Source organism: Lactobacillus kefiranofaciens (assembly GCF_900103655.1).
Taxonomy (GTDB): Bacteria; Bacillota; Bacilli; order Lactobacillales; family Lactobacillaceae; genus Lactobacillus; species Lactobacillus kefiranofaciens.
This window is the reverse complement of the sequence record NZ_FMXC01000005.1, coordinates 1-57671: the sequence shown is the minus strand read 5'-3', so window position 1 is coordinate 57671 and position 57671 is coordinate 1. Positions and strand designations below refer to the sequence as shown.

Annotated in this window: 53 protein-coding genes, 4 pseudogenes and 1 riboswitch (1 of these 58 running past the window's edge); of the genes and pseudogenes, 44 read left to right on the top strand and 13 right to left on the bottom strand. The window is 36.6% G+C overall.

Annotation, left to right across the window (positions count from 1 at the left end; genetic code table 11):
- The 8 genes from BLP58_RS03560 to BLP58_RS12285 all read left to right on the top strand — a co-directional run.
- Positions 1-980: the 3' portion of a cysteine desulfurase family protein gene (locus tag BLP58_RS03560; protein WP_013854312.1), read on the top strand. The gene continues 178 nt to the left of window position 1, outside the view; 980 of the gene's 1158 nt are visible here — the last part of the coding sequence; its start codon lies beyond the left edge, outside the window; the stop codon is at positions 978-980.
- 47 nt (positions 981-1027) lie between these two features.
- Positions 1028-1369 (top strand): DUF1831 domain-containing protein, encoded by a 342-nt coding sequence (locus tag BLP58_RS03555; protein WP_025084130.1) that lies wholly within the window; start codon positions 1028-1030, stop codon positions 1367-1369.
- A gap of 7 nt (positions 1370-1376) precedes the next feature.
- A complete protein-coding gene (mnmA, locus tag BLP58_RS03550; protein WP_013854310.1) occupies positions 1377-2504 on the top strand; it encodes a tRNA 2-thiouridine(34) synthase MnmA in 1128 nt (375 codons plus the stop codon).
- Positions 2505-2598: 94 nt separating this feature from the next.
- Positions 2599-3258 (top strand): histidine phosphatase family protein, encoded by a 660-nt coding sequence (locus tag BLP58_RS03545; RefSeq protein ID WP_013854309.1) that lies wholly within the window; start codon positions 2599-2601, stop codon positions 3256-3258.
- A complete protein-coding gene (locus tag BLP58_RS03540; RefSeq protein ID WP_013854308.1) occupies positions 3258-3902 on the top strand; it encodes a tetratricopeptide repeat protein in 645 nt (214 codons plus the stop codon). The genes BLP58_RS03545 and BLP58_RS03540 overlap by 1 nt, the downstream gene beginning before the upstream one ends.
- Positions 3902-6277: an SF1B family DNA helicase RecD2 gene (recD2, locus tag BLP58_RS03535; protein WP_013854307.1), complete on the top strand. Its 2376-nt coding sequence runs from the start codon at positions 3902-3904 to the stop codon at positions 6275-6277. The genes BLP58_RS03540 and recD2 overlap by 1 nt, the downstream gene beginning before the upstream one ends.
- 184 nt (positions 6278-6461) lie before the next feature.
- The gene (locus tag BLP58_RS12290; RefSeq protein ID WP_226908563.1) at positions 6462-7151 is read left to right on the top strand and encodes a hypothetical protein; all 690 of its coding nucleotides are present in this window, start codon (positions 6462-6464) and stop codon (positions 7149-7151) included.
- Between the two features lie 9 nt (positions 7152-7160).
- Positions 7161-8021 (top strand): nuclease-related domain-containing protein, encoded by an 861-nt coding sequence (locus BLP58_RS12285; protein WP_226908562.1) that lies wholly within the window; start codon positions 7161-7163, stop codon positions 8019-8021.
- Positions 8022-8140: 119 nt separating this feature from the next.
- Here the strand turns inward: BLP58_RS12285 and rnjA are convergent, their stop codons facing one another.
- The 3 genes from rnjA to def form a co-directional block, all read right to left on the bottom strand.
- Positions 8141-9820: a ribonuclease J1 gene (gene rnjA, locus BLP58_RS03525; protein ID WP_013854306.1), complete on the bottom strand. Its 1680-nt coding sequence runs from the start codon at positions 9818-9820 to the stop codon at positions 8141-8143.
- 6 nt (positions 9821-9826) lie between these two features.
- On the bottom strand, positions 9827-10048 hold the full coding sequence (locus BLP58_RS03520) for a DNA-dependent RNA polymerase subunit epsilon (protein ID WP_003627933.1): 222 nt from the start codon (positions 10046-10048) through the stop codon (positions 9827-9829).
- A gap of 365 nt (positions 10049-10413) precedes the next feature.
- The gene (gene def, locus BLP58_RS03515; RefSeq protein ID WP_013854305.1) at positions 10414-10968 is read right to left on the bottom strand and encodes a peptide deformylase; all 555 of its coding nucleotides are present in this window, start codon (positions 10966-10968) and stop codon (positions 10414-10416) included.
- A 257-nt stretch (positions 10969-11225) separates the two neighbouring features.
- Between def and typA the strand changes: the two genes are divergently transcribed.
- From typA to holA, 9 genes and pseudogenes are all read left to right on the top strand, one after another.
- The gene (typA, locus tag BLP58_RS03510; protein ID WP_013854304.1) at positions 11226-13070 is read left to right on the top strand and encodes a translational GTPase TypA; all 1845 of its coding nucleotides are present in this window, start codon (positions 11226-11228) and stop codon (positions 13068-13070) included.
- A gap of 96 nt (positions 13071-13166) precedes the next feature.
- Positions 13167-14351, top strand: a complete 1185-nt coding sequence (locus BLP58_RS03505; RefSeq protein ID WP_013854303.1) for an FtsW/RodA/SpoVE family cell cycle protein — start codon at positions 13167-13169, stop codon at positions 14349-14351.
- Positions 14348-14689, top strand: a complete 342-nt coding sequence (locus tag BLP58_RS03500; RefSeq protein ID WP_013854302.1) for a YlbG family protein — start codon at positions 14348-14350, stop codon at positions 14687-14689. The genes BLP58_RS03505 and BLP58_RS03500 overlap by 4 nt, the downstream gene beginning before the upstream one ends.
- Positions 14689-15240 carry a 16S rRNA (guanine(966)-N(2))-methyltransferase RsmD gene (rsmD, locus tag BLP58_RS03495; RefSeq protein WP_013854301.1) on the top strand — a complete coding sequence of 184 codons (552 nt, stop codon included), beginning with the start codon at positions 14689-14691 and terminating at the stop codon, positions 15238-15240. Before BLP58_RS03500 ends, rsmD begins: the two co-directional genes overlap by 1 nt.
- Positions 15241-15246: 6 nt before the next feature.
- The gene (coaD, locus tag BLP58_RS03490) at positions 15247-15735 is read left to right on the top strand and encodes a pantetheine-phosphate adenylyltransferase (protein WP_013854300.1); all 489 of its coding nucleotides are present in this window, start codon (positions 15247-15249) and stop codon (positions 15733-15735) included.
- The gene (locus BLP58_RS03485; protein ID WP_013854299.1) at positions 15725-16768 is read left to right on the top strand and encodes a SepM family pheromone-processing serine protease; all 1044 of its coding nucleotides are present in this window, start codon (positions 15725-15727) and stop codon (positions 16766-16768) included. Before coaD ends, BLP58_RS03485 begins: the two co-directional genes overlap by 11 nt.
- A 68-nt stretch (positions 16769-16836) precedes the next feature.
- The gene (locus tag BLP58_RS03480; RefSeq protein WP_013854298.1) at positions 16837-17517 is read left to right on the top strand and encodes a helix-hairpin-helix domain-containing protein; all 681 of its coding nucleotides are present in this window, start codon (positions 16837-16839) and stop codon (positions 17515-17517) included.
- Positions 17486-19774, top strand: a pseudogene (locus tag BLP58_RS03475) (DNA internalization-related competence protein ComEC/Rec2). Before BLP58_RS03480 ends, BLP58_RS03475 begins: the two are co-directional and overlap by 32 nt.
- A complete protein-coding gene (gene holA, locus BLP58_RS03470) occupies positions 19771-20757 on the top strand; it encodes a DNA polymerase III subunit delta (RefSeq protein ID WP_013854297.1) in 987 nt (328 codons plus the stop codon). Before BLP58_RS03475 ends, holA begins: the two are co-directional and overlap by 4 nt.
- A gap of 66 nt (positions 20758-20823) precedes the next feature.
- Here holA and rpsT read toward each other — a convergent pair whose 3' ends face one another.
- Positions 20824-21081, bottom strand: a complete 258-nt coding sequence (rpsT, locus tag BLP58_RS03465; protein ID WP_013854296.1) for a 30S ribosomal protein S20 — start codon at positions 21079-21081, stop codon at positions 20824-20826.
- Positions 21082-21282: 201 nt separating this feature from the next.
- Here rpsT and rpsO point away from each other — a divergent pair, with 201 nt between their 5' ends.
- The 9 genes from rpsO (at position 21283) to yjeM (ending at position 31153) form a co-directional block, all read left to right on the top strand.
- Entirely contained in the window at positions 21283-21552 is a 270-nt protein-coding gene (gene rpsO, locus BLP58_RS03460) for a 30S ribosomal protein S15 (RefSeq protein ID WP_013854295.1), read from the top strand.
- Between the two features lie 153 nt (positions 21553-21705).
- A complete protein-coding gene (locus BLP58_RS03455) occupies positions 21706-23466 on the top strand; it encodes a ribonuclease J (RefSeq protein ID WP_013854294.1) in 1761 nt (586 codons plus the stop codon).
- Positions 23467-23472: 6 nt separating this feature from the next.
- Positions 23473-24306: a hypothetical protein gene (locus tag BLP58_RS03450; RefSeq protein ID WP_013854293.1), complete on the top strand. Its 834-nt coding sequence runs from the start codon at positions 23473-23475 to the stop codon at positions 24304-24306.
- Positions 24307-24496: 190 nt separating this feature from the next.
- Complete coding sequence (tuf, locus tag BLP58_RS03445) at positions 24497-25687, top strand: elongation factor Tu (protein WP_013854292.1); 1191 nt, start codon at positions 24497-24499, stop codon at positions 25685-25687.
- A 143-nt stretch (positions 25688-25830) separates the two neighbouring features.
- Entirely contained in the window at positions 25831-27162 is a 1332-nt protein-coding gene (gene tig / locus BLP58_RS03440; protein WP_013854291.1) for a trigger factor, read from the top strand.
- A 125-nt stretch (positions 27163-27287) separates the two neighbouring features.
- Entirely contained in the window at positions 27288-28556 is a 1269-nt protein-coding gene (gene clpX, locus BLP58_RS03435) for an ATP-dependent Clp protease ATP-binding subunit ClpX (protein WP_013854290.1), read from the top strand.
- Positions 28546-29136: a ribosome biogenesis GTP-binding protein YihA/YsxC gene (gene yihA / locus BLP58_RS03430; RefSeq protein ID WP_013854289.1), complete on the top strand. Its 591-nt coding sequence runs from the start codon at positions 28546-28548 to the stop codon at positions 29134-29136. Before clpX ends, yihA begins: the two co-directional genes overlap by 11 nt.
- A gap of 114 nt (positions 29137-29250) precedes the next feature.
- Positions 29251-29523: a hypothetical protein gene (locus BLP58_RS03425; protein WP_013854288.1), complete on the top strand. Its 273-nt coding sequence runs from the start codon at positions 29251-29253 to the stop codon at positions 29521-29523.
- A gap of 118 nt (positions 29524-29641) precedes the next feature.
- Positions 29642-31153 (top strand): glutamate/gamma-aminobutyrate family transporter YjeM, encoded by a 1512-nt coding sequence (gene yjeM / locus BLP58_RS03420; RefSeq protein WP_013854287.1) that lies wholly within the window; start codon positions 29642-29644, stop codon positions 31151-31153.
- Between the two features lie 43 nt (positions 31154-31196).
- Here yjeM and dapF read toward each other — a convergent pair whose 3' ends face one another.
- Both dapF and BLP58_RS03410 read right to left on the bottom strand, forming a co-directional pair.
- Complete coding sequence (dapF, locus tag BLP58_RS03415; RefSeq protein ID WP_013854286.1) at positions 31197-32201, bottom strand: diaminopimelate epimerase; 1005 nt, start codon at positions 32199-32201, stop codon at positions 31197-31199.
- Between the two features lie 15 nt (positions 32202-32216).
- Entirely contained in the window at positions 32217-33572 is a 1356-nt protein-coding gene (locus tag BLP58_RS03410) for an aspartate kinase (RefSeq protein ID WP_013854285.1), read from the bottom strand.
- Positions 33573-33775: 203 nt separating this feature from the next.
- A riboswitch (Lysine riboswitch) is annotated at positions 33776-33948 on the top strand.
- An 87-nt stretch (positions 33949-34035) separates the two neighbouring features.
- On the opposite strand from BLP58_RS03410, the gene lysA reads away from it, so the two are divergent.
- The 9 genes from lysA (at position 34036) to BLP58_RS03365 (ending at position 43028) form a co-directional block, all read left to right on the top strand.
- On the top strand, positions 34036-35349 hold the full coding sequence (gene lysA, locus BLP58_RS03405; protein WP_013854284.1) for a diaminopimelate decarboxylase: 1314 nt from the start codon (positions 34036-34038) through the stop codon (positions 35347-35349).
- A gap of 16 nt (positions 35350-35365) precedes the next feature.
- Positions 35366-36076, top strand: a complete 711-nt coding sequence (dapD, locus tag BLP58_RS03400; protein WP_013854283.1) for a 2,3,4,5-tetrahydropyridine-2,6-dicarboxylate N-acetyltransferase — start codon at positions 35366-35368, stop codon at positions 36074-36076.
- Between the two features lies 1 nt (position 36077).
- Positions 36078-37232, top strand: a complete 1155-nt coding sequence (locus BLP58_RS03395) for an N-acetyldiaminopimelate deacetylase (protein WP_013854282.1) — start codon at positions 36078-36080, stop codon at positions 37230-37232.
- Position 37233: 1 nt separating this feature from the next.
- Complete coding sequence (gene dapA, locus BLP58_RS03390) at positions 37234-38169, top strand: 4-hydroxy-tetrahydrodipicolinate synthase (RefSeq protein WP_013854281.1); 936 nt, start codon at positions 37234-37236, stop codon at positions 38167-38169.
- The gene (dapB, locus tag BLP58_RS03385; RefSeq protein WP_025084253.1) at positions 38162-38941 is read left to right on the top strand and encodes a 4-hydroxy-tetrahydrodipicolinate reductase; all 780 of its coding nucleotides are present in this window, start codon (positions 38162-38164) and stop codon (positions 38939-38941) included. Before dapA ends, dapB begins: the two co-directional genes overlap by 8 nt.
- 19 nt (positions 38942-38960) lie before the next feature.
- On the top strand, positions 38961-40136 hold the full coding sequence (locus tag BLP58_RS03380) for an aminotransferase class I/II-fold pyridoxal phosphate-dependent enzyme (protein WP_013854279.1): 1176 nt from the start codon (positions 38961-38963) through the stop codon (positions 40134-40136).
- Complete coding sequence (locus BLP58_RS03375; protein WP_013854278.1) at positions 40136-41194, top strand: aspartate-semialdehyde dehydrogenase; 1059 nt, start codon at positions 40136-40138, stop codon at positions 41192-41194. Before BLP58_RS03380 ends, BLP58_RS03375 begins: the two co-directional genes overlap by 1 nt.
- A 202-nt stretch (positions 41195-41396) precedes the next feature.
- Positions 41397-42395: a serine hydrolase domain-containing protein gene (locus BLP58_RS03370; protein ID WP_013854276.1), complete on the top strand. Its 999-nt coding sequence runs from the start codon at positions 41397-41399 to the stop codon at positions 42393-42395.
- A 9-nt stretch (positions 42396-42404) separates the two neighbouring features.
- Complete coding sequence (locus tag BLP58_RS03365) at positions 42405-43028, top strand: NUDIX hydrolase N-terminal domain-containing protein (protein ID WP_013854275.1); 624 nt, start codon at positions 42405-42407, stop codon at positions 43026-43028.
- 420 nt (positions 43029-43448) lie between these two features.
- Here the strand turns inward: BLP58_RS03365 and BLP58_RS03360 are convergent, their stop codons facing one another.
- Positions 43449-45059, bottom strand: a complete 1611-nt coding sequence (locus BLP58_RS03360; protein WP_025084254.1) for an Mbeg1-like protein — start codon at positions 45057-45059, stop codon at positions 43449-43451.
- A 338-nt stretch (positions 45060-45397) separates the two neighbouring features.
- Between BLP58_RS03360 and BLP58_RS03355 the strand changes: the two genes are divergently transcribed.
- Both BLP58_RS03355 and BLP58_RS03350 read left to right on the top strand, forming a co-directional pair.
- On the top strand, positions 45398-45667 hold the full coding sequence (locus tag BLP58_RS03355; protein WP_013854272.1) for an FMN-binding protein: 270 nt from the start codon (positions 45398-45400) through the stop codon (positions 45665-45667).
- Positions 45668-45683: 16 nt separating this feature from the next.
- Entirely contained in the window at positions 45684-46199 is a 516-nt protein-coding gene (locus tag BLP58_RS03350; RefSeq protein WP_013854271.1) for an SA1002 family membrane protein, read from the top strand.
- A gap of 35 nt (positions 46200-46234) precedes the next feature.
- Here the strand turns inward: BLP58_RS03350 and BLP58_RS03345 are convergent, their stop codons facing one another.
- Entirely contained in the window at positions 46235-47164 is a 930-nt protein-coding gene (locus tag BLP58_RS03345) for a nucleoside hydrolase (RefSeq protein ID WP_013854270.1), read from the bottom strand.
- Between the two features lie 46 nt (positions 47165-47210).
- A complete protein-coding gene (locus tag BLP58_RS03340) occupies positions 47211-48131 on the bottom strand; it encodes an AraC family transcriptional regulator (protein WP_013854269.1) in 921 nt (306 codons plus the stop codon).
- A 219-nt stretch (positions 48132-48350) separates the two neighbouring features.
- Here BLP58_RS03340 and BLP58_RS03335 point away from each other — a divergent pair, with 219 nt between their 5' ends.
- The gene (locus BLP58_RS03335) at positions 48351-49472 is read left to right on the top strand and encodes an NAD(P)-dependent alcohol dehydrogenase (protein WP_013854268.1); all 1122 of its coding nucleotides are present in this window, start codon (positions 48351-48353) and stop codon (positions 49470-49472) included.
- A gap of 80 nt (positions 49473-49552) precedes the next feature.
- On the opposite strand, the pseudogene BLP58_RS11870 reads toward BLP58_RS03335, so the two are convergent.
- Positions 49553-50970, bottom strand: a pseudogene (locus tag BLP58_RS11870) (6-phospho-beta-glucosidase); the annotation flags it as partial.
- On the opposite strand from BLP58_RS11870, the pseudogene BLP58_RS03325 reads away from it, so the two are divergent.
- The 3 genes and pseudogenes from BLP58_RS03325 to BLP58_RS03315 all read left to right on the top strand — a co-directional run.
- Positions 50958-51236 (top strand): annotated as a pseudogene (locus BLP58_RS03325) (PAS domain-containing protein); the annotation flags it as partial. The pseudogenes BLP58_RS11870 and BLP58_RS03325 overlap by 13 nt on opposite strands.
- A gap of 32 nt (positions 51237-51268) precedes the next feature.
- A complete protein-coding gene (locus tag BLP58_RS03320; protein ID WP_013854267.1) occupies positions 51269-52042 on the top strand; it encodes a formate/nitrite transporter family protein in 774 nt (257 codons plus the stop codon).
- 82 nt (positions 52043-52124) lie between these two features.
- Positions 52125-53527 (top strand): annotated as a pseudogene (locus tag BLP58_RS03315) (FAD-binding oxidoreductase).
- A 71-nt stretch (positions 53528-53598) separates the two neighbouring features.
- Here the strand turns inward: BLP58_RS03315 and BLP58_RS03310 are convergent.
- Together BLP58_RS03310 and BLP58_RS03305 are read right to left on the bottom strand one after the other, a co-directional pair.
- Entirely contained in the window at positions 53599-54153 is a 555-nt protein-coding gene (locus BLP58_RS03310; protein ID WP_012211741.1) for a cysteine hydrolase family protein, read from the bottom strand.
- 8 nt (positions 54154-54161) lie between these two features.
- Positions 54162-55589, bottom strand: coding sequence for a nicotinate phosphoribosyltransferase (locus tag BLP58_RS03305; protein WP_013854266.1), 1428 nt, complete (start codon positions 55587-55589; stop codon positions 54162-54164).
- Positions 55590-55929: 340 nt separating this feature from the next.
- Between BLP58_RS03305 and BLP58_RS03300 the strand changes: the two genes are divergently transcribed.
- The 3 genes from BLP58_RS03300 to BLP58_RS03295 all read left to right on the top strand — a co-directional run bounded on the left by BLP58_RS03300 (position 55930) and on the right by BLP58_RS03295 (position 57301).
- Positions 55930-56634 (top strand): NUDIX hydrolase, encoded by a 705-nt coding sequence (locus tag BLP58_RS03300; protein ID WP_013854265.1) that lies wholly within the window; start codon positions 55930-55932, stop codon positions 56632-56634.
- Positions 56635-56658: 24 nt separating this feature from the next.
- A complete protein-coding gene (locus BLP58_RS12050; protein WP_013854264.1) occupies positions 56659-56829 on the top strand; it encodes a hypothetical protein in 171 nt (56 codons plus the stop codon).
- 76 nt (positions 56830-56905) lie between these two features.
- Complete coding sequence (locus BLP58_RS03295) at positions 56906-57301, top strand: iron-sulfur cluster biosynthesis family protein (protein ID WP_013854263.1); 396 nt, start codon at positions 56906-56908, stop codon at positions 57299-57301.
- A gap of 77 nt (positions 57302-57378) precedes the next feature.
- Here the strand turns inward: BLP58_RS03295 and BLP58_RS03290 are convergent.
- The coding region (locus BLP58_RS03290) for an IS3 family transposase (protein ID WP_143000309.1) at positions 57379-57671 on the bottom strand (293 nt) is incomplete at its 5' end.

Genomic DNA, 57671 nt, shown 5'->3' with positions numbered 1-57671 from the left:
CTCAAGACGGTGAGATTATTTTTACCTCTGGTGGCTCAGAGAGCAATAACACGGCTATTTTTGGAACTGCGTATAGTCGTAAAAATATCGGCAAAAAGATTATCACGACTAAAATTGAACACCCATCAGTCTTAAATCCAATGAAGCGATTGGAAAAAGAGGGTTATCAAGTCGTTTATTTAAACGTTGATCAAAGTAGTCATATTTCTTTGGAGCAGTTAAAACAGGAACTGACACCAGACACGATTTTAGTATCTACTATGGCGGTTAATAATGAAGTGGGCTCCATTATGCCATTAAAAGAAATTGGTGAAATGGTTAAAGATACGAATGCCTACTTCCACGTTGATAATGTGCAAGGCATGGGTACCATTGATATTGATGTTCGAGCTATGCATATTGACTTATTGTCTGTTTCTGCTCATAAGATTAATGGACCAAAATTTTTGGGTTTTTTGTATGAAAAATCAGATATCGATCTACCTAACTTGGTATTAGGCGGCGAACAAGAGGTTAAACGACGTGCAGGTACCGAAAATGTTCCTGGTATTGCTGGCTTTGGAGAAGCTGTTAAGGAACTCTCTGAAATTGGTCATGCTAGCTTGCAGGAAAGATACCAACATTTTCAAGAAATAATTTTACATGAATTGGATGCACATCATATTGATTATCAAGTTAACGGTGGTTACGGTCCGGGCTATTCGCACCATGTTTTGAATTTGGCATTTCCGGGGGTTTCGACTACCACTCTGCAAACTAATTTGGATTTAAACGGCTTTGCCGTATCTGGTGGTTCCGCCTGTACCGCTGGCTCTTTAGAGCCGTCGCATGTTTTGATTGCATGTTTTGGTCCGGATTCGCCGCGTATCCATGATTCAATTAGAATTTCGTTTGGGCGTTATAATACAGACGATGAAGTTCAGGCTTTTGCTGAGAATTTAATCAAAGTTGTACAGAGAATTCAATCTAAGAATAAATAGTTGCTTTTAAAAAGAAAGTAACTTATTATAAATAAGCGAGGGAAATTATGGCAAATACAGTTGTGATTAATGGTGATAAACGCAAATTTACTTTGAATCCTGATTTAAAGCTCTATGCTTTAATTGACGCAGGCTTTGTCAAGACCACCAAAGGCAATTTTAATTATGAGCATCCGCTTTATAATGATTCACCTTATAATGCACCTACTAAGCTAAAGATGACGATTAACAAGAATTTGTCACATTTAACGATGGTAGTAACTGATCGCAATGGTTTGCAGAAGGTTAATATTTTTAAAAATAAGCAATTAGCGCCAACTGTAGACCTTTTAGATTATATTTTAAAGGACTTAGAAGAGCGCAACATATTGCAAGAAGTAAAGGATTGATTGACTAATGGTTGACAATAGTAAGACTAGAGTTGTTGTTGGTATGAGTGGCGGAGTAGATTCTTCTGTTTCTGCGCTTTTGCTTAAACAACAAGGCTATGATGTTGTCGGCGTCTTTATGAAGAATTGGGATGATACCGATGATGCGGGCGTCTGCACTGCTACTGAAGATTATGAAGATGTAAAAAAAGTTGCTGATAAGATCGGTATTCCATATTATTCAATTAATTTTGAAAAGGAATACTGGCATCGTGTCTTTGAGTATTTCTTGAATGAATACAAAAAAGGCAGAACTCCTAATCCTGACATAATGTGCAACAGCCAAATCAAATTTAAATCATTTTTGGATTTTGCTATGGATTTGGATGCAGATTATATTGCTATGGGACACTATGCAAAAACTATGAAGGATGCTAATGGTGTAACTCATATGATGCGTCCTAAAGATGGCAATAAGGATCAGACTTATTTCTTAAGTCAATTAAATCAAGAGCAAATTAGCAAGGTTATCTTCCCTTTGGCTAATTTAACTAAGCCACAAGTTAGAGAAATTGCTTTAGAAAATGGGTTAGCAACCGCTAAGAAGAAAGATTCTACTGGGATTTGTTTTATCGGTGAAAGAAACTTTCGTAAATTCTTAAGCGAGTTTTTACCAGCTAAATCCGGCAAAATGGTTACTCCAGATGGAAAAGTTGTTGGCGAACATGCTGGCTTAATGTATTATACTATTGGTCAACGTCAAGGCCTCGGCTTAGGTTCAACCAAGGAATCAACTGATCCCTGGTTTGTTGTAGGCAAAGATTTAAAGAAGAATGAATTAATCGTTGAGCAAGGTTACGATAGCCCACTTCTTTATGCAAGTCGTTTAAAGGCTAGCGATATGTCTTTCTTTACTGGTCAACCAGATCATGACTTTGAAATTCACTGCAGTGCTAAGTTTCGTTATCGTCAATGTGATATTGGTGTTACTGTGAAGTATCATGCAGCGGATAATACTGCTGATGTTTACTTTGATGAGCCAGCTCGTGCTGTAACTCCTGGACAAGCTCTTGTCTTATACAATGGCGAGGAATGTTTGGGTGGTGGCAATATTGATGCAGCTTACCAAGAAGACAAACAATTACAATTAGTCTAAAATAAATGCTCAAAAAGACGTTCGTGTTTTCGAACGTCTTTTTCTTTGTGTTAAACTATTAATAATTATAAATATAATTAGGGAGATATTTGAGATGCAAATTTATTTTGTTCGTCATGGAAAAACTGAATGGAATCTGGCAAGTCGTTTTCAAGGCGGTCATGGTGATTCGCCACTTTTGCCGCAGAGTTTGGAGGATATTAAGAAACTAGGCAAGCATTTAAGAGGGACAAGATTTAGAGGTATCTTTGCCAGTCCTTTGGACCGGGCCTTTAATACAGCTCAAGGTATTGATGATGCAATGAATGCCAATTTACCAGTAGTAATCGATGAACGCTTAAGAGAATTTAACTTGGGTGATATGGAAGGAATGAAATTCGCTGAGGCGGAGAAGAAATTTTCTAAACAGATGAATAATTTTTGGCATCACCCAGATCAATATGATCCAACGGAGCTTCATGGTGAAGATTACAAGCATGTTATTGCACGAGGCAAATCTTTCGCTCAAGAAATGGCCAAACGTTTTCCAAATGATGATGATAAGGTCTTGGCAGTTAGTCATGGTGCCGCTTTGTCAGCAATTATGGGCGGATTACTGGGTTATCCACTTAAGGATATTCGTAAAAATGGTGGGCTGAGTAATACCAGCTTAACAGTTTTAGAAACTCTAGACGGTGGAAAGACTTTTAAGCCAGTCGTTTGGAATGAGACTAGCTATCTAGGTAGAAAATTATCAAAGACGGATTCATTATAATGGATAAGAAAATAGCACGACTTTATGATGATGGTCAAGTTGAACAAGCAATTCATCTGTTAGTTCAAAGAATTGATCAAAAACCACAAAATGTAGAAAATTATTTGCAACTCTCTACTTATTTAATCGAGCAAGGCAGTGTAGATCAGGTGCAAAAATTGCTGGAGCAGGCACAGCACTTGGTAAAAAAGCCACTAGAATTAAATTATAATCTGGCAGTTGCTCATTATTTGCAAGGCGATTTTGATCAGGCATTAGCCTTGCTTGATCAAATTCCTAATGATGATTTAACGCTATATCAAAAGGCATTGACGTACTTGAAACTAGGACAAAGTCAGAAAGCACTCGCCTATGCATTAACGATTAAAAAAGTGGATGAACGGGTACAGGAACTGTTAGGCGATATCTGGCTCAGTATGGGTGAAAGTAGGCAAGCCAAGCAAATATATTTGGCAATTCCAGAAAATAAACGATCTGCGAAAATTTATTTCTTGCTTGGAGTAGCTACTTTAGAAGAAAAGCGTGAGCTAGCTAAGCAATATTTTGATCGTGCCAAAAAGATGGATATTAAGTATTATCAGCATGCTATGAAGCAGTATGCTTCCATCATGAAAATGCTAAACGATAAGGAAAAGAAAAAATAATGGTTGAATTCACCGGTAAAGTTAATGGTATAGTTTTTGAAAACGATCAGGATTTATATAAAATTTTAGATGTTGAAATTATTGGCTCACTTGAAAATTATTCACGTGATGAAATCAAAGTAACTGGTAGTTTTGGCGATATTCAAATCCTTTCTAGCTACCACTTTGAAGGTAGATTAGTCATGCATGAAAAGTTTGGCTTGCAGTTCAGAGCAACTAGCTACAAGCAAATTTTACCGCATGAGGAGGGGTCTTTAACTAAGTACTTAAGTTCAAGCAACTTTCCAGGCATTGGTAAAAAAGCCGCAACAACAATTATTGATGAACTTGGCTTAGATGCATTAGACATTTTAAAAGAAAATCCTGCAAAGATTGATACCTTATCAATTAGCAAAAAACAAAAAGACAGCTTGCTATCAGGTTTAAATGCGATGGACTCTTATTCTGAGGTTGTTCTAAAATTAGCTCAATATGGGGTAAATAAGCGAGTAGCAGAGCATGTTTATCAACTTTATCATGGTGAAAGTATTGCTAAATTAGAAAAAGATCCTTATGCCGCAGTCAATGAAATTGCGGGTTTTGCGTTTAAGACTGCTGATACGATTGGTAAACAGCTAGAAATTAAGCAGGATGATCCTCGTCGAATTAAAGGTGCAATTTATCAAGTATTGCTTGATGCTTTAACTGGCGCAGGAGATACTTATGTTGGTTTAGCTGAACTTTTGACTGATGCCAGCAAGTTGTTAGATATCACGCAGTTTGATCCAATTGCTAATTGTATTAATGACTTACAAGAGGCTGGCAAGGTAGTAGTTGATGGCAATCATGCCGCATTGCAAAATATTTTTCAAACAGAGCTGGATATTGCGCGTGCTATGAAGAATTTAGTTGCAAGTCGTAAGTTGCAGGAAGATGAACAATACAATGATTCTCAAGTCGAGCAAGCAATTCAAGATGCTGAAAAAGAGCTAAAGATTAACTATGATGATACCCAAAAATTGGCTATTAAGAACGCACTAACGCATCCTATTTCCATCTTGACAGGTGGACCTGGTACGGGGAAAACCACCATTATTAATGGAATTCTGCTTGTGTTAAGGAAATTGGCTAATATCCCTGCTTCTGCGTTATATAGCGAAGATCCTCCATTTTTGCTAGCTGCTCCAACTGGTAGGGCGGCTAAGAGAATGGGTGAGATAACTGGTATTAGTGCCAAGACCATTCATCGCTTGTTGGGTTTAGGTATTGGTGAAACTAGAGCAGAAGATCTGAATGAGTTAAACGGTGAGATTTTAATTATCGATGAGATGTCGATGGTTGATATGTTTTTGTTTAAGCAACTTTTATTTAGTATCAACCAAACAAGACACATTGTTTTTGTCGGAGATAAAGATCAATTGCCTTCCGTTGGCGCTGGGAATGTCTTTAGTGACTTGATTAAGTCACATGCATTTCCTACCACGATTTTAAAGCAAATTCATCGACAAGGGGATGATTCAACTATCATCACATTGGCCCATGATGTCAATGAAGGCAAAAATGAGCAGGCTCTTTTTAAGAAAACGAAAAATTATTCATTTATTAGTTGCCGACCAGATTTAGTTGGGGATGCGGTTGGTCAAATAGTTAAATTAGCACTAAAACGTGGTTTTAATGAAGACGATATTCAAGTATTAGGCGCAATGTACCATGGTAATGGTGGCGTTAATAATTTAAATGATATTATTCAGGAAATTTTGAATCCGCCTAAAGCTAAAAGCAAGCAATTAGAAATGCATAGTGAAATTTTCCGCATTGGAGACAGGATTCTGCAGCTCCAGAATAATCCAGAGAAAGATATTTATAATGGTCAGATCGGTAAAATTCTTAGTATTGACGAAGATAGATCTAAAGAATGCATGGTAGCAGATTTTGATGTACGCGAAGTTACTTTTGATCGCAAAGATTTGGGGGATCTGACGCGAGCTTATGCAATTACTATTCATAAGTCTCAAGGATCAGAGTTTCCTCTAGTAATTTTAAATCTAACAATGCAGAATTTCGTTATGCTCAAACGTAATTTGTTATATACTGCGATAACTCGTGCTGAAAAAAATCTGGTACTTGTGGGTGATCCGCGAGCATTTGTAGCCGCCTTTAAGACGCCCGGTAATGATCGTAAGACAGGCTTAGCGCAAAAGATCTGTCAGCAATTAGACATGAAATTAGAGCGAGATAACAGTCCTAAGCCAGTAGAAACAACTGAAAAAGAAGAAAAGACTGTCGTTGAACAAGAACCAATGGAAAAACAGACAGAGGATTATATACTAACTCCAGATAAAATTTATTCAGGAGCAATTGATCCGATGATCGGTATGGAAAATATTAAATTATAGTAAGAAGTCTCATGGTGTGTGAATCATGGGGCTTTTCGATTATACAAATGCATGGTATAATGAGTATTGTTTAAACATACGTTCAAACAAGCGATAGATAATTAAGATGGATATTACAATCATTACATTTACAATAGGTATTTTAACCTATTGTTTTTTTCGAGTAGTTAATGCCAAAAATAAAATGAAACCAATTACGCTAAGTGAAATAGATAAAGAAGAACTGAATAAGATAGAAAAGTTAGCAGGGCAACGCTTGCCTTATAGATTTCCTAATCAACGGGGATTAAAATTTCAAATTATTGAGTTAATGCGACCAGGTTATATTAAACGCAGAATTTTTGATCAGCGAGGGCACTGTCACTATTTAATTAAATACCATTTAGATCGCAGTATTTTTGAAATAATAGAATTTGGGTTAACTGACGGGCATTATTTTCGTAAGACTTATTGGAATGAGTCAAAAGAAAAAGCAGAATTCTATTACTATGGACATCGGCAAGTTTCATCGTTGGCTGATGTTAAGACTAAGTTGCAGTATTATGGTTCAATGGTTCGAGAAGGCAAAGAGATTCTAGTACCATTAGAAGATGATCTTAAACAATATGCCAATGAAGTTGAGAATCATGCTACTTGTCAAAGAGAATGGGTTAAACGTGGCGGCATTACTGATACTGACGCCGTCCATTCAATTATGCAGGCTGAGAAGATTAGTTTTTCGAAAAAACAGGATTTAAGACGAGCATTAAATGTGCGAAATGTATTACGAATTAGTGCAATTAATTCAGGTTTTAATACGTATAATAAAACAGTAGCTGATTTTCAAAAGAGAATGACTGACTTACATTTGGGTAAAATTAAATCACTGCATTAGATGGATATTTTGTCTAAACGAGATTTGCGGCAAGCAAGCAATCTCTTAGCTGGTAGTGCAGCAGAGGAATTAGTTAATCGAAAAGTACGTCAAGTACAGTCTGGTAAAGTATTATTGCATAATTTGATTTTGCCATATCCTTATGAGAAACAAGACAGTTTAGATAGTAATCAAATTGACCATTTAGTGATTGCCTCAAGTGGTATTTTTTGTATTGAGACCAAGGCAAGGTCGACCTCAGCTGGTAAATATAATGCTCTCACAGATTATGATGAGCTGGCAGATCAGGTAGCTAAACATAAGGAAAGCATCAAGTACGTACTTAATAAAAGCAATAACCCAATTATTATTGCTCTGTTAAAACGAGTGAATATCGATCAACTAATTCGGAATATAGTCGTTTTTGTCAGCCGGACTGAAAAAGATTTTATTTTAGAAAAAACGGAACGTTACCAAAAAGTCGGCATTGAGGTTGCTCAGCTTGCAGATCTACAATCTTTATTTGTACAAGCTAAAGCTAATTTTGGCCTGTATGATGAAGAAATTTCAGCAATAGAAAATGAACTAACTGATTATAATGTTCTCAGTAATGAAAAAGTATATTCCACAAATGTATTATTATTTGATGATTCCCACCTTAGTCAACAAGCAATTAATGAACAGCTATATCACGCTAATCAGGTAATCAAGCATATTAATCATATTAATAAATTACTTGATAAGTATTTAACTGAAGCACGTAAATGGCAAAAACAGTACAAGCATTACCGTTATTGGCGTAAATTCTATCAGCAGGTTAGACATTTTACGAATACAGATCGGTATTATGAAAAGCATTGCATTAAAAAAGATATTTTTGACGAAATTTAAAAGACAAGGAGTTGCTCCTCGTCTTATTTTGTAATATTTCATTGAATAAATTTTATTTTTTGGTTTGCACAAGTAATCTTTATCAATAAGAAAAGACTCCCGAAGGAGTCTCAATATTTTTATTTCTTTTCAATGATCATTGGTAAAATCATCGGTCGTCTTTCAGTCTTTGAATAAAGGAAGTCTAAAAGATTTTCAGTAATTGCTTTATTTATCTCAGCTTCCTTAGGATGATCTGATTTGGACATTTCATTGCGAAGTACATGATAAACATGTTTTTGAGCCTGGCTGATTAATTCAGTCGACTCGCGCATGTAAACAAAGCCACGACTCAAAATATCAGGGCCAGCTAAGACGCGTTTATGCTTGTAGTCTACTGTAGCTACAGCAACTACCAAGCCTTCCTCGGAAAGGATTTGACGGTCATGAACAACCACATTACCAACATCAGCTGTACCAGAAGTGTCGACATAAACATCTCCGGCAGGGATGCGGCCGGCAATTCTCGAACCATTAGGTCCAAAGCAAACAACTTCGCCGTTTGCTAAAACAAAAGTATTTTCAGCAGGTACACCAGCTTGTTGAGCTAACTGAGTATGAATAACCTGCATCCGATATTCTCCGTGAACAGGAATCATATATTTTGGCTTAGTTAAACGAACCATCATCTTTAGTTCTTCCTGACCACCATGACCAGAAGTGTGAACGTTATTGACGCGTCCGTGGATAACATTAGCGCCACCTTCCATTAATTTATTAATTAAATGGTTAACGCTGAGTGTATTACCTGGAATTGGGTTAGATGAGAAGATGACCGTGTCACCTGGCTGTAAAGTGATCTGTCTGTGCGTGCCATTGGCAATTCTCGATAAAGCTGCTAATGGTTCACCTTGAGAACCAGTACATAAGATCATTACTTTCTCAGGTGGTAATTTATTAATTTCTTCGGCATCGACGATTAGATCCTTAGGTACATTTAAATATCCTAGGTCAATCCCGTTGTCTACGCCGTTTTCCATACTACGACCGAAAATAGCTACCTTTCTACCGGTATCAATTGCTGCTTGAATAGCTGTTGATACACGGTAAAGATTAGAAGCAAATGTAGCAAAAATAATTCTGCCCTTAATACCAGTAATGATATTATGAAGCGATTTTGCTACAAATCTTTCAGACTTGGTAAATTGGCTAACTTCAGCGTTAGTTGAGTCTGATAGAAGAGCAAGGACACCCTCATTGCCTAATTTAGCCATCCTTTGAAAATCTGGTGCTGGCTGATTCATTACTGGAGTTAAGTCAAACTTAAAGTCCCCAGTAAAGACTACAGCACCTAAAGGCGTATGAACGGCAATACCTAAAGTATCAGGAATAGAGTGAGTAGTTCTAAAGAAAGAAACAGAAAGTTTCTTAAACTTTAAAACAGTATCTTCGTGTTCCTCATGTAGTTCAGTCGTCTTTAAAATTCCGTGTTCTTCCAATTTACCTTTAATTAATGATAGGGCAAATGGAGTTGCATAAACTGGAATTTCAGGAATTTCTTCTAATAAAAATGGAATCCCTCCAATATGGTCTTCATGTCCGTGACTGACTACTAAAGCTTTGATTTTCTTACGGTTCTTGATGAGGTATGAATAGTCTGAAATAACGTAGTTGATACCTAAAAGATCATCTTCGGGGAATTTAATACCACAGTCCATGATGATAATTTCATCCTGATACTGTACACAATACATATTTCTGCCAATTTCATGCAAACCCCCGATTGCATAAACGGCTACTTCATTATTTTTAATTCGCACTCTTTGTTACTTCTTATCGAACTTAGTCAACTTAAAGTCGGCATGTTCTTTTTCGTAAGCTAAAGAGTTGCCAGTTAATTCTTGGATGAGTTCAATGTTGTAGGGGGTATTGTCCTCAACCGTACTTCTTGCTTCGACCATGTTGTCAGCTTCCATGTAAAGGGTTTGAGTAGTTTCTCTACGAGGATTGACAATCTTGTCTTTTTGATACAAAACTTTGTAAATCATAAATGATTCTCCTTAATTAATGTATAAACGATCAATTTTGAGTAAAAATACTCAATAACTAATGAAAATTCTATCATATTTACAAAATTAAGTATATAAAGAAGTTTGAAGGATTTTATATTCGTTTTTTATTTGTTAATTTTGTAATAAGCATTGACGTAGAATAACAAAGGTTGTATTATAAATATGTAGTGAATGATTTATAAAAAATATGTAGTGAATGATTTATAAACTCATTTGCTCGCTATAAGAAGTCTCTTCAATCTTCTTAATTCCCAATGTATGAGCCACTGGCCCAGTCATCCAGTGGTTTTTTTGTATAAAAAAAGCCCACTTACTGTGGACTTTTCTTTTTTAAATAACAATTAAGGAATCACAACTGTATCTTCTTTAAGTGAGAATGGATCTTGCTTGTTGATTCTATCGTAGAATAAGTGACCATTTAAGTGATCAATTTCGTGGGAAGAAACAATTGCTGGGTAATCCTTTAAACGAATTGTTTTTTCCTCGCTATCCACAGTGTAATAATGAATGGTCAATTTATCTGGACGAGGAACGTAACCGTTAATTACCTTATCTACACTTAAACAACCTTCGCCTTCACTTAGGCAAGCTTGGCGAACAGATTCTGAAATAATTTCAGGGTTAACATAGACTTCCTTAAAAATAATCTTGCCTTGATCATCTGGCACTAACAAAGCAGCCATTTGAACACCTTCGCCAACTTGTGGTGCGGCTAAACCAACGCCAGCTCTTAATTGATGTTTTTCGGCGATTTTAGGATCTTGGGAATTAACTAAGTATTCCATCATGTCATTTGCTAATTGCTTGTAATGATCACTAAGCGGAAAAGTTAATGGCTTAGCAATTTGGCGTAATACGGGATTACCATCTCGTACAATATCTTTCATTAAAATCAAAGTAATTACTCCTTTTAATTAATTATCTAACTGATCTAATATATATTTTTACCATACTTTAAGGGATTTTGCTTGCTTTTGAGAAATTAAAGTCAAACTTAAATGATTGTTAAGCGTTGACCCATGTGCTGTTAAGTGGTAAAATTCACTAACGTAACTATACAGATCAAAAAGAAGCACTTCGATAAGGCGCTATTGCGTTACCGAAACTGTGACGAGGTCACAGTTTTTTTATTGAAGAGTGGGGAGGAATACTTTTGTCAGAAAAAAGAAGAGACGATCTTAGAAATATCGCTATTATTGCCCACGTTGACCATGGTAAAACTACTTTGGTTAACCAATTATTGAAGCAATCAGATACTTTGCCAGAACACATGAATCTGGAAGATCGTGCTATGGACTCAAATGCCATTGAACGTGAACGTGGTATTACTATTTTATCTAAGAACACTGCTGTTCGTTATAAAGATACTACTATTAATATCTTGGATACGCCAGGACACGCCGACTTTGGTGGTGAAGTAGAACGTGTTATGCACATGGTAGATGGAGCATTATTATTAGTTGATGCTTATGAAGGTCCAATGCCACAAACTCGTTTTGTTTTGAAAAAGGCTTTGGAAGCTGGCGTTAAGCCAATCGTTGTTTTGAACAAGATTGACCGTCCAGGTGCTCGTCCTAAGAAAGTTTTGGATGATGTGCTTGAACTCTTCATTGAGTTAGGTGCTAATGATGAACAGCTTGACTTCCCAGTCGTTTATGCGTCAGCTTTAAATGGCACTTCATCATATGATCCAGATCCAAGTACACAAAAGGAAACGATGGATCCAATCTTTGATACTATTATTAAGAATATTCCTGCTCCAATCGACAACTCAGATGAGCCACTGCAATTCCAAATCACTATGTTGGATTGGGATGACTATGTTGGTCGTATCGGTGTTGGTAGAATTTACCGTGGTCACGTTAAGGTTGGCGACAATATCACCGTTATGAAGCGTGATGGCTCAACTCAAAACTTCCGCGTTACTAAGTTATTTGGTTACTTTGGTTTAAAGCGTAATGAAATTAAAGAAGCCAAGGCCGGTGATATCATTGCAATTAGTGGTATTAATGATATTTATGTTGGTGAAACTATTGCATCAGCTGATCATCCAGAAGCTTTGCCACTGCTTAAGATTGATCCACCAACTTTGCAAATGGACTTTGTTGCTAATGACTCACCATTTGCAGGTCGTGAAGGTGATCAAGTAACTCCTAAGAAGCTGGAAGATCGTTTAATTCGCCAAACTCGTACTGACGTATCATTAAAGGTCGAACCAACTGATCAATTGAATGCTTGGACTGTATCAGGTCGTGGTGAACTTCACCTTTCGATTTTGGTTGAAGAGCTTCGTCGTGAAGGTTTTGAATTACAGCTTTCACGTCCTAAGGTTATTTACCGTGAAATTGATGGTACTATGTGTGAACCATTTGAATCTGTTCAAATTGATACGCCAGATGAATATGTTGGTTCAGTTATTGACTCACTTTCACAACGTAAGGGTGAAATGAAGAACATGGAATCAACTGGTAACGGTCAAACTCGTTTGGAATTCTTAGTTCCATCACGTGGTTTGATTGGTTACAACAACGAATTTATGTCTCAAACTGGTGGTTATGGTATCATGAACCACACCTTTGAAGCTTATAAGCCAGTTGTTAAGAATTGGAACCCAGGTCGTCGTAACGGTGCTTTGGTATCAATTAATCAAGGCCAATCAACTACTTACTCATTACAATCAGTTGAGCAACGTGGTGAATTATTTATCGGTGCTGGTGTTGAAGTCTACGAAGGCATGATTGTGGGTCAATCATCACGTGAACGTGATATTGCCGTTAACGTAACTAAGGGTAAGAACTTAACTAACACCCGTGCTGCTGGTAAGGACCACGCAGCTGCGATCAAGACGCCTAAGAACTTGACTCTTGAAGAAGCTATTGAATTCTTGAATGATGATGAATACTGTGAAGTAACTCCAAAATCTATTCGTTTGCGTAAGAAGATTTTGAACACTTCAGAACGTCAAAAGGCTGACAAGAGACGTAATCGTGCTAATTAATTTTAGATAAATTTTAAAAAGTCATCACTGAATAGAAGTGGTGGCTTTTTTGTTTTATAATTAGGAAAGTATTATTTTATAAAAGGGGCAACGCTCGTGCGTCGAAAATTACGTTATCTTGACTATAAAATCTTTATCCCTTACTTAATTTTAGTTATCTTAGGGGTAATTTTGGTTTATTCGGCTAGTTCGGATATTTTATTAGTTAATGGCTTTAAACCAGATGTATACGGCATTAGACAAGCAATTTATGCGGTAGCAGCATTTGCACTGTTTGGTGTACCGTTCTATGCATTAAAAATAAAAGTGTTCAAGAGTCCTAAATTTGTGGCTAGTTTTTTACTTATTTGTATTTTAATGCTAATGTGGCTAGTCTTTCTTAGATTTGCTCATGGTAGTTCTGCCGCTGTTAACGGGGCTGTGGGTTGGATTAATTTGGGATTTATTAATTTGCAGCCACTTGAGGTAACTAAATTAGCTTTGGTGATCTATCTCGCCTATGTGTTAGACCGGCGGGATGGTAAGTTGGTGGCAGGCAGGATAAAATCGAACTTGTCACACCCAGCGATTTTAGCAGCATTTTTGATGTGCTTGGTAATTGTAGAACCTGATTTTGGTGGAACAGCTATTTTATTTATGATTACCTTAGTCATGTTTTCAGTCTCAGGTGTTCCTACTAAAATAGCATTAGCTTGGCTGATTGGAATTGTCATTCTGGTAGGTGCAGTTTTTTGCATTGTAGTAGCATGGAATCCTAAGTTTTTGCAAGAAAGTTATCAGTTTCAACGGTTAATGTCATTCCTGCATCCTTTTGAATTGGAAAGAAAAGGTGGCGCTCAACTAGTTAATTCTTATTACGCCATTCATAATGGTGGCTTATTAGGCGTTGGACTAGGCAACAGTATGCAAAAGCGGGGCTATTTGCCAGAGCCTTATACTGATTTTATTTTGTCGATTACGGCAGAAGAAATGGGTGTAATTTTTACTATAGTGTTGATTGGTCTGCTATTTTATTTAATGTGGAAAATTATGAACGTGGGGGTACATGCAGTTTCTCAATTTGACGCATTAATTTGCTTTGGCGTGACGACCATTATCTTTACTGAGGCTTTCTTTAATATTGGCGCTGTATTGGGCTTGCTTCCGATTACTGGGGTAACATTGCCGTTTATTTCATATGGGGGTTCCTCAATGATTGTTTTGACGGCCGCGATTGGCTTAGTCTTAAATGTAGCTGCTAACGAAAAAATGTTAAAAGAAAAGGATGAAACAATTGCATGAGTATTAATCAAGAAATTGAAAATACGCATTTAATTAAACGAGTTGCGTTAATTGTTTATTTAAAATCGGTTAGTGATCAATATAAATTACGTCATTATGGAGATATTGTATATTTCTCTAAAAAAATGAAGTATTGTGTATTATATGTAAATCGTAAAGAAGCAGAAGAGGTAAAGAAAGAAATTTCTCAGTTGGATTTTATTAAACATGTCGAAATTTCGGCTGAGGAAAATGTAAATCTTGATAGTAAATACATTGAGAGCCAAATTACTACTATGGCTAAAGAAGCTGAGGAAAAACTGCAACTTGAACAAGAAAAGAATGAGGATCAAATATAATGAGAATCATTTCAGGGAAATATGCTAAAAGAAATCTATATACGTTAAAAAGCAATCGGACGCGTCCAACTAGTGATAAGGTCAAAGAATCTTTATTTAATTCATTAGGGCAATTCTTTAATGGTGGCAATGTTCTTGACCTTTATGCGGGTAGTGGCGCATTAGGAATTGAAGCAGTATCGCGTGGCTATGATCGTGCTAGTCTAGTGGATATTAATCATGCCGCCTGTGCCATTATTAAGAAAAATGTTGTTTTAACCAAGGAGGAACAACGTTTTGCCATCTACAATATGCGCAGTTCAGCAGCCTTAAAATTATTTAGTGAAAAACAAGAAAAATTTGATTTGATTTTTTTGGATCCACCTTATGCTAAAGAAAAAATTGCTAAAGATATGATTCGAATGAATAAATTGGGCTTATTAAATGAACAAGCAATTATAGTAGCTGAAACTGATGATCATACTGAGTTAGGCAAAATTATGGGCTTTTCAATGATTAAGGATCATCATTTAGGAAAAAAAACTATCGTAAGAATTTATCGAAAGGATTAAATAATCATGACTGTTGCACTTTTTCCGGGAAGTTTGGATCCGATTACCAATGGACATGTAGAAACGGCTAAACGAGCTGCAGAAATTTTTGATCGAGTTTTTGTGGTGGCAATGACTAATACCTCTAAGCATTATTTATTTAGTGCACGGCAACGAGCTGATTTCGCTAGGGATGCATTGAAAGATATCCCTAATATTGAGGTATTAGAACGACCGGATCAATTAACTGTCAAATTGGCGCACGAGTTAAAAGCAAAAGTAATTGTGCGTGGCGTCAGAAATAGTGCTGATTTTCGTTATGAACGAGAAATAGCTGGGATTAATAAGCGTTTAGCACCAGACATTAACACTGTTTTATTATTTAGCAGTCCAGAAAATTCTTTCGTTGCTTCTAGTATGATTAAGGAACTGGCACGCTTTGATGAAGACGTTGATCAATTTCTGCCGCAGATGGCTGCCCAGGCTTTAAGAGAGAAGTTACGTTATGAAAAATAAGCAAAAAAAATCTTTACGCAACTGGCTGATTGCTTTAGTCGCAATTGTCGCTGTTGCGTTTTTAGCATTTTGGCCGACTGATTATTATATTGAATCACCGGGTGAGGCAGTAGCGGTCAATCAATTTATTAAATCTAAGAATAAGAAACCAGCTAATTTTTATTTAGTTACAGTCAGCGTAACGAGCCGTCCTGCTTCAATTTTAGAATATTTATGGAGCTATACCAGGCCTTATTCTGAACGCGTGCCTAGTAAAGAACTATTAGGAGGCCAAACTAGCGCGCAATATAATGAATTACAGAATTGGTATATGGAAACTAGTCAGCAGAATGCAATTTATTATGCAGCTAAAAAAGCAGGCAAAAAGCATAGCTTAAAGTATTTAGGCGTTTATGTCATGGAAGTGCAAAAGAAATCCAGTTTTAAGCACAAATTGCAGATAGGCGATACAGTACTAGGAGCTAACGGGCGAAGATTTCATTCGACTGAGGAAATGATGACTTATCTACGCAAACAAAAAATTGGTAGTAAAGTTACTATTTCTGTATTGAGAGGCAAACAAAAGAAGCATTTTACCGGTCGGATTGTTAAAGTTAAAGGTACTAATAAACCTGGAATTGGGATTCAATTGGTGGAACATGTGACAGTAAAGACCACTCCTAAATTAACAATTAATGCAGGCGAAATCGGTGGCCCTTCTGCTGGATTAATGTTTACTTTGGAAAGCTATGAAGTTTTTACTAAACAGAATTTAAGCAAGGATCATAAAATTGCCGGTACTGGAACAATTTCGCCTACGGGTAAGGTTGGAATTATTGGTGGCGTTGATAAAAAAGTTGTGGCTGCAAGTCGTGCTGGTGCTGAGGTCTTTTTTGCACCAACAGATAATACAAGCGTTAAGGCCAGCCAAACTAACTATGCAGTGGCGAAACGAACTGCTAAGAAAATTCATACTAAGATGAAAATTGTCCCTGTGGACACATTTGACGATGCTTTACATTATCTAAAAAAGCATTACCAAAAAGAAAAATAAAAAAAATTTAAAGTCCAGAGAAAAATCTGGGCTTTTTTTGCGTAATAAATAATAGAGGGGGGATTTTAATGAATTTCAATAAAATAAAAGAAGTTGTCGTAGAAAAGAAAATTTATATTATTGCGACAATAGTTTTAGTAGCCGTTCTTGGGCTGAAAAAAAGCAATAATCAAGAAAGCGTAGCGGAAGTGAATAATGAAAAAGTGATGCAGTCCAGTAATACGGCTTCATCTAACAATAGTAATGCCTCTAGTATGGCTAGTAGTGCATCATCGTCTAGTTCGAAGACGGTTACCTGTGATATTTCAGGTGCAGTTAAACATCAGGGAGTTTATACTTTAAAAAATGGGGCTCGCTTGCAAGAGTTAATTGAAGCGGCTGGTGGTACAACTGCGAAAGCGCAATTAAAGGCTATTAATCGGGCAGTTTTATTGAAAGACCAAGATAAGATTCATATTCCATATAAAGGCGAAAAAGTTGAAAGTGTGTCTACAGTAACAGCTGGAAGCGATAATTCAAGAGAAGCTAAAGATAGCGCTCAAAGTGGCAGCAATGGCGAAAAAGTCAATTTGAATACTGCTAGTGCGGCGGATCTACAAAAGTTGACTGGCGTAGGAGAAAAGAAAGCAGAGCAGATTATTGCATATCGCGAGCAGAATGGTTCCTTTAAAAAGATTGAAGATTTAATGCAAGTCTCAGGTATAGGAGAAAAGACTTTTGAAAGTCTCAAAGATCAGCTGGCTGTTTAGGCAAGACCTCGGTTTTTACTTGTTGACTGCACTTCTTTTAGTCGCTATTTCATTTTTAGCATTTTCTTGTTCAGTTCTTAGTCAGCAATTAGTAGCTATCGTATTTTTGCTTTATTTTAGTTTTTTATTGTTTAAGAAATATCGTACTAGCTTTAAGTTAGTTTTGTTAACTGCAGTTACATTTGCTAGTTTAATTTATGTTAGTAAGAAAGAAATACCATTTAATTTAACTGCGCAAAGTCAGGTTAAACTGTATCCTGATCAAATTCGTATTAAAGACGATTATTTAACAGGAGTAGGGCATTATCAACAAGGAAATATTTTAATTAGTGTCCGAGTTACTAAAGAGCAAGAGAAATTGCTCAAAGAGGGTCGGCCTGTATTACTTACTCAAATAACTGGTGAATGTGATCCGATTGAGCCGGCAACTAATCAGGGGGAATTTGATTATCAAAATTATTATCTAGCTAAGCGAATTAGTCAAAGGATTAAATACACCAGCTGTAATTTAGTTCTACTTAAGAGTCAAAATTTATTTGATTATTTGCATGAGTGGCGGTTTTATTTGCAAAATTATTTTAATAGAATGCCGCAGCTGCTCGGCTTTTTTGGGAGTGAACTGGTATTAGGTGAAAATAATGCTCAAGAAAATCAAGAAATTTTAAATAATTACCGCAATTTAGGCGTAATTCACTTACTCAGCATCTCAGGCTTGCATGTAGGAATTTACGTTTTGCTTATTAGTATTGTGTGTTTTTACTTAAAATTAACTGATGAGGAAACATTCGCTTGCTGCAGTTTGGTTTTATTATTAGGAATTTTTTTAAGTAGTGGCCAAGCAGGATTTGTTCGAGCAAGTTTAACATATTTTTTAGGGAAAATTTGTAAATTTAAACATTATCGAGTTAGCCAGCCAGATCTTTTGGGCTTAACTTGCATTTTGCATATCTTACTAGTGCCGCGTTTATTTATGGCAGCTGGAGCAATTTTGAGTTATATTCTGGCTGCTGGCTTACAGTTGACCAATCGGTTTAACAAATTGACTCAGTCAATTTTACTAAATGTCTTATTAACACCGCTATTATTATTTTTCTTTTATCAAGTAAATTTATTGACAGTTTTATTTAATATGCTGGTTGTGCCATATTTTAATTATGTGGTGATGCCAGTCACATTTATTAATATCTTGACTTTTTGGTTGACTGATCAATTAGCATTGATGGGGGAGCAGATTTTAAATCTGGGTGAAAAAGCCATTGCTAAATTGTCGTTGACCAAATGGGGGTTAATCACGTTTGGGCAAATTAATTGGTGGCAATGTTTGACGTTGCTTTTGCTAACGGCATTATTGATTATAGCTTGGCGGGAGAAGACAGCGTGGTATTTTGATAAAAAACAGTTAGAAATAAATTTGTTTATGGTCTATGCCATATTTTTTAGCATGATTCATTTTCCACTGCGAGGACAGGTGACTTTTATTGATGTAGGTCAGGGGGATAGTATTTTGATTACAACCCCCTTCCCGCGAAAAGTGTATTTGATTGATACTGGAGGTAAGCTGAACTTTACCGGTAAAAAGCAAACTCCACAAGTTAACCGAATTACCTTGCCTTTCTTAAAGAGCCAGGGAATTAGTGTGATTGATGGAATTTTCGTTTCACACCAGGATGCGGATCATGTCGGTGATCTAGGACCGTTGCTAGAGCAAATTCGGGTGAAAAAATTATTTATGGCTAAGGGTTTGATTAATAATCCGTCTTTTCAAAAAAGAATTAATGGGCGTGTTCGAAATACTAAACTGGTTGAATTATTAGCAGGGATGTAGGTAAGAGAGCCTAAAATCACATTTAATGTAGTTTATCCGTACCAACCGGGAGAAGGAAAAAATGAAGACTCGTTAAGTGTATTTTTTAAAGTAGCTAATAGAAGTTGGCTATTTACAGGTGATTTAGGTCAAGATGGTGAAAAAGAAATCATGCAAAAAACGCCGTTTACAGTAGATTATTTCAAATTAGGACATCACGGCAGCAAGACTTCATCCAATCCCGGTTTTTTACAGGCGATCAAACCAAAAAAAGTTTTTATTTCGGCTGGACGTAAAAATCGTTTTGGTCACCCGCATCAAGAGACGCTAACTACTTTAAGGCAACAACAGATACCATGGGTTTCAACTCAAGACTGTGGTATGATTAGCTGGTATTATGGTGGGCTTGAAAGCCCAAAATTTGATTGTTTTTTAAAGCGGCGCAGAAAATGACCTTACTTTCTTTATTTAAAAATACTAATAACAGTAATCCCCATACCTTGATTTGGGGCGCAGATGATTTCTTAAATGATTATTTGGCTTCTTCATATGTTAAAGAAAAGAAATTTATCGATTTAGAACATATTAGTGTGGATTGTGAAGCGGATGGTTTAGATGAATTAATTGCAAGCTTGACAGAATCCAGTTTGTTTAGTGAACGGAAATTAATTTTAATTAAAAATCCTTTCTTTTTAACTGCTAAAGTGCCTAAAAAATTTCAGAAGCAAATTGATGCTTTACAAAAAATTTTTGCTAATTTGCAAGAGATAGAAGATGTGGTGATAATCGTCGCTTCTTATGAAAAATTAGATCGACGGAAAAAACTGACGAAAACAATTTTGAAACAATTCAATGTGGTTGAGCCGCAGATTCGTTCGTATGAAGTTGGTGCAATTACTAAAGCATTAATCAAGGCAGAAGGCTACACGATTACGCAATCAGCATTACAGCTTTTAATTGAACGCAGCGATCAGGTTATGGATACTGTTTTAAGCAATTATCAAAAACTAAAAATGGCAGCGATCGATAGTAAAATTACTGAAAAATTAGTTTTGCAAAATGTTGATTTATCATTGGCGCAAAATATTTTTGCCATTTTGGAATCTGCTTTAAATAAAAATTATCAAGAAGCTGTCGATCGTTTAGATAATCAATTGCGTGAAGGGACGTCCCCGATCCAACTACTGGCTGTCTTTGAAAATCAACTAGAATTAATCTTGATAGTTAAGATTTTGGCTAAGAGGGGACGTAGCGAGTCACAGATAGTGAAAGAATTGGGTGTACATCCATATCGAGTTAAGCTAGCTTTGAAAAATAGGTTGACAATTACCAAGTTAGAGAACTTATTGCGTCAAGCGATTAATTTAGAATTTAATTATAAGAACGGAACTTATCATGAGAATAATTTCCTAAAGCTATTTGTTTTAAATGTTTAGAAATGCAAAAAAGAGAGAAGATAAATTCTTCTCTCTTTTTGAGTTTTTTATTAGTAATAAGTAAAATTACTTCTTTGCTAACTTAGCTAAGCGGCTCTTGTCACGAGCAACCTTGTTCTTGTGGATTAAGCCCTTTGATTCGGCCTTGTCCAAAGCACAAACAGCTTCTAAATGCAACTTGGAGACGTCTTCTTTACTATCACTTTCAACAGCGTTCTTGAATCTCTTAACAGCAGTTCTTAACTTGCTTAATTCAGAAGCGTTGCGTTCTTTAGTAGCGTTTTGCGTCTTAACACGTTTGATAGCTGACTTGATTTGTGGCATAAAATTCACCTCCAATGATCTAGAAATTTACTTCATACATTATACTTAAGAACTAGGCGGGATGCAAGGCAATTTGCCCTTGCTTTTTTAAAAAAATCTGTGTATCATTATTTATGTTGTGAACCATTAACGCTGTTTATCTGCTCACACCTGACGGTAGACGTTGTTAATGGCAATTATTTATGAAAGGTGAAATTAACTATGGCAATTTCAAAGACTGAAAAAGAAAATATTATGAAAGAATACGCAACTCACGAAGGTGATACTGGTTCTGTTGAAGTTCAAGTTGCTCTTTTAACTGCAGACATCAACAACTTGACTGATCACATGAAGAGCCACAAGCACGACCACCACTCATACGTTGGTTTGCTTAAGAAGATTGGTCACCGTCGTAACTTGCTTCGTTACCTAGAAAACAATGACATTACTCGTTACCGTGAACTAATCAAGAAGTTAGGTCTTCGTCGTTAATTTTCGATATTGCAAGAGTCAGCTGCTTAAGCTGGCTCTTTTTTCTACCCTGTTAACTTTTCCTTATTTATGCTAAAATTGAAACAGATTATTTTTACGTTGTGATCATTCTGATCCATAAAAAATTGAAAATTAGATAGAAAAGGAAAAATTATGGCTAATCAACTTAAGATTATGATCTTGAGCGGTGTGCGTGAACAAGGTAAAGACATGTTCGCCGTTCAAGTTAACGATGAAATTTTTGTTCTTGATGCCGGATTAAAGTACCCAGATAGTTCTTTATTTGGCATTGATGTAGTAATTCCTGACCTCGATTTCTTTGAACAATATGGTGATCGAGTAGCTGGAATCTTTTTAACCCATGGACATGCCGACTCAATTGGAGCTTTACCATATATTTTAAGAAAATATGATATTCCTGTATTTGGTTCACAATTGAGTATTGAACTGGCAAAAATTGAAGTTCAACGTGAAAACAAGCACCGCAAGAACAATTTGTTCCACGTTATTGATGCAGATACAGAGATTGACTTTAAGAATGCTAGCATTTCATTCTTCCATACTACGCATTCAATACCTGATTCATTAGGTATTGATGTTCATACTCCGGAAGGTGAGGTTGTTTATACTGGTGACTTTAAGTTCGACCCTACGGCTGAACCTAATTATCGTACTGATATGGATCGCTTAGCCGAAATTGAACAAAAAGACGTTTTAGCTTTGCTTAGTGATTCTTCGAATGCCGAGGCATCTTTCCCTAATGCATCAGAGCAAGATATTGGTAATTTCGTAACTAATGCCTTTAGAAATGCTACTGGCAGAATTATTGTCGCTGCTAAAGCTTCTAATTTAAATCGTGTACAAGAAGTTTTAAACGCCGCTAAAGCTACTGGGAAGAGAGTGCTTTTAACTGGACGCGATTTGGCTAAGATCGTCAGAACTTCAATGAAGTTAGGCTATTTGGATGTTCCAGAGGGTTTGCTTATGCGAGTTAAGGATCTGAAGACTGTTCCCAAAGAACAAACAGTTATTTTAGAAACAGGTAGAATGGGTGAACCGCTTAATTCTCTTCAAAAAATGGCCAAAAAGCGTCACAGTATGATTACTATTCATAAAGGGGATCTAATTTTCCTTGCTACTACTCCTTCTCATGCAGTTGAGACGATGGTGGCAGAAACTAGCGATCTGGTATATAAAGCTGGTGGTACAGTTATTCAATTAGGACGTAATATGCATACTAGCGGTCATGCAACTGGTCGTGATTTACAACTGCTAATTGATACCTTGAAGCCTAAGTTTTTAATTCCAGTGATTGGCGAATATCGCTTGCTTGAAATTGTGCGTAGTTTAGCGATTAAGGCTGGCATGAACTCTAAGGATATTTATATTACTAAAAATGGCGACTGCTTAGACTATGATTTTAAGAAAAAGCGCTTTTACTTATCAGATCCAGTGCCAGGCGAAGATACAATGATCGATGGCTCTGGCGTTGGTGATGTTGGTAGTATTGTTTTACGAGATCGGGAAGTCTTATCTGATGATGGAATCTTTATTGCAGTAGTTACAATCGATCATAAGAAAAAGAAAATTATTGCAGAACCTAAGGTAACTAGTCGTGGCTTTGTTTATATCAAGGCAAACCATCAATTGATGAAGGATTCAATTGATGTAATTAAAAAAGCAATTAATAATAATTTCGAACATAAAAAGTTTGACTGGACTGAATTAAAGCAGGATATTTGGAGCGATTTAGAAAAATTTTTGTATAAAAAGACTAACCAGCGTCCAGTGATTTTGCCAGTAGTAATGGAAGTTAATCAAAATCGTCATCGTGCAATGCAAAAACGCAATGAAAAGTCTCAGTCTGATAAAACGCGTAAAAATAATAGAAACGAAAAGAAAAAGAAAGAATAAAAAAATATGACATCAGTAAGTCAAAAGAATTTATTGAAACTTGCTGCTGAAAATCAGCATAATGGGAATTTGCATGCTGCCATTGAAAATTTAGAAGAGTCATTGCGAGGAGAACATTCATTGGATGTTGTCTTGCAATTATGTGAATTATATTGTGCTAATAAACAAGAGGATCAGGCTTATGCTTTAATTAAAGAAGAGCCTGATCTTTTTTCTGACCAGCGAGTTTATCGCTTGTATTGCAAAACGCTACAGAAAAATCAATATTTGATAGAGGCTATGCAGGTAAAGCATTTAACGGGTCTGTCTTTACCATTGCAAGTAGAACCTGCTCCAGAGGAGAAGCAACAGCAGATTATGCGAACTTTCAAGCAAAAAAAACAAGTTACTCAGGCCGACTATGAAAATTTGCATAAATTAAATTTGATTAATTTTAAAACTTTTGCTCAGAGCATATTATTAGATCCTACGCCAGAATTTGCAGTACGTTTATCAATTTGTGAGGATTTAATTAGGTTAGGGGTGGAAGACGAATTTAAGATCTGGGTAATTGGCAATCTGGAAAGCTTTGTTCCAGTAGATACTCAGCTTTTAGAAAAAGAAATTAAATATCAAGAAATAATTTCTGCAATTGGAACGAAATTTAGCCATAACCCTAGTCAGTTGCCTTTAATGATTGGTGAAACAAACTTGGTAATTGGTAGTTTATATCCTAAGTTAAGCAAGTATATTGATGAGCCAGATAGTTTTGCTAGTGATTTAGTATCTTATTTAGAGAAAAAAGATGGACGAACTCATCAAATGCTCTTTGAAAAAGTTTATAAACATTTGCCAAAATAAAAAATAAGTAAAAAAGGTTTACATTTTCGAACATTTTAGTATAATTAGCAAAGGATATTTTCGTTAGGCAAAGTTTGTCCGAACTTTTTTACTAGGCATTTGCCGAAGAAAGTAGTACAATACTCAACAGAGAATTATCCGTTAACTTATCTCAACGGACTTCTTGCAAATTTACAGGAGGGTCATTTTAATGGCAGAAAAAGAACATTACGTTAGAACTAAGCCACACGTAAACATTGGTACTATCGGTCACGTTGACCACGGTAAGACCACTTTAACTGCGGCTATTACTACTGTTTTAGCTGAAAAAGGTTTGGCAAAGGCAGAAGATTATCATCAAATCGATGCTGCACCAGAAGAAAAGGAACGTGGTATCACTATTAACACCGCCCACGTAGAATACGAAACTGAAAATCGTCACTACGCTCACATGGACGCTCCAGGCCACGCCGACTACATTAAGAACATGATTACCGGTGCTGCACAAATGGATGGTGCCATCTTGGTTGTTGCTGCAACTGATGGTCCTATGCCACAGACTCGTGAACACATTTTGCTTGCTCGTCAAGTTGGTGTTAAATACATCGTTGTATTCTTGAACAAATGTGATTTGGTTGACGATCCAGAACTTATCGACTTGGTTGAAATGGAAGTTCGTGACTTATTAACTGAATACGATTACCCTGGTGATGATATTCCAGTTGTTCGTGGTTCAGCTCTTAAGGCTTTACAAGGCGACAAGGAAGCTCAAGAACAAATCTTGAAGTTGATGGACATCGTTGATGAATACATCCCAACTCCAGAACGTCAAACTGACAAGCCATTCTTAATGCCAGTTGAAGACGTATTTACTATTACTGGTCGTGGTACTGTTGCTTCAGGTCGTATCGACCGTGGTACTGTTAAGATCGGTGACGAAGTTGAAATCGTTGGTTTGGTAGACAAGGTTCTTAAGTCAGTTGTTACTGGCTTGGAAATGTTCCACAAGACTTTGGACTTAGGTGAAGCCGGCGATAACGTTGGTATCTTACTTCGTGGTATTGACCGTGACCAAGTTGTTCGTGGTCAAGTATTGGCTGCACCTGGCTCAATTCAAACCCACAAGGAATTTAAGGGTCAAGTTTATATCTTGAAGAAGGAAGAAGGAGGCCGTCACACCCCATTCTTCTCAGACTACCGTCCACAATTCTACTTCCACACCACTGATATTACTGGTGAAATTGAATTGCCAGAAGGTACTGAAATGGTTATGCCTGGTGATAACACAGAATTTACTGTTAAGTTAATCAAGCCAGCTGCCATCGAAAAGGGTACTAAGTTCACCATCCGTGAAGGTGGTCGTACCGTTGGTGCCGGTCAAGTTACTGAAATCCTTGACTAATTTCTAACGTTATAGCAGAAAAGATGCACTTCTTCACAGGAGCGCATCTTTTTCTTTTATATTTGTTTTTTGTGCACTTTTACGGTAAGATAACTTAGTATGCAAGAAGCAAACTCAAACTTGACATTGGAGGTATTTTATTAATGTCTGTAAAATGGGAAAAGACCGGTAAGACAACCGGTGATCTTACTTTTGATATTTCACAAGATGAAATTAAATTAGGTTTAGACCAAGCATTTAGAAAAGTAAAGAAAAACTTGCGTGTTCCTGGCTTTAGAAAAGGCCATGTTTCTCGTGTAATTTTTGATCAATATTATGGTGAAGAAGCATTATACGAAGATGCATTGAACATTGTATTGCCTAATGCATATTCTGCTGCTGTTAAAGAAGCAGGTATCGATGCAGTAGGTCAACCACAAATTGCTCCTGTATCAATGGATAAGGGCAAGGACTGGACTATGAAGGCTACTGTAACTGTTCAACCAGAGGTTAAGTTAGGTGATTACAAGGGTATTGAAGTACCAAAGCAAAACACCCGTGTTTACCAAAAAGATGTTGATGCTGAACTTGACAAACGCCGTGAACAAAATGCTGAACTTGTTCTTAAGAAGGGTAAAGCTGAAAAAGGCGATACTGTAACTATCGATTACAAGGGTACTATTGATGGCAAGGAATTTGAAGGCGGCTCAGCTGAAAACTATTCACTTGAATTAGGTTCAAATGCATTTATTCCAGGCTTTGAAGATCAACTTATTGGTCACGAAGCTGGTGACGATGTAGATGTTGTAGTAACTTTCCCTAAGGATTACGGTGCAAAGAACTTAGCTGGTAAGGAAGCTCACTTTGCTACTAAGATTCACGAAGTTAAGTCAAAGCAACTTCCTAAGTTAGATGACGAATTTGCTAAGGATGTTGACGATTCAGTAGATACGCTTGATGACTTGAAGGACAAGATCAAGAAGAATTTGAAGGATCAAAAGGAACAAGCTGCTAATGATGCTATTCAAGAAGCTGCAATTGAAGGTGCAGTAAAGAATGCCACTGTTGACGAAATTCCTGATGCTATGATTCAAGAAGATGTTGATACTCAACTGAATCAATACTTAGGTAATATGCAACGTCAAGGTATTGATCCTCAAACTTATTACAAGTTGACTAACACTAACGAACAACAATTACGTTCGCAATTTGCTAAGAACGCTGCAGAAAGAGTTAAGACCAACTTAGTTCTTGAAGCTATCGTTGATAAAGAGGGTCTTAAGGCAACTAAGGAAGAAATTGACAAGGAAATCAAGGACTTGGCTGCTGAATACAACATGGATGAAAAGACTGTACGTAACACTTTGTCAGATGACATGTTGAGCCACGACATTACTGTACGTAAGGCTATGGATCTTATTACTGATAATGCAAAGCAAGTTGCTAAAGCAAAGCTTGAAGCAAAGGAATCAGACGATAAGAAGGAAGACAAGTAATAATTTTTATTACTTTTTATCAAAAAGAGCGGCTATAGGCCGCTTTTTTTGATCTTCAAGCTTGATATTTACCAATTTTAGTTAATGTATGATAATCTATTTTGGTAGATATAGGGAGGAACAATATGGCAAATCAGTTTACAGATCAAGAAGAAATTAAATGTTCTTTTTGTGGTAAAACTCAAGACCAGGTCAAAAAAATGATTGCCGGTAACGGCGCTTATATTTGTAACGAATGTGTAGACTTGGCTAAAAAAATTATTGACGATGAATTAAGAGCTGATTCAATTAAGGCAGCTCGAGAATTACCTAAACCAGTAGAGATTAAAAAGCAACTTGACCAATATGTCATTGGGCAAGATCGTGCTAAAAAAGTATTATCTGTTGCGGTATATAACCATTATAAGCGGATTAGCCAAATGGATGTGGATTCTTCTACTGAATTGCAAAAGTCTAATATTGCAATGATTGGGCCAACTGGATCTGGTAAGACTTATCTGGCACAGACTTTAGCAAGAATTTTGAATGTGCCTTTTGCGATTGCTGATGCAACTACATTAACTGAAGCAGGTTATGTTGGTGAAGATGTAGAAAATATTTTGCTTAAATTGTTGCAAAACGCAGATTATGATTTGGAACGTGCACAACGCGGCATTATTTATATCGATGAAATCGATAAGATCTCCAAAAAATCAGAAAATGTCTCAATTACTCGGGATGTTTCAGGCGAAGGCGTGCAGCAATCTTTGTTAAAGATTCTCGAAGGAACAATCGCTTCTGTACCGCCACAAGGTGGACGCAAGCATCCACAGCAAGAAATGATCAAGATGGATACTACTAACATTCTCTTTATTGTTGGTGGTGCTTTTGATGGAATCGAACAAATTGTTAAAAACCGTTTAGGTAAGAAAACCATCGGTTTTGGTGCAGAAAATGAAGTTGATAAGATCAATGCTGATGATTGGACTCGGCATTTAACTACTGCTGATTTGGTAAAATTTGGAATGATTCCAGAATTTATCGGTAGAATTCCAATTATTACTACGCTTGATAAGTTGAGCAGCAAAGATTTAGTGAGAGTTTTAACGGAGCCTAAGAATGCTTTGGTTAAACAATATAAGAAATTGCTCTCATTAGATGATGTTGAGTTAAAATTCACTGATGGTGCACTCAAAGCAATTGCAGATTTAGCAATCCAAAGAAATATGGGTGCACGTGGATTGAGAACAATTATTGAAAATTCGATCATGGATATCATGTACGAAACTCCTAGTGAAAAGGATATTCAAGCAGTCGAAGTAACCAAGGATGTGATTACTCGTCATGCTCAGCCGCGTGTGACTCGGAAGAAAAAAGAAGACACTGATTCGCAGGTAAGTGCCAATGATCATTAAAAGCAGTAGTTATGCCGTTAGTGCTGTAAAAGAATCACAATATCCACAAGATAACTTGCCTGAGATCGCCTTGGCAGGCCGATCTAATGTGGGAAAATCCAGTTTGATTAATACCTTCCTTAAGCGTAAAAACCTAGCTAGAACGTCTTCTCAGCCAGGTAAGACGCAGACTTTAAACTTCTACTTAGTTAATGAAGAATTTTATTTAGTAGATGTTCCTGGCTATGGTTATGCTAAAGTATCACAAAAGAAGCGGCAAGAGTTTGGACAGATGATCCAAGATTATTTAGAAACTAGACCCAACTTGAAAGGCCTAATCATTTTAGTTGATGGTCGACATGAACCAACGAAAGACGATATTGCGATGTATAATTACGCGCAATATTTAAATATTCCTATCTTAGTTGTCTGCACTAAGATGGATAAGATTAAAAAGAGCCAAGTTAATAAAACATTAGCTCAATTAAAGAAAAAGCTGGATTTAAATTATGATCATGTGACCGTTTTAACTTTTTCTTCTGTAACTAAGCTTCACGTTGCTGAATTGAATAATTGGATTGAAGACAGAGTTAATGAATAGAAAAAGCACCAAATGGTGCTTTTTGTTTTGTTAAGCATAAAAAATGAAAGTAGCCCTTAATTCACGTATAATTAAAAGAAAAATAGATAGTTGATTATAGAAAGAGGTATTCCTATGGTAAATTTGAAGATTGTAGTAATGGCATTAACCACTATCGGAGCAATTGCTGCTGCCGCTACGGGTACATATTGCCTTGTAAAAAAGATTAAAGAAAAGAAGGCCGCAGAATCTGAAACAATGAGGTTAAATGCTCCTGATAGCGTAACGAATGACTCTAAGGCTGAATTAATAAAATCTAACTTAGAAGAAAAAGATCAGGCTGGCAATGATGCTAATGATGTTCGTATTCATTTAGATGACGTGCCTGGTAAACAAATTAACAGCTGAATAAATAAAGCCGCTGATAATAGGCGGCTTTTTCTTATGAGACGATTATTAGAATGAATGCGCTTTAAAGAAACAATGATAGAATGAAAGGAGTAGAAAAGAAAGTAGAGGTTTTGTTTTGGATGAGGATAATAAACAAACTAAAAAGACATTAACGACCATGAGCCTAGTCCTAATGATTATTACTACTGTTTATGGTTTTGGTAATGTTTCTGTTTCATATCGGCAAATGACATATGCCGGAATTATTTGGTTTGTGCTAGCAGGAATTTGTTTCTTCTTTCCGGCTGGATTGATGATGGCGGAATATGGGTCTGCCTTTCATGATGCTCAGGGTGGTATTTATTCTTGGTTAGCTGGATCAATTGGTGAAAAATGGGCTTTTATTGGAACTTTTGTATGGCTAGCTAACTGGGTTCTTTGGCTTGTTTCAAGCGCGTCACGATTATGGATTTCAATTTCCGCATTGATTTTTGGCAAAGATACTACACAAAGTTGGAATTTCTTTGGTCTGCAAGGAACAGAACTGATAGGCGTATTAGCTATTTTATTCATGATCATTTCTACGTATTTATCTTCTAGAGGAATAACGGGAATTAAGATTATGTCATCAATCGGCGGCTGGTTCATGATTATTATGAATTTAGTTTTCATTTTTTCAAGTTTAGTAGTAATTATAATGAATCACTGGCAGTTTGCTCAGCCAATTCACGGCTGGCAAAGCTTTATTGTTTCACCAAATAAGGATTTTCAGACGCCAATTACGATTATTTCATTCGTCGTCTATGCCGTCTTTGCCTATGGTGGTATGGAAACCGTTGGTGGGGTAATTGATAGCATGAAGCACCCTGAAAAAGATTTCCCTAAAGGCTTAATTATCGGTAGTTTATTTACTATTATCTCTTATGTTTTGATGATTTTTATGACAGGTTTTTCGGTAAATTATCAAAGAGATATTGTACAAACTGGCGCTAATACTGGAAATATTACCTATGTAGTTTATGGAACGCTGGGTAAAGCATTCGGGCATGCTTTGAATCTCGATCCTAATACCAGTTTAATGATTGGCAAAGTATTCACTAGGGCAATTGCTTTATCTGGATTAATGGGAATGACAGGTGCCTTCTTTGTATTGCTTTATTCGCCAATTAAATCATTTATTATGGGGTCTGATCCTCGTTTATGGCCTAAAGCAGCTACCAAATTGAATAAACATGGTATTCCTGCTAATGCGATGTGGGCTCAGACGATCTTCGTATGTGTTTTAATTGGTATCGTTTCATTTGGCGGTAGTGCGGCAACTAGTTTTTATCAGATTTTAACTGATATGGGTAATGTGGCTGCTACTGCGCCGTATATTTTCTTGATTGGTGCGTTTCCTTTCTTTTTGAAAAAGGATTATCCACGCAAATTTAGGGTATTTACAAATTATAAATGGACAGTAGCTTTAGTAATCTTCGTTGAAATAATTGTTTGCACCGGGATTATTTTTACTGTGCTTGAACCTGTCTTGGAACACAGATATGCTACAGCTTTTTGGACAGGATTTGGCCCAATTTTCTTTGGCTTAGTGGCTTATATCTTTTATTGTATTTCGAAGAAAAAGAATGGCTTAGATGATTTAGATTAAAATTATGCAAAAAAGACTTGCGCAAAAAAGCAAGTCTTTTTGATTAGGCTAAAGTAGTGATGTCATTATATTTAGGTAAATTAGCGATGAACTTCTCATAAGCTGTTTGTTCACCAGTATTTTTAGTAATTATTTTACTAAAATCATTATTTCTTAAATCGCTTTCTGCAATAGTGATCTGCTGGGTAAAAGTAGCATTGCCAATCAATTCAATCCAGTATTGGCTATTGTCGTAATGTACAATGGTTTTTACCATTCCACCAGGATTAAAGACCGTAATTGGTGTGTTGAATTCAGCTTGCTCAGGTCGAATTAACACAAAGGCTAGCGAAGTAGCAGACATTCCTGTGCCGCATGCATTAGTAAAGCCAACGCCACGCTCGTAGGTCCTAACGAATAGTTTATTTTTATCTAGTATTTGGGCAAAGTTAACGTTTACGCCATCGGTAAAATAAGGATTTGAGTCATTTAACCTTTTACCGACAATCCCTAAAATAGGGCTAATAATTTGTTGCTGAGTAACAAAACTAATTAAGTGTGGATTAGGTACGGCAAGCGCTGTGAAACGCAATTGGGGGTAAAGTTCAGGTGCATAATCATCGATTAAGCGATCACGGCCTAAGTTACTAAATGGTAAAGCTTCCTTGTTAAAATGTACCGGAGAAATCTCTACGGCAAAGGCAGGAACATCTTTAGCGAAAGCCTGCTCTCTTCTGACGCGTAGACTAGCGTTCATGGTATCGACTAAGAAATTATCACGATGATATTTCTCGCTTAAATATCGTGCTACAGTGCGCAGACCATTACCGCACATTGAGGCTTCACTACCATCTGTATTAATTACTCGCATTTGAGCTAGTGCATTTTTTCTAATTGGCTGATTAATTGCTAGCACGCCGTCAGCTCCGTTTAAGATGCCAGTATTAGGATTAGTGATTTTTTTAGTAAAAATTTTTAATTCAGTATCTGATAGAGGTTGATCTAATTCAGTTTGATCCAGAATAAAAAAATGATTTTGTGAGCCGTGTACTTTTAGTAAATTAACCATAAAATTTCCTTCTTTCTAATTAAAAAATTGTCTGTAAATAATTTTAACTGCTTCGTCAGCCTTTTCTTTTTTGGTGCCAATCATCATTGAGATTTGGGATGCACCTTGATTAATCATCTGTGGTGAAATTTGATGTTCGTCTAAAGAATCTAAGATTTTCCGACTAACGCCATGCGTTTTCTTCATTCCCTCGCCAACTATCATAATGATTGCATAGTCATCGATCCATTCAAGTTGGTCAGGATTAATCGTAGATTGGATTTCATTACAGATTTGATCAATTAATTGGTCATTTAAAAAGTCATTATTGAAAATAATGGTAATGTCATCAATCCCAGATGGCATATGTTCATAAGGAATGTTATGTTGATAAAGGATCTGTAAAATTCGGAGGGTGAAACCCGCTTCTTTATTCAGTAAATATTTGTGTAAATAAAGGGCAGAAAAGTGCTTCTGACTAGTTACACCAGTAATAGTATTATCCGGCTCAAAATTCTTTTCTGGGACGATCATGGTACCTGGATTGTCAGGCTCATGGGTGTTCTTGACGTTAATTGGAATTTGTCCCTGAATTGCGGGAATTAATGCTTCATCATGAAAAACGGAAAAGCCAGCATAAGATAGTTCTCGCATTTCACGATAGGTCATCTGTTTAATTGATCGTGGGTGCGCAACAATATGCGGGTTAGCCGCAAAAATGCCATTTACATCAGTAAAGTTCTCATACAAGTCTGCGTGAAAGCCTCTAGCTAAAATGGCTCCTGTAATATCAGATCCGCCACGTGAAAAAGTAGCGATATGTCCAGAAGGAGTAATTCCGAAAAAGCCTGGAAAAATAACTCGTTCATCGGGGGCAATTTTTATTTGATCTAAATTCAGATAGCTTTCTGGATTAACTAATGCATCATTAGGCTCACCAGTAACAATCAATCCAGCTTCAGCGGGATCAAGAAAACGGCTTTTAATTCCTTGATGCTTTAAAATCATTGCAATTAAACGTGCATTAAGTCGTTCACCATGTGCTTTGAAAGCTGCCATTAAGTAACTGTCGTTGGGGTATGCTTTTTTAGGTAGATTAAGCAAGATGCTTTGAATAGTTGTTAATTCTTGTTTATTCAAACCAAAATATTGACCAATTTCTTGGTACCGCGCAAAAATTTGACGCACAATCTCTTGGGGATCTTCTTGATTTAAGGTAGCATTGGCATATTTGATTAATAGATCAGTGACCTTGATATCATCATTGCTTCGTTTACCAGGAGCAGAAACGACAACTACTTGTCTTTCAGTATCACTTAGAATAATCTTTAATGCTTGCTCAACACTTGTACCAGTAGCTAACGAACTACCACCAAATTTAACTATTTTCATAGTTTTAACTTCTCAATCATCAATTTCAGTAATTATTAATTTAAATTACTGAATAAAAATAAATTTACCTGAATTTTAGCATTAATTTTTAATCTTGCAACTGTTAAATCTAAATTTTAGGGTTGAAAGTCGTGATGTTTTAACAAAAATTAAAATTTTATAATAAAACTGTTGACTATATTTTAATAAGAATGTAGACTACAGATAATCGAAGAGGTGCAACTGACATCACTAGCAATTATGAGTTAGGCAAAATGAAGATTAATTGTGAAAGGGAAAGTTGCCGAAGCTTGGCCACGCTAAAGGCATAAGCTGGGCCGTGATTGAATAAGTTACGGACTGTCGCGAATACAATTCGCGGAGCGCTATTGACTACAGATTAATGAAGTTAATCCATTGTTTGTTTAGCGCAGGCAATGGATTTTTTATTAGCGTTTCGCATTCTTAGAAGTTGGAGGATAGCATGAACCCACAGATTTCAGAAGATCAGATTAATAACCAAGGACATTTGACTATCGGCGGTGTCGATACAGTCGCTTTAGCAAAGAAATATGGCACGCCACTTATTGTTTATGATGTAAGTAAAATTCGAAATCAAATTCGTGCCTTTAAAAAAGTTTTTGCGGCTGAAGACGTTAAATATGCGGTTAGCTATGCTAGCAAAGCTTTTGCCTGTATCGCAATGTATCAAGTTGCTGCTAGTGAGGGCGCATTTACTGACGTTGTTTCTGCGGGTGAGCTTTATACAGCTTTAAAAGCAAATTTTTCAGTAAAGAAAATTAGTTTTCATGGTAATAATAAATCGTTAGCTGAGATTGAAATGGCCGTTAAAAATCATGTGGGAAAGATTATCATTGATAACTTTCATGAAATTAAGTTGCTTGATCAAGTATTGCGTGAGCAAAATACCAAGATTGATGTCATGCTTCGGTTGACTCCTGGCATTTCTGCTCATACGCATGAATATGATCAAACAGGTCAAGTTGATAGCAAATTTGGCTTTGATTTGGAATCAGGGCAGGCAGATTTAGCTTTAGAACAGGTTTTAGCTAATTCAAGAATGAATTTAGTTGGTATTCATGCCCATATTGGTTCTCAAATTTTTGAATTAAATGGTTTTGAAATGGCCGCCAAAAAGTTAATGGAAGTTGCTGAAAATTGGCGCAGCCAATATGGCTATACTGCTAAGATTATTAATGTTGGTGGCGGTTTTGGCATTAAATATGTTGCAGCTGATCATCCTTTGAAACCGGAAGAGTTTGTTAAAGCGATTGTTAAGACGATTAAACAAGAAGCTAAGGCCGCTTCATTTCCAATTCCTGAAATTGATATTGAACCTGGTCGTTCAATTGTGGGCCCTGCTGGTTACAACCTATATACTACGGGAAGCCGCAAGATTGTTCCCGGTCATCGTCCTTACGTCACAGTAGATGGCGGAATGGGCGATAATATTCGCCCGGCTTTGTATCAAGCTGAATACGAGACAGTATTAGCAACTAATCCTCAAGCTGAGTTAACTGAACATGTTAGAATTGCAGGCAAATACTGCGAGAGCGGAGATATTTTGGCAGAAGACCAAGCCTTGCCAGCAACGAGATCGGGCTCTCTTTTAGCCATGCTAGACACCGGCGCTTATGGTTATTCTATGGCTTCCAATTATAATCGTAATCCACGGCCAGCTGTTGTTTTTGCCGAGAATAGCAAAGCTCAGTTGGTAATTAAACGAGAAAGCTTAGCAGATTTGGTTCATTTAGATCAATCATATAATGAAGATTAATACAAGAGGTAAAAAGATGGCAAAACTAGACGCAAAAAGTATTATTGATTATATTGGCAACGCTCCTAAAAAGACGCCGGTTAAAGTTTTTATTAAGGGAAAACTTGATCAATTAAACTTCCCGGCTGAAATTGAAAATTACACGGAAGCACATTCAGGTGTAATTTTTGGCGATTGGCAAGACGTTGAACCGTTTTTAAAGAGAAATAAGAAACAAATTCAAGCTTATCATATTGAAAATGATGCTAGAAATTCAGCCGTACCATTAATCGACTTGAAGAAATTTGATGCACGGATTGAGCCAGGTGCGATTATTCGTGATCAAGTTTTAATTGGTAAAAATGCGGTGATTATGATGGGAGCCATCATTAATATTGGCGCCGAAATTGGTGCTGGCACCATGATTGATATGGGAGTTGTGCTTGGCGGTCGTGCGATTGTTGGTAAACATTGTCATATTGGTGCAGGCAGTGTTTTAGCTGGCGTGATCGAGCCAGCTTCTGCTAAGCCAGTTCAAATTGATGATGATGTAGTGATGGGTGCTAATGCGGTAGTGATCGAAGGCGTCCATGTTGGTGAAGGTGCAGTTATCGCCGCAGGTGCCGTTGTTACTCATGATGTTGCACCACATAAGATGGTAGCTGGCGTTCCTGCTAAAGTAATTAAAAAAGTGGATGAAAAAACCGAAAGCAAGACAGGCTTAGAAGATAATTTGAGAAAGATCTAAGATGACAGTATTAAATGAAGAAGAGCTAATTTTAATTAGAAGACATTTGCATGAAATCCCCGAATTAGCTCTGCAGGAAAAACAAACCCATCAGTATTTACTTAAGATAATTGCTGATTTTAAACAAGACTATTTGACTATTAAGACTCCACCCCAATTACCAACTGCACTCTTGGTCTTAGTAAAAGGAAAGAATCCTCAAAGAACGATTGGCTATCGGACAGATATTGATGCTTTGCCTGTGACTGAACAGACTGGATTAAAGTTTGCCTCAAAGCATCCTGGCATTATGCATGCCTGTGGTCATGATATTCATATGACGGTTGCCTTGGTTCTGCTGAGCTACTTTAGTGAAAATCAGCCTCAGGATAATTTATTATTTTTCTTTCAGCCAGCTGAGGAAAGTGAAAGTGGCGGCAAACAGGCTTATGAAAAAGGGATCTTTACAGGAAAATTCAAGCCAGATGAGTTTTATGGCTTGCATGATAATCCTGAATTGCCTGCTGGAGCGATTGGCTGTAGGTTGGGGACCTTATTTGCGGGCACTACCGAAGTTAACATTGATTTAATCGGCAAAGGTGGTCATGCTGCCTTTCCGCAAAATGCTAATGACACGGTAGTAGCCGCAGCTAGTCTAATTATGCAGATTCAAACCGTGATTTCACGCAGCATTGATCCAATTCAAAGTGGCGTAATTACTTTAGGCAAAGTCAGAGCAGGAACAATTAGGAATGTGATTGCAGATCATACTAGGATTGAGGGAACGATTCGTGGTCTGACACAGCAGATGATTTTAAAGATTGATCAGCGCTTGAAAGATCTTTGTGCGGGAATCGGCCGTAGCTATAATATGGAAGTTAAACTTGATTTGAATCAAGGCGGTTATTGGCCGGTGGAGAATAATCCAGAATTAACTAAGAATTTCATTCAGTATATGAAAAATAATCCTGACGTTAATTTTATTGAAACTAAGCCTAAAATGACCGGTGAAGATTTTGGCTTTTTACTAGCTAAGTTTCCTGGCACCATGTTTTGGCTGGGAGTCGGTGATCCCAATTCACAATTGCATTCAGCAACGCTTAATCCCGATGAAAAGAGTATTGAACGTGGGATCAACGCAATTAAGGGCTTTTTAATTGCTAGAATGGAGAAATAATATGGCAATACTAATTGATGCAGATTTATTGACGGCGATTGTGACGCCATTTGATGAGAATAAAAAGATTGATTTTGCTAGTTTAGAAAAGTTAGTTAACCACCTGATCGAGCAGGGATGCAATGGTTTTGTGGTTGGCGGGACTACTGGTGAAATGCCAACGCTGACTCATGATGAAAAAATTGCTTTATACCAACATTTCGGTCAGATCGTAGATGGTAGAGTTCCAGTAATTTCAGGAACAGGCAGCAATAATACTGCTGAGACGATTGCGTTTACTAATGAAGTAGCTGAAATTAAGGGAATCGATTATGCGCTAGTTGTAGTTCCACCGTACAATAAGCCAAATCAACGTAGCATGATTGCCCATTTTACAGCGGTTAATGATCAAGTTGAAATGCCATTTTTGATTTATAACATTCCTGGCAGAACTGGTGTCAAAATGGAAAAAGAGACAGTAGTTGAGCTATCGCATTTAAAGAATATTAAGGGCATTAAGCAATGCGCTTCCTTAGAAGAATTAGAATACATTATTGAGCACAAGGATACTGACTTCCAAGTCTTTACGGGCGAAGATACCCAGGCTCTCACTGCTCGGCTGCTCGGTGCTAATGGAGTCGTTTCAGTTGCCACGCATTTATATACTAAGGAAATGCGTCAAATGTACGATGCCTTGTATGAAGGCAATTATCCTAAGGCAGCTAAGATTCAGCGCTGGTTAACGCCAAAGATGCAAGCTTTATTTATGTATCCTTCACCATCTCCAGTTAAAGCAGTTCTGAATGCTCAAGGATTTAGTGTTGGTGGTTGTCGTTTGCCTTTAGTTAGTTTAAATGATGAAGAAAAGACTACTTTGGCACAACATTTGGGTTTAGCTGAGCATGCCTTAATGCAAAAATTGCCACTTGATTTAGGAAAGGAACTTGAAAATGACTAAAAAAGTATTGATAGCAGGTTTTAACGGAGCTATGGGACAAAAAGCTGTTAACTTGGTTAATCAAATGGCAGGTTATGAAGTGGCAGCTGGTCTTTCTCCAGTAGCTAAAAATGAGCCAGAAAAATATCATTTAGCCAAAAATATTCCAATTTTTACTAGCTTAGAGCAGATTCCTGATCGTGTGGCAGATTTTTGGATTGACTTTACTACACCAAAAGCAGTTTATGAGAATGTAAAATTTGCGCTCACTCATCATATTTGTCCCATTGTAGGTACAACCGGAATGAGTGATGCACAAGAAGCAGAACTAGTTGAATTATCTAAACAAGAAAAAGTTGGTGGCTTAATTGCACCTAATTTTGGAATGTCAGCTGTTTTATTAATGAAATTCGCACAAGAAGCAGCTAAGTACTTTCCTGATGTCGAAATTATTGAAATGCATCATGCCGATAAAAAAGATGCTCCATCTGGTACTGCACTGTCAACCGCAAAGTTAATTGCCCAAAATCGACCTAACCATCAAACTGCACCAGATGAAATTGAGACTTTAAAGAATGTGCGTGGTGGCGATTATCAAGGAATTAAAATTCATTCGGTACGCTTGCCGGGCTATATTGCACATGAACAGGTTTTGTTCGGTGGCCCTGGTGAAGCTTTAACCATCCGTCAAGATTCATTTGATCGTGGTTCATTTATGGGTGGAGTAAAGGTTGCTTTAGAAAAAGTCGATCAATTGCATGAATTAGTAATTGGCTTAGAAAATATTTTATAGAGAAAAAAGAGGTTTACCAATGCCAGAATTAGCTAGTGATTTAAGTTTTAGTAAAAAAATTCAAAAGGTCAAAGCATCAGGAATTAGAATCTTTGATAATAAGGTTTCAACTATACCAGGAATTATAAAATTAACCTTAGGCGAGCCAGACATGAATACGCCAGAACATGTTAAGCAAGCTGCAATTAAGAGTATTCAAGATAACGATTCTCATTACGCTCCGCAAAAGGGTAAATTGGAGTTAAGAAAAGCAATTAGTAAGTATTTAAAACAAACCACCGGTATAGATTATGATCCAGAAACGGAAGTTGTAGTAACAGTTGGTGCTACTGAAGCAATTAATGCCGCTTTGTTTGCATTATCCAACCCAGGAGATAAGGTAGCTATTCCTACCCCTGTTTTCTCATTATACTGGCCTGTAGCGACTTTAGCTGATGCGGATTATGTTTTGATGAATACCGCTTCTGATGACTTTAAATTGACTCCAGAGAAATTGGAAGAGACAATTAAGCAAAATCCAACCATTAAGGCAGTTATTTTGAATTATCCGACTAATCCTACAGGAGTTGAATATACAGAAGATGAGATTAAAGCCTTAGCCAAAACCATTAAAGAGTGTCATTTGTATGTGATTACCGATGAAATTTATAGCACGTTGACCTATGGTGTAAAGCATTTCTCAATTGCTAGTTTAATTCCTGAACGGGCAATCTATATTTCAGGTTTGTCCAAGTCTCATGCAATGACAGGCTACCGCTTAGGCTATGTGGCTGGTCCAGCCAAAATTATGGCGCAGATTGGTAAAGTGCACGGCTTAATGGTGACGACCACGACAGATTCTTCACAAGCCGCAGCAATTGAGGCTTTAGAACATGGTTTAGAGGACCCTGAAAAATATCGCGCAGTTTATCGTAAGCGACGTGATTTTGTGTTGAAGCAATTAGCCGAAATGGGGATGCAAGCTGTTAAACCAGAAGGCGCTTTCTATATTTTTGCTAAAATTCCGTCAAAATATGGTAAAGACGATATGCAGTTTGCGCTAGACTTAGCCTTTAAAGAAAAAGTGGGCATCACTCCTGGTAGTGCCTTTGGTCCTGGCGGTGAAGGCTATGTCAGAATGTCCTACGCTTCAAGCGATGAAAATTTACGTAAAGCAATGAAGAGAATCAAGAAGTTTTTACAAGAGGATAAATAATGGTTAGAGAATATAATGTAGCAATTTTAGGTGCTACTGGTGCTGTCGGCAGAAGAATGATTGATCAATTAGCTAAGTCAACTATTCCGGTAAAAAGCGTAAAGCTATTGGCTTCATCTCGCTCAGCTGGGACAGTTTTAAAATTTAGAGATCAGAATTTGACGGTTGAAGAAACTACTCCGGATTCCTTTAATGGAATTGATTTAGTGTTATCATCAGCCGGTGGCGCAGTATCCAAGAAATTTTTGCCAGAAGCTGTTAAGCGTGGGGCAGTTTGTGTCGACAATACCAGTGCCTTTAGAATGGAACCAGATGTGCCATTAGTAGTGCCTGAAGTTAATCCAGAGGCTTTAAAGAAGCACCACGGCATTGTTGCCAATCCTAACTGCTCTACTATTCAAATGGTAATGGCGCTTGAGCCGATTAGAAGAAAGTTCGGTTTAAAGCAAATTATTGTTTCTACTTATCAAGCGGCTTCTGGTGCTGGTCAAGCAGCCATTGAAGAATTGAAAAAAGAAGCACAAGATTATTTAGATGGCAAAGGTATGCAGGCAGATGCGAAGATTTTGCCAACTAAGGGAGATAAGAAACATTATCCATTAGCGTTTAACTTATTGCCACAGATTGATGTCTTAGAAGATAGTGGTTATTCACATGAAGAATGGAAGATGATTCATGAAACTAAAAAGATTATGTTAAATGATATGAATGCTAAAGATATTAAGGTTACGGCTACTTGTGTTAGAGTGCCTGTGCCGATTGCTCACGGCGAAAGCGTCTACTTTACTGTGGAAGATGAAACTGCAACTACACAAGATATTATGGATGCTGTTGCTGATTTCCCAGGAGTTGTGCTGCAGGATGATATTAAGCATCAGGTTTATCCGCAACCAATTAATGCAGCTGACAAGCGAGAAACTTTTGTTGGTCGTATTCGTCCTGATTATGAAAACAAGGGTGCCTTCAATATGTGGGTAGTTGCCGATAATTTATTAAAGGGTGCTGCCTGGAATACCGTTGAAAACGCAGAATATTTAGTTAAGATGAACTTGATTTAAATTTGATTAGAAATGAAAGGACAAAATGTCATAAAAGGCAATTTTGTCCTTTTTGTTTGTGGTAGAATATTTCAGGATCAAGACTAAAGAAGGTATTTATTTTGAAATTAATAAAAAAATGTGGAATTTTAATCGCATTGATTATTGGCTTAGGAGCATTTCTCATTGGGCCTCAAAAGGTTAATGCTAAGGAAATAGACAATTGCGTAAATATACTATTAAAACACTGAAAAAACATCACATGCGTGGCACGATTGAGATTGTCAAGGATGGACACCATCAGACTGTCAGTGTAGGTTATGGCTATTATCGCCGTAAGATTAATAACGGTAGCGCTAAGTTAGTGTATCCAGTAGGCTCATTGCAGAAGTCGATTACGGCTGCCATAATCACTCAATTAATTTATCAAAAGAAACTATCGCAAAATACTAAAATTTCACACTGGTATCCGTTGTTGAAGCATTCTTCTAAAATTACCGTAGGACAATTATTGACACATACATCGGGAATTAATATTGTTGGTACGGAATCAAGTCATGGTGTTAATTTCTCCGAAAATGGTGCAATTAAGTGGATTGTAGCTAAAGCTGATGCTACTCCAAGTACTAAAATAGGACAATTTAATTACAATAATGCTAATTTTGTTTTGCTAGCGGGGATCATTCGTAAAGTAACAGGAAAATCTTATGCCGCCAACGTGAGAAGTAGAATTATCAGACCATTACACTTGAAGGGAACATATATATATCAAGATATTCTTCGTCCCAAGACAGATGCGATCTCTTATTTATATCGCTATGGCAAGAATTATCAAAGTCCAAGTTATGCTAATAAATATGTAGTTTCGCAGCTTCCTGGTGCAGGCAATTTGTTCTCTACAGCTAGAGATTACTTTAAAATTCAGCAAGGTCTATCTAATGGCAAAATTTTGACTAAAAAGCAATTTAACTATTTGACTCACTTGAAGTCTAAGATGACTACTTATTCTGGTGGAGTGTATCTAAAGAATCGTGGTAGATTAAAACTAGCTTATGGCAATTTTGGTGATACCCACTTTGTTAATTGGATGCAATTGACGACTGATAATCGTAATGGTATCGTCATGTTCTTGAATCAGCCATATGGTAGCAAGAATCAAAATAGGAGAGTTGCCTATGGCATTCTAAAGCATATTAAGTCCGGCATCTTTATTAAGGGTTAGGAGCAAATTATGAAAACTAATGATCAGTTTACAGATTGGGCGGTTGAATTACAGAGTATCGCGCAGAATGGCTTGAAATATGGGAATGATGTGTTTGATCGAGAACGCTATGAGCAGGTTCGACAAATTGCCGCTGAAATGATGGCTGCTAAAACCGGAATGCCACTTAAACAGGTTAAGACGCTTTTTTGTGGTGATGAGGGATATCAAACGCCCAAGATTGAAACACGGGCTGCTATTTTTAAGGATGATCGAATTTTGCTAGTTCATGAAAAATTGTCTGATGATTGGTCAATGCCTGGAGGATGGTGCGAGGCCAATCTTTCTACTAAAGAAAATTGTATTAAAGAGGCTAAAGAGGAATCTGGCAGAGATGTTGAGCCAATTAAACTAATTGCACTACAAGATCGGAATAAGCATAACAAGCCGATTTTAGCTACAGGTATCATGAAGGCAATTTACCTTTGCAAAGTCTTAGGCGGCAAGTTTGAAGATAATACTGAAACATCAGATTGCCGTTATTTTGCTTTAGATAATTTGCCTAGATTATCGCTTGATCGCAATACACCAGAACAGCTGGAGATGTGCTATCGAGCTTCAAAAGATCCTAACTGGCAAACTGTTTTTGATTAATTAACGTTATTGAAGAAATTATTTTTAAAATTTTTATTTAGCTAAGGGTGTTGATCTAACAACGTTCTTAGCTATTTTTCTGATTAAAAAAGAATAATTTTTTAAATTGGGCTTGTAATTAAAATAACCAGTGTTATTATATATGCGTAAAGAGAAAAAGCACGTTAGAAAATGTGAGGTAATTAAAATGTTAGAAGCTATTAAAACTGAAATGAAGAACAATGAATTACACTTTGGCAATACTGAATTGAAGATTAATGATGCTGTAACAATGCTTGAAGCAAATGGTTGGGTAGCTGAGAATTAATTTTAGAACTGAAGGAGTAGTCTGCGGAGCTAGACTTTAATTAAGTATCTAACAAATTACTTCACATAAAAAGCAAAGTAAGTGTTAATTTTAACTTACTTTGCTCTTATTTTTTAGCGATGTTTTTTAGGCATTTTATGCCGCTGACTAAATAATTCTCCGATTAGTTTAAAGAAGCCATAGGCGATTAGCAGAATGCCAATGATAATAATTGATCTACGGTTAAAAGCCTGGGGATTGACTATCACGATGATGCCTAATGCAAAGGCAATCAAAGCTTCGATAGCTACTGCCACAATATAAAAGATGCCTGGGATTCGGCGTAGAATCAATTGCCGCAATCTAACATAGGAATAAATAATTAGGAACAGTCCTAAGAAATAATGAGCTAAAAAGATTAATAGGCGATTGTTTGAAATTAAGGCTGTTGATAATGCGAAAACAATTAAGTATGAAATAATAAAGAAGTTTTTTTGTCTGTCTTTTAATTTGGACTTGGCCGTGTCTAAGATTTGATGAACACTAAAACCAATTCCAGTGAAAGCAACTAACGCTCCAAATGCTCTAACCGCATATTGTGGCAGGGTGAGACTAATAATTCCTAATATAACCATTGCCCAGCCAACAATCGTATCGGTTGAGAATAATACCTGGGTGAAGTGACGGCTTTTGATCATTTGCCAAATAGATGAGATAAGTGAACCAAAGACGAATCTAGTTCTACGTGATGAATCTGCGAAGGAGAATAAAATTGCGCCAAAACCACCAAAGCCGTTTTTATTAAGTTCATTGATCTTAGTAGCGCCACCTGCGCCTAAAGCAGAAAATAAATCATTAGTTAGTGATTCACGTTCATCTAGCGTAGCATCCCCAATCCATTGATTGATCAATTGATTGTAAACCTGAGATTGCGGGTTGAGATGACGTCTAGTATCAAAGTTAGAGCCAATAATCTGCCAACTAAAAGCGTCGTGTTGGCTCAAGTTTTTGTTAACACTGTTAACGATTGTTGGATTAATATTTTTGGGCTCAAATAATCGCCCAATTACGCTAAATTCTGGTACGAATCGTCTGAGCGTATTTTGTAAATATTTTAGTGGCAGTTGAGCACCTACTTCTTCTGCAATACCAGGGGAGTCGAAGGTGTAAATACGCTTAATTCGTTTGCGTAATTTAGGTTCAATATTGATGGCCGCGTATTCAGCAAGGTTGCCGCCTTTAGAATGCCCACCTAAATAGTAATCTTGGTTATCTGCTTTAAGAATGTGTTCTAATAACTTCACTGCCTGATTTTGCGCCGCTGTGATTATAAAGCTAATTTCGAAATCTTCTTTCCAACCAATTAGCGAATCATCAGTTCCGCGGAAAGCAATAAAATTAGTTCCATCTGCTAGTTCAATCTTAATAGCACTGAATTGAGTGTGCTGAGTTAAACTACTAACAAAATAAGATAAGTTTGCACCTTTAAAGCGATCTGCTTCGGCCATTAATTTAAATAATTGTTGATACTGCAAATTATCATTGCGATTATGATCAGGTGCGAAATAAAGCTGCGCTGCTTTTTCGAGTGTGATCGTTTGGCCATCGCTACTAACAATATCGGGCAGATCTAAGTATGAAAAAATAGATAAAACAAGTGCATCGATGTTGTTAAAAGGTGATGTGCTAAAATCAACATCTCCTCGCCACTTTAGATATGTAAGAATATTATTATCTGGATACATGTTTTACCCTCTTTAATTAAAACTACTATACTTATTCAATTTTAACGTAATTAAAGGGTAATAGCGCAATAAAAAGCTCTTTTGTACCGAAAAACAAAAGAGTTTTAGCAATTAAGTAACGCCCGTTATATAAAGTGCTATAATAAAACAGGTAGAAGGGGATTTCTACTACCTGCCTGGGTCATAATAAGGACTTATAAAACATTTTAGACCCAGCAATAAGTATATCAATAATTTTCACATAATGGTATACCAAAATTAATATCTTTATGTCTTTTCCTAATGATGCTCTTGTATAATAGATACAAGAGCATTTTTTTGATCGGGAGGATTTTCAAATGTTAAAAGATGGAACTTATACAGCCAAGGCACGGGGCATGGCAGGCTTTGTATCTGCACGCTTGGAGATTAAAGATGGTAGGATTAATCATGTAGATCTAGATTTGACGACAGAAACGCCACAGTATGGACAAAAAGCTCAAAAGCAGCTAGAGCAAGAAATTATGACGCAGCAATCGGCCGATATTGATGCAGTTACAGGTGCTACTTTTACTTCTAATGGAGTTAAAGATGCAGTAAGGCAAGCACTTAAGCAGGCAGAAAAGTAGAAAGGGTAAGTTTGCTTTGCATGTAAGTACTTATTTTATTATTGGTGCGATTATCGTCTTGATTATCGCTCTTTTTCGTTCAGAGCATAAATTTGAATTTTTGAAAGCTGCTATTTTGTTTGTAATTCAAATTTTCTTTTCGACGATTAATTTTTTGATCTTTTTAGTGATTGCATATTTATTAATGCGAAATCGAGATCATATTAATCTAGGAAATTTATTTTTGCTGCTGGCAGTATTTGTAGTTTTGTCGGGAATTTTTGTTTATTGGGGGATGCGAATTGCAGCTCACGTTTTTAAATTTTCAACTACAACGTTGACTTTGGTAGAATATTACATTCAGTGGTGTTTGATTTATGTTACTGTTTATCAGGCAATTTTCAGCAATATCAAGCATATTAGCTCAATTACGCATTTCATTCGAGTGGGGAATTTTTTGGATCCGAACCTGTTCGTGGTGATTGTTTTGCCATCCTTTATTTCGGCCTGGATTGCAGTGATTCTTTATAAAAAAGCAATTAAGGCAATTTAAAAAGGGCATCCAGTCGGATGCCTTTTTCATTAATCTTATTTTGTTCTTTCCAGGATTTCATCCATCTTTTGGAAGAATAAATCTTTGTGTGCCTTGGTAACGATGGCAACTTCTCGTCCATTAGGATCACGATCGAAGCTGCCGGCACGTAATCCATCAGTAATTACTTTGGCATGTGCCGTTTCAGTTTCAACGATTTCTGGATAAAGAGCACTTACTGTGGTTAATACATCCCATAAATATAATTCAGCACTTGGAATCGAAATAATTAAACTGTAGCCTTGGCCTACTAAGTCCATTGCTGGATATTTGCGCAAGCTTGCCCAATGCTGTCTTAATTCATCGTTAAGCGGCAATTCTTCAGTACTTTCTAAGCCCACCATTTGAATCGGAATGTTTGATTTGAAAACGCGCTTGACTGCATATGGGTCCCAGAAGGAATTCCATTCTTGACTGCCGTCTGCGTTAATCATAGCGACATTGCCGTGTCCGTCAAGAGAGCCACCCATCCAATAGAGCTTTTTGATATTCTTTTCAATACTGGAATCGACATCTAGTGCTCTAGCTAAGTCAGTTAAAGGACCAGTCATGACTAAAGTTACGGGTTCTGTAGACTTTTTAACTTTATCGACTAAATCTAAGTGAGCTGGTAATTCCGCTTGCGGGGTAGCAATTGAACCTTTTTCATTTAAGATTGGCAAGTAGTTAAAAGAATAAGTTGCCATGCGCCATTCATGTGGAAACTGGTTAACCGCCAGTGAATTTGACCGTGCCACGGCTAATTTATCTTTACGCAAGTTAAAGAGATCTGTCATTTTGCGGCATGCTTCAACAGAAGGATCGATGTAGCCGTCAGCATCAATTGCTCCTACACCCAATAATTTAATGTTTGGTGCTTGGAGCAATAGTAAGTATGAAACTAGGTCATCAATATTACCGTCATGATTAAAATAAATATTTTTCATTGCTTGTTCTGCCTTTTTAACTATCTAAATCTATTTTAGCAAGACTTTAAATGAAATGGTCGGTCAAATAGTTCTTTTTACGATAATCGCTGGGCATCATTTGGTATTGTTGCTTAAACTTCGTGTAAAAAGAATTTTGATTATGGATACCAACTAATTCACAAATTTTAGCAATGGAATAATTGCTAGAAGTAAGTAAATATTGCGCTTGTTCAAGACGCTTTTTGGTGCGCAATTCAATGAAGGTGTGTCCGGTTAATTTTTTAATTAAATTACTCAAGTAAGGCTTAGTATAGCCATAACGATCAGCTAATTTGCTCAAAGAAACATTCTGATAGTCATTAGAAATTTCGGTTAGGAGATCGACTAGCAAGCGACTCTGATTGCCATAAACCTTTTTTTCGATCATAGGATAATTACGAATAATCTTAGCTAATAAAATATTAAAATAATTGTCGATAATTAAGCCGCGGTAGATAGAACCGGAATAATATTCATTGATAATATCATCCATAGTATTAGTAATATCTTCATTTTTAGGGAAGATGATAAATTTTTGCTTATTTTCATTTTGTAGAGAAATATTTTTATTGTTAAAGATCAAATTGATCATTAAATCATTTTTATCTAGTTGATCAATACAATGATGACAGCCAATATCCATCATTAACACATCGCCTTGAGTCAGATGAATATGTTCTCCTTCAACTAGTTCATCACAGTTGCCTTTAAGCATATAATTAATTTCTACGAATTCATGACTATGCAAAGGATAGGGAGCGAAGCGATTGTGTTTGCTTAAATAAATGGAGTGATGGCTAAGTAGTTTTTGATTGACTACTCGTTTTTTACCGTTTGTTATTAGAACATATGGTGAAAGATCATTAACAAATTGATGTTTAGCAATCTGCTTTTTTTCGATTGGAGTTAGGGCAGCTAGTTGCTGCCAAATATTTTGGTTAATCATAAGTTTTTGCTGCTTCTTTGTTAAAAAATAATATTAAATGCAATATCTAAATAATATGTAAACGCATACTCTATTAGTACTATAGCATTGTTTTTAATTAAAGATCTTAAAAAATGATAGTAAACAAAATTTATTTTTGATATTGTAAAAAGATTCACAAGAACTAAGATAAGAATTGTAAAGATTCAAGAGAGATTGTTAAAAAAGAGGTTTATAATTATGAAGATTAAAGCTGCTGTAGTTGAAAAGAAAGGCGATCCATTCGTTATTAAGGATGATATTGAATTGCACGATGTTGGTCCAACGGATGTTCAAGTACACATGGTTGCTAGTGGGATTTGTCACTCAGATGAAGCTATTCGTAAAGGCGATGCTTCATTAGGCTATCCTGTAATCTTAGGGCATGAAGGTGCCGGAATTGTTGAAAAAGTAGGCTCTGAGGTACAAAATTTAAAGCCAGGTGATCACGTTGTGATGGTCTTCTATGCAGATGGTCTTTGTGATAAATGTTTGCAAGGTATTCCAACTCAATGTCGTAACTATGCTAAATACAATTTATCAGGTACGCGTTTTGATGGTGATGATCAATTCCAAGAAAATGGTAAGCATATTTCAGACATGTTTAACCAATCATCATTTACCACTACTACTGTAACTAACCAACGTAATTGTGTTAAAGTTGATAAGAGTGCTGACTTGCGTAGAGTAGGACCTTTAGGCTGTGGTTATATTACTGGTTCTGGTACAGTCTTTAATACCTTAAAGCCACGTCCAGGTCAAACGATTGCTGTCTTTGGTACTGGTGCCGTTGGTTTAGCTGCTATGATGGCTGGCAAGATTTCAGGTTGTACTCGGGTAATTGCCGTTGATATTGTTCCTAGTCGTTTGGAATTAGCCAAGGAATTAGGCGCACTTGATACGATTAATTCTAAAGAAGAAGATCCAGTTAAGAAAATTCAAGACTTAACCGATGGCTATGGTGTTGATTATGCTGTTGATACTACCGGTTTGCCTGCAGTAATGAAGCCAGCTCTTGATGCCTTAGCTCAAGGTGGCACGCTTGCAGCTATTGCTGTTACTCCACATGACTTTACCTTCTCTACTTGGAATGACCTTTGTGTTGGCGACAAGAAGGTTATCGGTGTCAACATGGGGGATGCAATTCCTCAAATCGATGTTCCTCGTTTGATAAGATTCAATAAGTTAGGTATGTTTGATTACGAAAAAACTGAAAAGTTCTTCGACTTTGATGATATTAACGAAGCAAACCAAGCTTCAGTTTCAGGTAAGGTAATTAAGCCAGTCTTGATTATTGATAAAGATTACCAACCAGGTAAGTAAGTTTAAAAAATTAAATTAAAAAGCACAATGATTTCTATTGCAGATTTCATTGTGCTTTTTGTTATATTTTGTAATTAAAATTAATCCAAATCTTGACCATTTGATTCAATAACCTTCTTGTACCAGAAGAATGAATCTTTGCGTGAACGAGCCAGCGTACCTTCACCGGCATCATTTTTGTCAACATAGATAAAGCCGTAACGCTTATCCATTTGACCAGTACCAGCAGAAACCAAGTCGATGCAACCCCATGGTAGGTAGTCCATTAAGTCAACGCCATCAAGTTCAACGGCCTTTTCCATTTCTGAAATGTGGTTTCTTAAGTAATCAATTCTATAGTCATCATGAATTGAACCGTCAGATTCGACCTTATCGTAAGCTCCAAGCCCATTTTCTACGATAAACAAAGGCTTGTGGTAGCGATCTTGTAATTGGTTAAGAATTGGTTAAGAGCAATTCTCAAACCTTCTGGATCGATTTCCCAGCCCCAATCACTGCGCTTTAAAGTAGGATTCTTGGCAACTGCCTTGGCCAAATCGCTTAAGTCATCTGGTTTAACCTTTTCGCTTGAAACGGTGGTAGTTTGGTAGTAGCTAAAGCCAACATAGTCCACAGTGCCTTCTTTAAGAACAATTCTGTCTTCGTCAGTAATGTCAGGACGATAGCCGTTTCTTTCAATATATGCTTCAACTTCACGAGGGTATTCGCCAAAAACATGAACGTCAGAGAACCAATCACGACGCTGTTCCCACTTGTCAGCTAAAAGAACGTCATCACTTGATGGGGTTAATGGACGAACAGGTGAGTAATTGATCATGCAGCCGATTTGGAAGTTAGGGTTAATCTTGTGACCAATCTTAACAGCTAAGGCGGAAGCTACTAATTCATAGTGACCAGCTTGGTACATGGCAGCTTCTTTATCCTTGTCGGTCATACCATCTTTGAATAAAATACCAGAGTTGGTTGCCATCAAAAAGTCATTATTAAAAGCAGATTGGTTATTAATTTCATTGAAAGTCATCCAGTACTTGACCTTGTTCTTGTAGCGCTTGAAGCAAACTTCAGCGAAGCGAACAAAGAAGTCGATCAATTTACGGTTAGTGAAACCACCATAATTTTTAGCCAAATTGAATGGCATTTCAAAGTGGGAAAGAGTAATTACAGGCTCAATGCCATATTTATGACAGGTATCAAATAAATCGTCATAAAACTTCAAACCTTCTTCATTAGGTTCTTTTTCATTAGGTTCTTTTTCGTCACCATTAGGGAAAATTCTAGTCCAAGCAATGGAAGTTCTGAAAGCTTTAAAGCCCATTTTGGCCATTAATTTAATATCTTCCCTGTAGTGGTGGTAAAAATCAATTGCTGAATGGTTAGGGTAGTTCTTTCCAGGCAGAACCCCATCAGTGATTTCACGCGGCTTAGTAGCAGAACCGACAGTCATTACGTCGGCTACAGAGGTACCTTTGCCGCCTTCTTTCCAAGCACCTTCAAGTTCTGGTACTTCACTACTATAAGCGTGTTGAAGACGACAATGGCGATTATGCCGGTATTTACGAATGGGTACAAGATTTATACCCACTTGTTAAATATTTCTGTGAAACTACTGGTCAAAAATTAGTTATTGATGAAGATGCTTCTACCGGTGCAACTTACCGGCGCAATTCTGATCCAGATGCTTCATCAGGTGCTTCTACCAAGGCAGCACAAGCAAAGGAAGAGGAAAAGAAGCCAGATACTTCAACTGGTGCTTCACAGCACTAATTAAATAAATAAAAGATGTGGGAGATTTTACAATGTATCAAGAAGCCTTTGCTGGTGCAGCTAATGCAGCCAGCAAAAAATTCAATTTATTGAAAAATAACCCGATGGGTTATTTTTTATTGTCAATTTTAGCCGGAATGTATATCGGTTTCGGTATTCTATTAGCCTTCACAGTAGGAAGTCAGCTAGGGACAAATCCGGCAGCTAACCTTGTTAAAGGTCTTATCTTCGGAATTGCCTTGAGTCTAGTTATCATCCCTGGCGCTGAATTATTTACTGGAAATAATTTTGTCATGGGAGCTGGTCTTCTAGAGAAAAAAGTAAATATCGGTCAAGCAATTATCCTTTGGCTAATTTGCTGGTTAGGTAACTTAGTTGGTGCTGTTTTATTAAGCTGGATTTTTACCGCCTCAGGTCTTGATTTGCCTCTTGTAGCAGCAGCTTTTACTAAAGCTGCCGCAGCAAAAATGTCAGCACCAGCGGTACAGTTAGTCTTACGAGGTATTTTATGTAATATCTTAGTTTGCTTAGCCGTTTGGTCAGGTTTTCAAACTAAAGATGATACTGCTAAATTGATTATGGTTTGGTGGTGCTTGTTAGCTTTCTTCTCATCAGGCTTTGAACACTCTGTGGCTAATATGACTACGCTAGTAGTAGCCTTGATGAATCCAGCTAAAGCAGCAGGAATTATTTCAATAAGCGGCCTTTGGTACAATTTGCTTTGGGTTACTTTAGGTAATATGATCGGCGGAATTGTTTTCGTTGCATTGCCTTACTGGCTAGGCAGCCGGAATAAAAATAATTAATTTAGTCCTCATTTAAGCAAAAACAGTGGTCGTTAAAGATCACTGCTTTTTTATCAAGAAATAAATAAGAGATGTGACAACAATGGAGCATGAAACACTTACACAAACTGATATTAAAAACTTACGAGAATTTATTGCTAATAAAGAACGGTTCATCACAAAACCAACTGTTCACTGGAATCATGATCAGTTTAAAACAGTCAGAGCAATGCCTGAACTTGTGATTCAGCCAACTACTAATGAAGAGGCTGAAAAAGTAGTTAAGTATGCCAACGATCACCATATCCCAGTAGTCCCTCGTGGTAACTCAACCGGTCTAATGGGAGCCAATCTAACAATACATGGTGGTATTTCTTTAGATATGGTTAAAATGAATAAAATTTTGGCTTATGAGCCTAACAGTTTAACAATGACGGTTCAAGCAGGTATCAGATTAAAAGATATTGAGGAATTCTTGGCTGATAAACCGTTTACGTATATGCCCGCTCCAGCAATGCATTGGGCTACAATTGGTGGTAATGTCAACACCAATGCCGGTGGTCTAAAGGCAATTAAGTATGGTGTAACTAGAGAACATATTCGTAAGTTAAAAGTCGTTTTGGCTAATGGGAAGAGCTACGTTTTCGGAGCAAAAGCTGTTAAATCTTCTTCTGGTTATTCATTAAAAGACTTAATCATTGGATCTGAGGGAACTTTAGGTATAGTGACCGAAAAGTCACCATGCGTCTTTATCCTCGACCAAAAGAAACGATTAATGCACTAATACCCTTCTCTAGTTTAGAAGATGCTTTAAAATCAGTACCAGCTATTTTAGCTTCTGGCGTAGTACCAACAACTGTAGAATTTATGGGCCGCCAAGTACTAGACTTATGGGAAAAATATGCTCATCAAAAATTCCCTGAAAAAGGTGAAGGCTTCATTATTTTAGGTTTAGATGCTTTTACAAAAGAGGAGATTAAAGCTGAGCTAGAGCAGGCCTTAAAAACTACTACTAGATTTGGTAGTAAACAAGCTGTAATTTTAGAAGCAAGTTCTGAGAAAGCACAACTAATTTGGAAAGCGCGAGAAGAACTCTTGCTTGCTATTCAAAATTCTACTCCTATGATGGATGAAGTAGATATTTCTGTTCCGATTAATAAAATTCCAGAAGTATTAACTAGAATTGAGGAATTAGAAACAGAAGTTAAAATGAGAATTCCAAGTTTCGGCCATGCTGGTGATGGTAACCTACATATTTATCTTTGTTCCGATAAAGATTCAAAAGATATTTTCGCTCAAAAGAGCAAAAAAGTAATTTCTGAACTTTATAAGAAAGCAAAAGAAGTTGACGGAAACATGTCAGGAGAGCATGGTATTGGTTATGCTCGTCAAGCTTATTTTGAAGATTATTATAGCCAGGATTATACTAATTTGCTTCGTGAGATAAAGAAAGTCTTTGATCCAAACGGAATTATCAATCCTGACAAGATTTTTCCTTTAAAATAGAGCTTTAAACAAAAAGAGTTGATGATCAACAATACATATTGAAAATATTGATCTCAACTCTTTTTTATATTTTAATCAATTATTTTGGCATCTAGGCAAGTCTTAAAATGATTCAACGCCCACTTATGGCCAGTTTCATCAAAACTAGCAACCGCATTTTTATGAACAACCAATTTATAGCATTTATTGTAAGCATCAACGGCCGTATGTAAAACACAAATATCGGTGCAAACACCAGTTAAATGAAGAGTGGTAATCTTTCTTTCCCGCAAAAATAAGTCTAAATTAGTACCGCAAAAGGCAGAATACCTAGTTTTATCAAGCATTAAGACATGATCATTATCTTTATTGTCTTCATACCATTTTTGCAATTCACCATAAAATTCTCGTCCCCAAGTATGACCTAAATTATGAGGAGGGAACAACTTGGTTTCAGGATGATAAGGATTATTCTTAAAGTGCAGGTCAGTTGGAAGAATCACCCATTTATTTTCTTTTAAAAATTGTTCAGCCAATGATACAATTTGCTTCTCTATCTTTTGAGCTGGCAAGCCACAAGTCAAAGAACCTTTATCTGCTACAAAATCGTTAGTATAATCAATGATTAATAAAGCTTCATTATTCATAATTTTGCCTACTTGTATTCCGCAATTAATTTCTTTTGTAAATCAGCTAATTTCTTAGTTAGATATACAGGATAATGATCAGGGTTAACTAAGCGCTTAGTTTCTTTAGGCAATTCCGCAATTTGTTCTTTAGCATATTTTTGAATTGCAAAAGTATCTGTTTCAATTGGAGCAGCTTTTTGACCAGCTAATACTTGATGGAGTAATGGACGAGCAGTAAAGTCGGTAAGTGTTACAACATCATTGGTAGCATGAACATCTGAATCAATAGCTGTAATTTTATCTCTTAATTTTTCATCAGCTAACGCAATAATATCAGCGAAAGCATGTTTAGGGTCATTTCTTGAATATAAGCGATAAACTTGTTTATTACCAGGCAAAGTAATCTTTTCTCGGCTATTACTAATCTTGATTTTAGGGACCCATTGGCCTTTGTTTTCTAGAGCGGACATTTTATAAACACCACTTAGTACAGGACTTGATGAACTAGTGATTAAACGTTCACCAATACCAAAGTTATCAATTGGAGCTTCTTCATTAAGTAATGACTTAACAATATGAGCGTCAAGCGCATTGGAAGCAGTAATTTTAACTTCAGATAAACCAGCATCATCAAACATTTGCCGAGCTTTTTTAGCTAAACGAGTAATATCACCAGAATCAATGCGGATACTTAATGGTCGATGTCCTTGCGCTTTAAGTTCTTGAAATACTTTAATAGCGTTAGGAACACCTGATTTTACAACGTCATATGTATCAACTAGTAGGGAAGCAGTATCAGGATAAATTTTTGCCCATGCTTTGAAAGCAGTGAGTTCATCTGGAAAACTTTCAATCCATGCATGTGCCATTGTCCCAGCTACTGGAATATTAAATTTTTGACCAGCAAGAACATTTGAAGTACTAGTGCAACCGCCAATTACCGCAGCCCGAGCACCATAAGTAGCTGCATCGGGGCCTTGTGCACGGCGAGCTCCAAATTCCATTACAGCTCTACCTTGGGCAGCATGGGTAATTTGCCAAGCTTTAGTAGCAATTAGAGATTGATGATTAAAAATATTTAATACCAGAGTTTCTAAAAGTTGAACTTCAATAAGTGGACCTGAAATTGTCAAAATTGGTTCACGAGGCAATAGAGGAGTTCCTTCAGTCATAGCATTGATGGTACATTTATTTTTAGCATCTTTCAAAAAAGTAAGAAATTCGTCAGAAAATTTATTAAGTGCACGGAGATAATCAATATCTTCCTTAGTAAAATGCCAATTTTTAACTTCTTCAATAATTTGCATTAAGCCAGCACTAAGCACAAAGCTATCTTCATCAGGTGCATTGCGATAAAAGACATCAAAACTTGCTTGCTTGTCATGAGGCAAGGTTTGATAATAGCCATTTGCCATTGAAAATTCATAAAGATCTGTCAACATTTCATGTGACATAATAATAAGCTTCCTATCTATTTAAGTAAAATTTACTTTAATAAGTTCAAAAATAAAAGTCTAAGTTACTTTTATTTAACCTGATTATAGTACTTTTTACCTAAACTGCAAGTTAATATTTAACCAGAAAAAAGCAGTGATCAAATTTGACCACTGCTTTTGACTAAATAAATATATGAAGAAAATATAATAAATTGTTTATTACGCTTCTAGGAGGAAGGCTTTTTTGTTCAGCCACGTTCATCGTAGTTCTTTTCTTGGCAGATGTTAAATTATATTCCTTTTTTGATTTCATTAAGCTAAAATTTAATTAAGAGACACTAAAATTGGAAGTGAAATTATGCCTGAAAAAATTGTTGCTCGACCTTTAATTACTATTACAAATATTATATGGAGTTTTAATTCCAAGACTCATTTACCACAGATTTTACTTGTCAAAAGAGCTAGTGACCCATTCAAGAAAAGTTGGGCATTGCCTGAAACACTTTTGCGAAGCAACGAGAGTGCCGAAGCTGCTTGTATTCGCTTAATTAAAGATAAGATTGGTGTTTTAATTTCAGATAGTGCAACAGAACAATTAGCTGCTTTCACCAATCCTAAAAGAGTAACCGGTAAAAGAGCATTAGCTTTGGCATATATGACCTTTTTACCAATCATGCCCAAGCTTAAAGCTGATTATGGAGCTATTGAAGCACGTTGGTTTTCTTTTAACTTTAAAGAAAAGAAATTCTTTTTAATGAATGATCAAATTAAATTGCAACTTGACGCTAAATCGAAATTAGCTTTTGATCATGCAGAGATCATTAATACAGCTATTCAAAGAATTAACAATAAGCTTGATTATCAACCAACGATTTTACAAATATTAGGTCCAACTTTCACCTTAAGACAAGCACGAGAAGTTTACGCTATTTTTAGACAAACCAGCGTTGATAAAATTGATAATTCTAATTTTAAGAAAACACACAAAAAGATATTCAAGGAAGTCGGAACTGCTTCCGCTAAACGCTCTGGCAGGCCACCAAAATTATTTAAATTAGTGTAGAGCAGGGAGGTAAAAGCTTTTTTTATGTCAATTATCGGATTTATTTTGGTTGTTTTTGAAATTATTCTAACAATCTTTAATCATTACAAGCCAAGCAAGAACCATCCCCAAACCGTTAAGTTTATTTCTTTTCTGGCTTTTATTGTTGGTTTAATTCTTATTTTATCTTCAGTCATTGCTTTCTTTAACTGCTAAAAAGTTAAAATTATTGACTTATGTCAATTTATTCTTGTAAAATCTGACTATGATAATAGTTAGAGAGGTGATAAAAATGGCTAAAATCAAATTTACACAACGGGCATTAGATTATTTAAAAAGAAGAGGTTTGGCAGGACATCCCTTATTATTGATTTGTGATGATGGAGGAGGTAAATACTCTATCAAAGGCGGTGCTTGTTCAATGGGGATGATGTATTCAATTATAAAGCTTGATCATCCCGATAAGGATTACCCCGTTGTTTTGCATAACAATGAAGGAGTAGAAATTTATACTTCTGATTATGATTTGGCTGAATTGCAAGATAACCTTCATTTAGATTATGTTAACTGTGGCTTAGAGTTAAAGAACGATTCCCAGCTTTTAGACGGAAGCGTCATGATCGGCGATGGCCCAGCTTTATTAAAGGCCAATTACCATGTTGTGATGACTGAATCACGAAACTGCTAGTAGATTACTGTAATTGCTAAAGAGAATAATAAGAACTGTTAAGTTTTATTTGAACTGAGACCTAAAAATTAGACAGTTTAAAATACAGGATTAATAGAGGCTTGATTCCGATATTCTTTCGGAGTTAAGCCTTTTAATCTGCTCTTTATCCTTTCTTCGTTATAGTATTCAATATATTCTTTAATAGCTTGAGTTAATTCTTGAAGGCTATGGTATTTGTACTCTTGATCGTAAAACATCTCTGTTTTAAGCAGACCAAAGAAGTTCTCCATTAAACCATCATCCATGGAATTGCCTTTTCTAGACATGCTTTGAGTAATGACCTGAAGTTTTAAGGCACGTTGGTATTGGGGACTCTGATATTGACAGC

What these genes read in the sequence shown, in the direction of transcription:
- BLP58_RS03555 (WP_025084130.1), top strand. Translation starts at nt 1,028, where the DNA reads ATGGCAAATACAGTTGTGATTAATGGTGATAAACGCAAATTTACTTTG.
- mnmA (WP_013854310.1), top strand. Translation starts at nt 1,377, where the DNA reads ATGGTTGACAATAGTAAGACTAGAGTTGTTGTTGGTATGAGTGGCGGA.
- BLP58_RS03545 (WP_013854309.1), top strand. Translation starts at nt 2,599, where the DNA reads ATGCAAATTTATTTTGTTCGTCATGGAAAAACTGAATGGAATCTGGCA.
- BLP58_RS03540 (WP_013854308.1), top strand. Translation starts at nt 3,258, where the DNA reads ATGGATAAGAAAATAGCACGACTTTATGATGATGGTCAAGTTGAACAA.
- recD2 (WP_013854307.1), top strand. Translation starts at nt 3,902, where the DNA reads ATGGTTGAATTCACCGGTAAAGTTAATGGTATAGTTTTTGAAAACGAT.
- BLP58_RS12290 (WP_226908563.1), top strand. Translation starts at nt 6,462, where the DNA reads ATGAAACCAATTACGCTAAGTGAAATAGATAAAGAAGAACTGAATAAG.
- BLP58_RS03520 (WP_003627933.1), bottom strand. Translation starts at nt 10,048, where the DNA reads ATGATTTACAAAGTTTTGTATCAAAAAGACAAGATTGTCAATCCTCGT.
- BLP58_RS03500 (WP_013854302.1), top strand. Translation starts at nt 14,348, where the DNA reads ATGAGTATTAATCAAGAAATTGAAAATACGCATTTAATTAAACGAGTT.
- rsmD (WP_013854301.1), top strand. Translation starts at nt 14,689, where the DNA reads ATGAGAATCATTTCAGGGAAATATGCTAAAAGAAATCTATATACGTTA.
- coaD (WP_013854300.1), top strand. Translation starts at nt 15,247, where the DNA reads ATGACTGTTGCACTTTTTCCGGGAAGTTTGGATCCGATTACCAATGGA.
- BLP58_RS03485 (WP_013854299.1), top strand. Translation starts at nt 15,725, where the DNA reads ATGAAAAATAAGCAAAAAAAATCTTTACGCAACTGGCTGATTGCTTTA.
- BLP58_RS03480 (WP_013854298.1), top strand. Translation starts at nt 16,837, where the DNA reads ATGAATTTCAATAAAATAAAAGAAGTTGTCGTAGAAAAGAAAATTTAT.
- holA (WP_013854297.1), top strand. Translation starts at nt 19,771, where the DNA reads ATGACCTTACTTTCTTTATTTAAAAATACTAATAACAGTAATCCCCAT.
- rpsT (WP_013854296.1), bottom strand. Translation starts at nt 21,081, where the DNA reads ATGCCACAAATCAAGTCAGCTATCAAACGTGTTAAGACGCAAAACGCT.
- rpsO (WP_013854295.1), top strand. Translation starts at nt 21,283, where the DNA reads ATGGCAATTTCAAAGACTGAAAAAGAAAATATTATGAAAGAATACGCA.
- BLP58_RS03455 (WP_013854294.1), top strand. Translation starts at nt 21,706, where the DNA reads ATGGCTAATCAACTTAAGATTATGATCTTGAGCGGTGTGCGTGAACAA.
- BLP58_RS03450 (WP_013854293.1), top strand. Translation starts at nt 23,473, where the DNA reads ATGACATCAGTAAGTCAAAAGAATTTATTGAAACTTGCTGCTGAAAAT.
- tuf (WP_013854292.1), top strand. Translation starts at nt 24,497, where the DNA reads ATGGCAGAAAAAGAACATTACGTTAGAACTAAGCCACACGTAAACATT.
- tig (WP_013854291.1), top strand. Translation starts at nt 25,831, where the DNA reads ATGTCTGTAAAATGGGAAAAGACCGGTAAGACAACCGGTGATCTTACT.
- clpX (WP_013854290.1), top strand. Translation starts at nt 27,288, where the DNA reads ATGGCAAATCAGTTTACAGATCAAGAAGAAATTAAATGTTCTTTTTGT.
- yihA (WP_013854289.1), top strand. Translation starts at nt 28,546, where the DNA reads ATGATCATTAAAAGCAGTAGTTATGCCGTTAGTGCTGTAAAAGAATCA.
- BLP58_RS03425 (WP_013854288.1), top strand. Translation starts at nt 29,251, where the DNA reads ATGGTAAATTTGAAGATTGTAGTAATGGCATTAACCACTATCGGAGCA.
- dapF (WP_013854286.1), bottom strand. Translation starts at nt 32,201, where the DNA reads ATGGTTAATTTACTAAAAGTACACGGCTCACAAAATCATTTTTTTATT.
- BLP58_RS03410 (WP_013854285.1), bottom strand. Translation starts at nt 33,572, where the DNA reads ATGAAAATAGTTAAATTTGGTGGTAGTTCGTTAGCTACTGGTACAAGT.
- lysA (WP_013854284.1), top strand. Translation starts at nt 34,036, where the DNA reads ATGAACCCACAGATTTCAGAAGATCAGATTAATAACCAAGGACATTTG.
- dapD (WP_013854283.1), top strand. Translation starts at nt 35,366, where the DNA reads ATGGCAAAACTAGACGCAAAAAGTATTATTGATTATATTGGCAACGCT.
- BLP58_RS03395 (WP_013854282.1), top strand. Translation starts at nt 36,078, where the DNA reads ATGACAGTATTAAATGAAGAAGAGCTAATTTTAATTAGAAGACATTTG.
- dapA (WP_013854281.1), top strand. Translation starts at nt 37,234, where the DNA reads ATGGCAATACTAATTGATGCAGATTTATTGACGGCGATTGTGACGCCA.
- dapB (WP_025084253.1), top strand. Translation starts at nt 38,162, where the DNA reads ATGACTAAAAAAGTATTGATAGCAGGTTTTAACGGAGCTATGGGACAA.
- BLP58_RS03380 (WP_013854279.1), top strand. Translation starts at nt 38,961, where the DNA reads ATGCCAGAATTAGCTAGTGATTTAAGTTTTAGTAAAAAAATTCAAAAG.
- BLP58_RS03375 (WP_013854278.1), top strand. Translation starts at nt 40,136, where the DNA reads ATGGTTAGAGAATATAATGTAGCAATTTTAGGTGCTACTGGTGCTGTC.
- BLP58_RS03365 (WP_013854275.1), top strand. Translation starts at nt 42,405, where the DNA reads ATGAAAACTAATGATCAGTTTACAGATTGGGCGGTTGAATTACAGAGT.
- BLP58_RS03360 (WP_025084254.1), bottom strand. Translation starts at nt 45,059, where the DNA reads ATGTATCCAGATAATAATATTCTTACATATCTAAAGTGGCGAGGAGAT.
- BLP58_RS03355 (WP_013854272.1), top strand. Translation starts at nt 45,398, where the DNA reads ATGTTAAAAGATGGAACTTATACAGCCAAGGCACGGGGCATGGCAGGC.
- BLP58_RS03345 (WP_013854270.1), bottom strand. Translation starts at nt 47,164, where the DNA reads ATGAAAAATATTTATTTTAATCATGACGGTAATATTGATGACCTAGTT.
- BLP58_RS03340 (WP_013854269.1), bottom strand. Translation starts at nt 48,131, where the DNA reads ATGATTAACCAAAATATTTGGCAGCAACTAGCTGCCCTAACTCCAATC.
- BLP58_RS03335 (WP_013854268.1), top strand. Translation starts at nt 48,351, where the DNA reads ATGAAGATTAAAGCTGCTGTAGTTGAAAAGAAAGGCGATCCATTCGTT.
- BLP58_RS03320 (WP_013854267.1), top strand. Translation starts at nt 51,269, where the DNA reads ATGTATCAAGAAGCCTTTGCTGGTGCAGCTAATGCAGCCAGCAAAAAA.
- BLP58_RS03310 (WP_012211741.1), bottom strand. Translation starts at nt 54,153, where the DNA reads ATGAATAATGAAGCTTTATTAATCATTGATTATACTAACGATTTTGTA.
- BLP58_RS03305 (WP_013854266.1), bottom strand. Translation starts at nt 55,589, where the DNA reads ATGTCACATGAAATGTTGACAGATCTTTATGAATTTTCAATGGCAAAT.
- BLP58_RS03300 (WP_013854265.1), top strand. Translation starts at nt 55,930, where the DNA reads ATGCCTGAAAAAATTGTTGCTCGACCTTTAATTACTATTACAAATATT.
- BLP58_RS12050 (WP_013854264.1), top strand. Translation starts at nt 56,659, where the DNA reads ATGTCAATTATCGGATTTATTTTGGTTGTTTTTGAAATTATTCTAACA.
- BLP58_RS03295 (WP_013854263.1), top strand. Translation starts at nt 56,906, where the DNA reads ATGGCTAAAATCAAATTTACACAACGGGCATTAGATTATTTAAAAAGA.